55 protein-coding genes and 1 pseudogene (2 of these 56 only partly in view) are annotated in these 56,284 nt (G+C 59.2%); 22 read left to right on the forward strand and 34 right to left on the reverse strand.

Going from position 1 to position 56,284, the window contains the following annotated elements; all coding sequences use genetic code 11:
• From HW452_RS12360 to HW452_RS12380, 5 genes are all read right to left on the reverse strand, one after another.
• On the reverse strand, positions 1–592 hold the 5' portion of the coding sequence (locus tag HW452_RS12360) for a L,D-transpeptidase family protein (protein ID WP_224106413.1). It extends 38 nt beyond the left edge of the window; 592 of the gene's 630 nt are visible here — the first part of the coding sequence; it begins with the start codon at positions 590–592; the stop codon falls past the left edge of the window.
• Between the two features lie 157 nt (positions 593–749).
• The gene (locus tag HW452_RS12365; protein ID WP_224106414.1) at positions 750–1,214 is read right to left on the reverse strand and encodes a 2-hydroxyacyl-CoA dehydratase; all 465 of its coding nucleotides are present in this window, start codon (positions 1,212–1,214) and stop codon (positions 750–752) included.
• Positions 1,215–1,322: 108 nt separating this feature from the next.
• Positions 1,323–1,784: a DUF6586 family protein gene (locus HW452_RS12370; RefSeq protein WP_224106415.1), complete on the reverse strand. Its 462-nt coding sequence runs from the start codon at positions 1,782–1,784 to the stop codon at positions 1,323–1,325.
• Positions 1,781–4,408, reverse strand: coding sequence for a type I DNA topoisomerase (topA, locus tag HW452_RS12375; protein ID WP_224106416.1), 2,628 nt, complete (start codon positions 4,406–4,408; stop codon positions 1,781–1,783). Before topA ends, HW452_RS12370 begins: the two co-directional genes overlap by 4 nt.
• A gap of 298 nt (positions 4,409–4,706) precedes the next feature.
• Entirely contained in the window at positions 4,707–7,256 is a 2,550-nt protein-coding gene (locus HW452_RS12380; RefSeq protein ID WP_224106417.1) for a DUF3141 domain-containing protein, read from the reverse strand.
• 241 nt (positions 7,257–7,497) lie between these two features.
• Between HW452_RS12380 and HW452_RS12385 the strand changes: the two genes are divergently transcribed.
• Both HW452_RS12385 and lipA read left to right on the forward strand, forming a co-directional pair.
• Complete coding sequence (locus tag HW452_RS12385) at positions 7,498–8,481, forward strand: LysR family transcriptional regulator (protein WP_224106418.1); 984 nt, start codon at positions 7,498–7,500, stop codon at positions 8,479–8,481.
• A gap of 158 nt (positions 8,482–8,639) precedes the next feature.
• Complete coding sequence (gene lipA / locus HW452_RS12390) at positions 8,640–9,692, forward strand: lipoyl synthase (protein WP_224106419.1); 1,053 nt, start codon at positions 8,640–8,642, stop codon at positions 9,690–9,692.
• A gap of 62 nt (positions 9,693–9,754) precedes the next feature.
• Here lipA and lipB read toward each other — a convergent pair whose 3' ends face one another.
• The 11 genes from lipB to HW452_RS12445 form a co-directional block, all read right to left on the reverse strand.
• Positions 9,755–10,408, reverse strand: coding sequence for a lipoyl(octanoyl) transferase LipB (gene lipB / locus HW452_RS12395; RefSeq protein WP_224106420.1), 654 nt, complete (start codon positions 10,406–10,408; stop codon positions 9,755–9,757).
• Entirely contained in the window at positions 10,409–10,720 is a 312-nt protein-coding gene (locus tag HW452_RS12400) for an HP0495 family protein (RefSeq protein ID WP_224106421.1), read from the reverse strand. It lies immediately after the preceding gene.
• Positions 10,721–10,776: 56 nt separating this feature from the next.
• The gene (locus HW452_RS12405) at positions 10,777–11,994 is read right to left on the reverse strand and encodes a D-alanyl-D-alanine carboxypeptidase family protein (protein WP_224106422.1); all 1,218 of its coding nucleotides are present in this window, start codon (positions 11,992–11,994) and stop codon (positions 10,777–10,779) included.
• 57 nt (positions 11,995–12,051) lie between these two features.
• The gene (locus tag HW452_RS12410) at positions 12,052–13,047 is read right to left on the reverse strand and encodes a septal ring lytic transglycosylase RlpA family protein (protein WP_224106423.1); all 996 of its coding nucleotides are present in this window, start codon (positions 13,045–13,047) and stop codon (positions 12,052–12,054) included.
• Positions 13,044–14,075 carry a lytic murein transglycosylase B gene (gene mltB, locus HW452_RS12415; RefSeq protein WP_224106424.1) on the reverse strand — a complete coding sequence of 344 codons (1,032 nt, stop codon included), beginning with the start codon at positions 14,073–14,075 and terminating at the stop codon, positions 13,044–13,046. Before mltB ends, HW452_RS12410 begins: the two co-directional genes overlap by 4 nt.
• A 43-nt stretch (positions 14,076–14,118) precedes the next feature.
• Complete coding sequence (rodA, locus tag HW452_RS12420) at positions 14,119–15,279, reverse strand: rod shape-determining protein RodA (protein ID WP_224106425.1); 1,161 nt, start codon at positions 15,277–15,279, stop codon at positions 14,119–14,121.
• Between the two features lie 3 nt (positions 15,280–15,282).
• Positions 15,283–17,190 carry a penicillin-binding protein 2 gene (gene mrdA / locus HW452_RS12425; RefSeq protein ID WP_224106426.1) on the reverse strand — a complete coding sequence of 636 codons (1,908 nt, stop codon included), beginning with the start codon at positions 17,188–17,190 and terminating at the stop codon, positions 15,283–15,285.
• A 69-nt stretch (positions 17,191–17,259) separates the two neighbouring features.
• Positions 17,260–17,727: a 23S rRNA (pseudouridine(1915)-N(3))-methyltransferase RlmH gene (rlmH, locus tag HW452_RS12430; RefSeq protein ID WP_224106427.1), complete on the reverse strand. Its 468-nt coding sequence runs from the start codon at positions 17,725–17,727 to the stop codon at positions 17,260–17,262.
• On the reverse strand, positions 17,724–18,110 hold the full coding sequence (rsfS, locus tag HW452_RS12435; protein ID WP_224106428.1) for a ribosome silencing factor: 387 nt from the start codon (positions 18,108–18,110) through the stop codon (positions 17,724–17,726). The genes rlmH and rsfS overlap by 4 nt, the downstream gene beginning before the upstream one ends.
• A gap of 112 nt (positions 18,111–18,222) precedes the next feature.
• Entirely contained in the window at positions 18,223–18,894 is a 672-nt protein-coding gene (gene nadD, locus HW452_RS12440) for a nicotinate-nucleotide adenylyltransferase (RefSeq protein ID WP_224106429.1), read from the reverse strand.
• Complete coding sequence (locus HW452_RS12445) at positions 18,891–20,198, reverse strand: glutamate-5-semialdehyde dehydrogenase (protein ID WP_224106430.1); 1,308 nt, start codon at positions 20,196–20,198, stop codon at positions 18,891–18,893. The genes nadD and HW452_RS12445 overlap by 4 nt, the downstream gene beginning before the upstream one ends.
• A 172-nt stretch (positions 20,199–20,370) precedes the next feature.
• Here HW452_RS12445 and HW452_RS12450 point away from each other — a divergent pair, with 172 nt between their 5' ends.
• Genes HW452_RS12450 through HW452_RS12460 form a run of 3 tightly spaced genes read left to right on the forward strand, consistent with a single transcriptional unit; the run spans position 20,371 to position 23,568 of the window.
• Positions 20,371–21,219 carry a hypothetical protein gene (locus tag HW452_RS12450; RefSeq protein ID WP_224106431.1) on the forward strand — a complete coding sequence of 283 codons (849 nt, stop codon included), beginning with the start codon at positions 20,371–20,373 and terminating at the stop codon, positions 21,217–21,219.
• Positions 21,216–22,145: a diguanylate cyclase domain-containing protein gene (locus HW452_RS12455; protein ID WP_224106432.1), complete on the forward strand. Its 930-nt coding sequence runs from the start codon at positions 21,216–21,218 to the stop codon at positions 22,143–22,145. Before HW452_RS12450 ends, HW452_RS12455 begins: the two co-directional genes overlap by 4 nt.
• Positions 22,146–22,170: 25 nt before the next feature.
• A complete protein-coding gene (locus HW452_RS12460; protein ID WP_224106433.1) occupies positions 22,171–23,568 on the forward strand; it encodes a bifunctional DedA family/phosphatase PAP2 family protein in 1,398 nt (465 codons plus the stop codon).
• A gap of 4 nt (positions 23,569–23,572) precedes the next feature.
• On the opposite strand, the gene HW452_RS12465 is transcribed toward HW452_RS12460, so the two are convergent.
• Genes HW452_RS12465 through mpl form a run of 3 tightly spaced genes read right to left on the reverse strand, consistent with a single transcriptional unit; the run spans position 23,573 to position 26,243 of the window.
• The gene (locus HW452_RS12465; protein ID WP_224106434.1) at positions 23,573–24,193 is read right to left on the reverse strand and encodes a LysE family translocator; all 621 of its coding nucleotides are present in this window, start codon (positions 24,191–24,193) and stop codon (positions 23,573–23,575) included.
• Entirely contained in the window at positions 24,190–24,861 is a 672-nt protein-coding gene (locus tag HW452_RS12470) for a flavin prenyltransferase UbiX (RefSeq protein ID WP_224106435.1), read from the reverse strand. The genes HW452_RS12465 and HW452_RS12470 overlap by 4 nt, the downstream gene beginning before the upstream one ends.
• Positions 24,858–26,243, reverse strand: a complete 1,386-nt coding sequence (mpl, locus tag HW452_RS12475; protein ID WP_224106436.1) for a UDP-N-acetylmuramate:L-alanyl-gamma-D-glutamyl-meso-diaminopimelate ligase — start codon at positions 26,241–26,243, stop codon at positions 24,858–24,860. The genes HW452_RS12470 and mpl overlap by 4 nt, the downstream gene beginning before the upstream one ends.
• 251 nt (positions 26,244–26,494) lie before the next feature.
• On the opposite strand from mpl, the gene HW452_RS12480 reads away from it, so the two are divergent.
• The 8 genes from HW452_RS12480 to pepQ all read left to right on the forward strand — a co-directional run bounded on the left by HW452_RS12480 (position 26,495) and on the right by pepQ (position 35,266).
• Complete coding sequence (locus HW452_RS12480; protein WP_224106437.1) at positions 26,495–26,884, forward strand: glutaredoxin family protein; 390 nt, start codon at positions 26,495–26,497, stop codon at positions 26,882–26,884.
• Positions 26,885–27,177: 293 nt separating this feature from the next.
• The gene (locus HW452_RS12485) at positions 27,178–28,749 is read left to right on the forward strand and encodes an ABC transporter substrate-binding protein (RefSeq protein ID WP_224106438.1); all 1,572 of its coding nucleotides are present in this window, start codon (positions 27,178–27,180) and stop codon (positions 28,747–28,749) included.
• A gap of 157 nt (positions 28,750–28,906) precedes the next feature.
• Positions 28,907–29,956, forward strand: a complete 1,050-nt coding sequence (locus tag HW452_RS12490) for an ABC transporter permease (protein WP_224106439.1) — start codon at positions 28,907–28,909, stop codon at positions 29,954–29,956.
• Entirely contained in the window at positions 29,953–30,894 is a 942-nt protein-coding gene (locus HW452_RS12495; RefSeq protein ID WP_224106440.1) for an ABC transporter permease, read from the forward strand. The genes HW452_RS12490 and HW452_RS12495 overlap by 4 nt, the downstream gene beginning before the upstream one ends.
• Positions 30,895–30,901: 7 nt before the next feature.
• Entirely contained in the window at positions 30,902–31,918 is a 1,017-nt protein-coding gene (locus tag HW452_RS12500) for an ABC transporter ATP-binding protein (protein ID WP_224106441.1), read from the forward strand.
• Positions 31,915–32,982: an ABC transporter ATP-binding protein gene (locus HW452_RS12505; RefSeq protein WP_224106442.1), complete on the forward strand. Its 1,068-nt coding sequence runs from the start codon at positions 31,915–31,917 to the stop codon at positions 32,980–32,982. The genes HW452_RS12500 and HW452_RS12505 overlap by 4 nt, the downstream gene beginning before the upstream one ends.
• Before the next feature lie 49 nt (positions 32,983–33,031).
• Complete coding sequence (locus tag HW452_RS12510) at positions 33,032–33,940, forward strand: LysR family transcriptional regulator (protein WP_224106443.1); 909 nt, start codon at positions 33,032–33,034, stop codon at positions 33,938–33,940.
• A 24-nt stretch (positions 33,941–33,964) separates the two neighbouring features.
• On the forward strand, positions 33,965–35,266 hold the full coding sequence (pepQ, locus tag HW452_RS12515) for a Xaa-Pro dipeptidase (protein WP_224106444.1): 1,302 nt from the start codon (positions 33,965–33,967) through the stop codon (positions 35,264–35,266).
• 48 nt (positions 35,267–35,314) lie between these two features.
• Here pepQ and HW452_RS12520 read toward each other — a convergent pair whose 3' ends face one another.
• Together HW452_RS12520 and HW452_RS12525 are read right to left on the reverse strand one after the other, a co-directional pair.
• Positions 35,315–36,091, reverse strand: coding sequence for a TatD family hydrolase (locus HW452_RS12520; RefSeq protein ID WP_224106445.1), 777 nt, complete (start codon positions 36,089–36,091; stop codon positions 35,315–35,317).
• Between the two features lie 111 nt (positions 36,092–36,202).
• A complete protein-coding gene (locus HW452_RS12525) occupies positions 36,203–36,817 on the reverse strand; it encodes an OmpW/AlkL family protein (protein ID WP_224106446.1) in 615 nt (204 codons plus the stop codon).
• Positions 36,818–37,371: 554 nt separating this feature from the next.
• Between HW452_RS12525 and HW452_RS12530 the strand changes: the two genes are divergently transcribed.
• On the forward strand, positions 37,372–38,226 hold the full coding sequence (locus HW452_RS12530) for an AAA family ATPase (RefSeq protein WP_224106447.1): 855 nt from the start codon (positions 37,372–37,374) through the stop codon (positions 38,224–38,226).
• Between the two features lie 3 nt (positions 38,227–38,229).
• Positions 38,230–39,411 carry a vWA domain-containing protein gene (locus HW452_RS12535; protein ID WP_224106448.1) on the forward strand — a complete coding sequence of 394 codons (1,182 nt, stop codon included), beginning with the start codon at positions 38,230–38,232 and terminating at the stop codon, positions 39,409–39,411.
• A 16-nt stretch (positions 39,412–39,427) separates the two neighbouring features.
• Here HW452_RS12535 and HW452_RS12540 read toward each other — a convergent pair whose 3' ends face one another.
• A complete protein-coding gene (locus tag HW452_RS12540; RefSeq protein WP_224106449.1) occupies positions 39,428–39,997 on the reverse strand; it encodes a hypothetical protein in 570 nt (189 codons plus the stop codon).
• Between the two features lie 166 nt (positions 39,998–40,163).
• Here HW452_RS12540 and HW452_RS12545 point away from each other — a divergent pair, with 166 nt between their 5' ends.
• On the forward strand, positions 40,164–40,619 hold the full coding sequence (locus HW452_RS12545; protein WP_224106450.1) for a RidA family protein: 456 nt from the start codon (positions 40,164–40,166) through the stop codon (positions 40,617–40,619).
• 30 nt (positions 40,620–40,649) lie between these two features.
• Here the strand turns inward: HW452_RS12545 and HW452_RS12550 are convergent, their stop codons facing one another.
• From HW452_RS12550 to HW452_RS12560, 3 genes are all read right to left on the reverse strand, one after another.
• Positions 40,650–42,104, reverse strand: a complete 1,455-nt coding sequence (locus HW452_RS12550) for a cobyric acid synthase (protein ID WP_224106451.1) — start codon at positions 42,102–42,104, stop codon at positions 40,650–40,652.
• Positions 42,105–42,239: 135 nt separating this feature from the next.
• Complete coding sequence (locus HW452_RS12555) at positions 42,240–43,619, reverse strand: cytochrome P450 (RefSeq protein WP_224106452.1); 1,380 nt, start codon at positions 43,617–43,619, stop codon at positions 42,240–42,242.
• Between the two features lie 251 nt (positions 43,620–43,870).
• Positions 43,871–45,940, reverse strand: a complete 2,070-nt coding sequence (locus HW452_RS12560) for a S8 family serine peptidase (RefSeq protein ID WP_224106453.1) — start codon at positions 45,938–45,940, stop codon at positions 43,871–43,873.
• A gap of 670 nt (positions 45,941–46,610) precedes the next feature.
• Here HW452_RS12560 and HW452_RS12565 point away from each other — a divergent pair.
• Positions 46,611–47,531, forward strand: coding sequence for a glutaminase (locus HW452_RS12565; protein WP_224106454.1), 921 nt, complete (start codon positions 46,611–46,613; stop codon positions 47,529–47,531).
• A gap of 15 nt (positions 47,532–47,546) precedes the next feature.
• Here the strand turns inward: HW452_RS12565 and HW452_RS12570 are convergent, their stop codons facing one another.
• The gene (locus tag HW452_RS12570) at positions 47,547–48,059 is read right to left on the reverse strand and encodes an O-acetyl-ADP-ribose deacetylase (RefSeq protein ID WP_224106455.1); all 513 of its coding nucleotides are present in this window, start codon (positions 48,057–48,059) and stop codon (positions 47,547–47,549) included.
• 19 nt (positions 48,060–48,078) lie between these two features.
• Complete coding sequence (locus tag HW452_RS12575; RefSeq protein ID WP_224106456.1) at positions 48,079–48,942, reverse strand: bifunctional transcriptional activator/DNA repair enzyme AdaA; 864 nt, start codon at positions 48,940–48,942, stop codon at positions 48,079–48,081.
• 245 nt (positions 48,943–49,187) lie between these two features.
• Here HW452_RS12575 and HW452_RS12580 point away from each other — a divergent pair, with 245 nt between their 5' ends.
• Together HW452_RS12580 and HW452_RS12585 are read left to right on the forward strand one after the other, a co-directional pair.
• Entirely contained in the window at positions 49,188–50,003 is an 816-nt protein-coding gene (locus tag HW452_RS12580) for a DUF1206 domain-containing protein (protein WP_224106457.1), read from the forward strand.
• A gap of 7 nt (positions 50,004–50,010) precedes the next feature.
• Complete coding sequence (locus tag HW452_RS12585) at positions 50,011–50,613, forward strand: YqaA family protein (RefSeq protein WP_224106458.1); 603 nt, start codon at positions 50,011–50,013, stop codon at positions 50,611–50,613.
• 7 nt (positions 50,614–50,620) lie between these two features.
• On the opposite strand, the gene HW452_RS12590 is transcribed toward HW452_RS12585, so the two are convergent.
• Positions 50,621–50,938 carry an antibiotic biosynthesis monooxygenase family protein gene (locus tag HW452_RS12590; RefSeq protein ID WP_224106459.1) on the reverse strand — a complete coding sequence of 106 codons (318 nt, stop codon included), beginning with the start codon at positions 50,936–50,938 and terminating at the stop codon, positions 50,621–50,623.
• A gap of 181 nt (positions 50,939–51,119) precedes the next feature.
• Here HW452_RS12590 and HW452_RS12595 point away from each other — a divergent pair, with 181 nt between their 5' ends.
• Together HW452_RS12595 and HW452_RS12600 are read left to right on the forward strand one after the other, a co-directional pair.
• On the forward strand, positions 51,120–51,686 hold the full coding sequence (locus HW452_RS12595) for an isochorismatase family protein (RefSeq protein ID WP_224106460.1): 567 nt from the start codon (positions 51,120–51,122) through the stop codon (positions 51,684–51,686).
• Positions 51,679–52,710: a GlxA family transcriptional regulator gene (locus HW452_RS12600; RefSeq protein ID WP_224106461.1), complete on the forward strand. Its 1,032-nt coding sequence runs from the start codon at positions 51,679–51,681 to the stop codon at positions 52,708–52,710. Before HW452_RS12595 ends, HW452_RS12600 begins: the two co-directional genes overlap by 8 nt.
• Here HW452_RS12600 and HW452_RS12605 read toward each other — a convergent pair.
• On the reverse strand, positions 52,686–53,108 hold the full coding sequence (locus HW452_RS12605; protein ID WP_224106462.1) for an MAPEG family protein: 423 nt from the start codon (positions 53,106–53,108) through the stop codon (positions 52,686–52,688). The two genes, HW452_RS12600 and HW452_RS12605, sit on opposite strands and share 25 nt — an antisense overlap.
• 235 nt (positions 53,109–53,343) lie before the next feature.
• Here HW452_RS12605 and HW452_RS12610 point away from each other — a divergent pair, with 235 nt between their 5' ends.
• Entirely contained in the window at positions 53,344–54,084 is a 741-nt protein-coding gene (locus HW452_RS12610; RefSeq protein ID WP_224106463.1) for a class I SAM-dependent DNA methyltransferase, read from the forward strand.
• Positions 54,085–54,143: 59 nt separating this feature from the next.
• On the opposite strand, the gene HW452_RS12615 is transcribed toward HW452_RS12610, so the two are convergent.
• From HW452_RS12615 to HW452_RS17665, 5 genes and pseudogenes are all read right to left on the reverse strand, one after another.
• A complete protein-coding gene (locus tag HW452_RS12615) occupies positions 54,144–54,623 on the reverse strand; it encodes a DUF1456 family protein (RefSeq protein WP_224106464.1) in 480 nt (159 codons plus the stop codon).
• Positions 54,624–54,698: 75 nt separating this feature from the next.
• Positions 54,699–55,124: a tetratricopeptide repeat protein gene (locus HW452_RS12620; protein ID WP_224106465.1), complete on the reverse strand. Its 426-nt coding sequence runs from the start codon at positions 55,122–55,124 to the stop codon at positions 54,699–54,701.
• A 196-nt stretch (positions 55,125–55,320) separates the two neighbouring features.
• Positions 55,321–55,728, reverse strand: coding sequence for a DUF4019 domain-containing protein (locus tag HW452_RS12625; RefSeq protein ID WP_224106466.1), 408 nt, complete (start codon positions 55,726–55,728; stop codon positions 55,321–55,323).
• 84 nt (positions 55,729–55,812) lie between these two features.
• Positions 55,813–56,211 (reverse strand): fosfomycin resistance glutathione transferase, encoded by a 399-nt coding sequence (gene fos, locus HW452_RS12630; protein ID WP_224106467.1) that lies wholly within the window; start codon positions 56,209–56,211, stop codon positions 55,813–55,815.
• Between the two features lie 47 nt (positions 56,212–56,258).
• A pseudogene (locus HW452_RS17665) lies at positions 56,259–56,284 on the reverse strand (SDR family oxidoreductase); its annotated part runs 166 nt beyond the window's last position; the annotation flags it as partial.

Here is a 56,284-nt window from a genome sequence, read left to right on the forward strand (position 1 = left end):
CTGCAACTCGCTCAATTTGTTCATTTGTCACTGCCACGCACCCTTGGGTCCAGTGGTAGCGGCCATGAATGTCGGGATCACTGCTTCCGATGCCATGAATTCCGATTGCCCCACCCAGTGCCGTCTCTTGCGGTGGGTGGCCGTAACGGCGGTAGTAATCAAAATAGGCCTCGTAATCGCCTTGCGAGTAGATGCCTTTTTCCAACGCCATTCGCGCATGGGCTGGCGTAGGATAATCGATACCGAGGAAAATATGCCACCGACTTTGGTAATTAAATCGGTTGATGCGAAACTCTCCCAGCGGGGTGACGTTATCCCCTCGTACGCGCTGCGTCTTGGCCCCCGAGCGGCCCAACGAAACAGGGCCATAGTGCTCCAGCAGCGCATTGCCGCGATAGACGCTGAGCGTTGACTGCTGATCATCGATCAACAGCCATAGCTCGCTGCTGTAGCGGGGAATATGCGCCCGTGAAAGCAGCGTTTCCACCAGATCCGGAGGCTGAGTATCAACGGTGATGCTCGAGGTGGCAGCGCTGGCAACCGCTGGCCAGCCTAGTGCCAGCGCTAGAAAACGGCGGCGGTTCAATGGCATGAAAGAGCCCTCAAAACGGGCCAGCGCGCAGCTGACCAACTTAGCATTTCTGGAGGCTGTTATACCCTATAAACACCGCCGCTGTCAGTGATACTGCTCAACTATTTGACGTCTGGCCTCACGCAGCCGTGTCAATCCAGCATCATTCAACGCAACGCTAGATATCTGCAAACTCTTGCATATTGGTCACCAGCTTGCGCACCTGGGCTTCGTGCCCTTCTGCCAGCGAATTGAAGAACGTGGCTTCCGGCTCGATTCTTGCCCGAAGCGCGCGGTGCTCATAAAGAGCCTGAAGTCTTGTGTGCGTCTCGACCGCTACCTGGATGATTTCATCCACCGATCCGGCTACGGATTTCTCGGCCAGTTGCTCAAGCTCAGGCGGTTCAGGAAACTCGCTTGACTCATCGAACCACGTCTCAAGCACTTCTGAATGATCCGTGCCATCGTGAAAGAGGTCATCAAGGCCTTTCTGCATCTTGATTTCCTCACTGGCCAGATACGTCAGCGCCATCTGCACACGCTCGCTATCCGCCTTGTCTGCCGCATCACTGTATTGCTGGGCCATGCGCTTGTGAAAGCCTTCTGCCCAAGCAATGAGATCCTTGACCGTGTTGTAACGCATCCTTGTCTCCTCTCCACTTGTCAGTCATAGAGTTTGACCACCTTCACGCTGGTGGCCATCTCTTTGATATTGAAAGTACAGTGTAGTTCAGTCGCGATATTTCCGACGCTACCACTCCAGGCTGGTTTCCCGGAGCGCAGCTGTTTCGCGCTTGGCGGCGTCAAGACAGGCCAGCAGTTGAGTACCCACATCTACCTGCCCCCCTACGGCGATCATGGCGGGATTGGCAGGCGCACGCCGGGCAGCGCCTTCACTACCATGTAGCTGCTCTAGTCGGCTGACCAGCCAGCCAAGCCAGCTATTCGATGCGTTCATTACATCACGCAAGCGCTGAAGCTCGGCAAGCTGCGGGCCGTCGTCTGCAAGCAGGCGACGCCAGGCATGATTTTCCAACCTTGCATGCTCGGTCACTTCTTTGAGCAGCGAGTTCAGCGCCAGCTCGAATAGCGCAAGCGCACCCTCCTCGAGCGCCATCTGACGAGCCTGGGCATGCTCGTCATCACCTTTAGCCATGCCGACCAGCAATTCGACCTGATAAAGGAGCTGATTGGTACGCGCACGCGGACTCATTTACGCTTGTCTTCCACGTGCCATTTACCTGCCTCATAGGTGGCCTTCCACCCGGTCGCCTTGCCCTCTTCATCAGTCATCACGTATTGCTCTTTATTCTTGCGCGAGTAGCGAATCTGCGCCGGCCGGCCATCCGGGTCTTCGCTGGGTGCATCCAGGATGAAGTGGTATTTCTCCGGCAGTTCATCGCGGTGAGCCTTGAGTTCCTTGACCAGCGGCGGTCGCGTTTCACGATTCTTGGGGAATTTACTGGCCGCGAGAAACAGTCCGCTCGCCCCATCACGCAGCACGTAGTGGTCATCCACCTTCTGGCAGGCCAGCTCCGGCATCGGGATCGGGTCCATCTTCGGTGGTGCCACCTCGCCGCTTCTCAACAGCTTGCGAGTATTCTTGCAGTCGCTGTTGGTACAGCCGAAATACTTGCCAAAGCGCCCGGACTTGAGCTGCATTTCAGAGCCACACTTGTCGCACTCGATGACCGGGCCGTCGTATCCCTTGATCTTGAACTTGCCCTGCTCGATTTCATAACCATCGCAATCCGGGCTGTTGCCACAGATGTGCAGCTTACGGGTCTCATCGATCAGGTAGTTGTCCATGGCCGTGCCGCATTTGGCACACCGACGCTTGGCGCGCAGGGCATTGGTTTCGGCCTCATCGCCGGCATCGGCGGCCACGGCTTCCTCGCCAGGAATGAGATCGATGGTGGTCTTGCAGCGCTCCTTGGGAGGCAGGTTATAGCCGCTGCAGCCCAGGAATACACCGGTCGAGGCGGTACGAATCTGCATCTTGCGCCCGCACGAAGGGCAATCGATATCCGTGGGCACCGGCTGGTTGGGCCGCATGCCGTCGTCACTTTCCGCTTTCGCAAGCTCTTCACGAAACTCGCCGTAGAAGGCATCCAGCAGCGCCTGCCAGTTGCGCTCGCCTTCGGCCACCTCATCCAGGCTGTCTTCCATGCGTGCGGTAAACGAGAAGTCCATCAGATCCGGGAACGACTCCTTCAACCGCTCGGTGACGATATCGCCCAGCTTTTCCGCGTAGAAACGGCGGTTTTCCAGCTTTACGTAGCCGCGATCCTGAATCGTGGAAATGATCGAGGCGTAGGTGGAAGGCCGGCCGATGCCCTGCTTCTCGAGCTCCTTGACCAGGCTGGCCTCGGTATAGCGTGCCGGTGGCTTGGTGAAGTGCTGCTGCGGGTCGAGCGACTCAAGCGCCATGGGCGTGCCCTTGGGCAGATCCGGCAGCGTCTGGTCTTCGTTCTTGCCACTGGGCTTCATCACCCGTGTGTAACCATCGAACTTGAGCACGCGGCCTTTCGCACGCAGGTCATAGCCATCCACTTCAACGCTCAGCGTACTGGACAGATACTCGGCGGGGGTCATCTGACATGCCACGAACTGGCGCCAGATCAGCTCGTACAAGCGCTCAGCATCGCGCTCCATGCCGACAAGGTCGGTTGCCTTGCGCTCGACGCTTGACGGGCGGATGGCCTCGTGTGCCTCCTGCGCGCTCTCCTTGCTGCTGAAGCGATTGGGCGTTTCCGGCAGATAGCGCTCGCCGTACTCGTTGCCGATGAACTCACGAACGCTCTCGACCGCATCCTTGGAGAGATTGGTCGAGTCCGTACGCATATAGGTGATGTAGCCAGCTTCATAAAGGCGCTGGGCCATGGTCATGGTTTTCTTGACCGAGAAGCCCAGACGACCACTCGCGGCCTGTTGCAGTGTCGACGTGATGAAAGGCGCCGTCGGCTTGGAGCTGGTCGGCTTGTCTTCGCGTGAAGTGATGGAGAGCTTGGCCTTGCGCAGCGCCTCGATACTGGCCATGGTTTCTTTTTCGGAGGTAGGCCGGTAGGGCTTGCCATCCTGCCTTGCCAGGGCGAAGCGCACCAGCTCGCCGTCCGGTGATACCAGGTCGGCATGCACATCCCAGAACTCTTCGGGAATGAAGGCACGGATATCGCGCTCGCGCTCGACGATAAGACGCACCGCCACAGATTGCACACGGCCGGCGGAAAGTCCTCGCGCAATCTTTGCCCACAGCAGCGGGGAAAGCATGAAACCTACGACCCGGTCGAGAAAGCGCCGTGCCTGCTGCGCTTCCACACGGGGAATATTCAATGCGCCCGGCGCCTTGAACGCATCCTGAATGGCGTTTTTGGTGATCTCGTTGAATACCACGCGCTTGTAGCGACTATCATCACCACCAATGGTCTCGCGAAGGTGCCAGGCAATGGCCTCCCCTTCACGGTCCAGATCCGTTGCCAGATAGACGGCGTCGGCCTTTTCAGCGAGCTTCTTTAATTCGGCCACCACCTTCTCTTTGCCGGGCAGCACCTCGTAGTGTGCTTCCCACCCATTGTTCGGATCGATCCCCATGCGTCGGATGAGCTGTTCCTGGCTCTTGCGCTTTTTATACTCAGCCTTCTCTTCCGCTGACATCTTGCGTGTTGCCGCGGCTTGGCGAGCGCGCTCCTTGGGATCGGAAGCTGCCTTGCCCGAGCCGCTGGTCGGCAGGTCACGGATGTGACCCACGCTCGACTTGACGATGAAATCGTTGCCGAGATACTTATTGATCGTCTTCGCTTTAGCCGGCGATTCGACGATGACCAGTGACTTGCCCATAGTGCTCCACTTATCTATTGCTTAGGCTGACCAGCCCGCGCCTGAATACGGTACCGCACAGTGTGACGATAAACGGCCTGACCCGTGACCAGCACAATCATACGGATGAAAAAATGCGCCTACCCTACCCCAGCCCTTGGCCAAGCGCCAGTAGCAAGCGAACGGTAAATAACAAACCTTACTTTTTATACCAGAGTAGCTAGACACTAGACCGCTGCCCGAAGAACGGCAACCCACCATTGCTTCATAAGCAAAACGCCCCTGCCAAAGGGCAGGGGCGTGATCAGATCAAAAGCGCTCAACGTTTACGCGGTGATTTACGTTGAGCAAGGTCCGCCGTTGATTTTTTTGAATCGCCACTCGACCCATCTTTCTTTATCGCGGATGGCGATGGTGACGGCGCGGGGCTCTTCTCACCCTCGCTGGCTGGCGCCTCGCCATGCTTGATCACCGCCTCGGCTACGACGGGATTATCGACCTTGGCTTTCGTGACCGCTGCCCTGGGTTTGGTGGGTGCCGCTTTTTTCGCGGCAGGCTTGCCTTGAGAGGCCTTGCTGGAAGAAGCCTTCGGCGCCGGCGCCTTGGGTGCTGCCTCCTTGGGCCGAGCCTCGTCGAATAGCGCCTTCACTTGTACAAAACGCTCGGCGGCGTGTTCTGAAAGCTCACCGCTTGCGGCAAACACGTGCTCGAGATTCTGGATATGCCCATCGATATCACTGTTACCTTGTCCGGCCAACAGCTCAGGCAGCGTCTTCAACGCCTGCTCGCGATCCAGCTTCAGGATGGAGAACTGCTCACGCACCAGACGCTTGAACTCGCAAAGCTCGATACCGTTTTCAAGCTTGGCTCGTGACGCCCTCAAACGCTTGAAGTTGCGCTCATCCGTCGCCGGCGCCCCACCCATGACGTAGATCAAGGAGCGCATGATGGCTTCCTGCGGGCCGCCCTGGGCAATCTGCTCACGCAGCTCGGCCTGACGCCGCGCCAGAAAACGGCGGTGCTCGGGCTCAGCACCGGGGCGGCGGCGATGCACGTGCGCATCACCGTATAACCCTACCGCTGCCTGAAGCTGCGGCTGGCCATAGATATCCAGAAACAGACGCTCGGTACTTCTGTCGCGCAGATCACGCATGGCATTCAGAGACGCAATGATCTGATCAGAGCCCATGGTTTCCAGCGTCTTGAACAAGTTATCAGACCCTACCTGTCGACGGTTCTTGCGCACCGCTTCGGCCATGACCGGTAGCGGTACTGACAAGGGGTTGCGATCAGACAGCAGCTTGTAGCCCAGGCGAATGGGGTGCATGCGGCGAATGAAGCGGGCCGCTTCCGGCGTCATTACCGCCTGCAGCCAGGGCTGTACATAAAGCCGGTAAAGCCCCAGATTGATTTCCGAAAGACGTGCCACGGTGGCAAACCGGCGATCATCGTCCGGGTCGTGGTGTACTTGCTGGTCCAGCTCTTCGAAGTTGCGCGGGGTAAACTCGAGCAGATAGTCACGCTCATAGAGACTGGCATCGCTGCCTGCCGGTGGCTTGGTGGCCGTCGTCTCATAGAGCCCTGGCGGCAACACGTCGATGTAATCCATGTTGGCGGTGAACTCGGAGTGCTCCTTGCGCGATACGCTGCCCGAGACAAAGATTCCCAGATGCCCGGTGGTATCGTGCATGCAGTAAACAATCGTCTGGTCGTTGGCAATGATGTCGTCGGTATCTTCATAAAGATCGCGAATCCAGCCAAGTGCCTGCGGCGGCGGGGTGATATCGTCCCCCCGCGAGCAGAACACCACGACAGGTGAGCGCAGGTTGCGCAGATCGATACGCCGCCCGTCTCGGGTCACCAGTTGCGCCGTCGAAAGGCGATTGCCCACGAACAGGTTATCGACGATGTACTGTATCTCTTCACCACCCAGTACCACATGCCCGCCCCACCAGCGTTCGAAATCCAGGTAGCGCTGGCTTTCGGTATCTATGTTGGCATAGAGGTGATACTGCTTCTTCCAGTAGGTATTGGCCGGGTTCAGGCGTTCGAAGTTCTGCACAAGCCAGGCGCCGTCAAACAGGCCATTGCCCATGTCGCTGGTGAACGCCGTTACCCAGCTTCCCCCGGTCATCCCACCGGTATAGCGCATGGGTGCCTTGCCACGCTCGCCTGCCCAGTAGGAAAGCGGCGCGCCGGCAATCAGGATGGGGCCAAAGAGGTCGGGCTCGAGCGAGGCGGCCATCATCAGCTGCCAACCCGCCTGGCAGTTGCCCACCACCATGGGCTTTTCACTGATGTCGGGATGACGTTCGATGACATGACGCAAAAAGGCGACTTCGGCCTCGACGACATCTTCGACCGTCTGGCCCGGCTCGGGAAACGGCAAGAAGCCGATAAAGTAACAGGGGTGGCCCGCCTTCAAGGCCACGCCCAGCTCGCTATCGGGCTTGAAGCCGCCAATGCCGGGACCATGGCCGGCACGCGGGTCAACCACCACGAAGGGGCGTTTCTTGGCATCGATGACGGTGCCTGCTGGCGGTAGTACACGCAGCAGTTCGTAATTGGTAGGCTGAGGCAGCGTTCGGCCATCGAGCAGCACTTCGGTTTCAAACCCCAGCACGTTTGGCTTGGTCTGCTCCATGTGCTCAAGGTACTGATTGCCGCGCTCGCGCATGACGTCCCAGTAAAGTACGCTGCGCTCGACGCTATCGCGCCAGTAGTCGGTCGCCGCGCGTCCAATCCCGAACGGGTCCATCAGTGAGGTCAAGACATCACTGCCCAGCCGAGCAGAGGGCTCGTCTGGTGTCTTGGTCCAGGCGTTCAGCAATGGATTAGCGACGAGCAGAGAATGGGCAAGAAAATTCATAGCGTCTCCCAAGGGTGAATGCACAGGCGATCAACCCAACAGCCATAATGCTGCGATGCAATATAGTCTAGGCCACTCCTTGCTCAGCGTCGATAAATAGCACTCTGTTTTTTTACCGGATCAACACACGTCGGCACAGCAGGCACAGACAGCCAAACAGTGATAGCATTTTCACAGGCTTTCGTGGCTTATAGTACCGCCTGCACTCCTCATGAACGCAGGCCGATTTCCAGAGGTTGTCATGTCATCTCCCAAGCTGCTTAACCGGCTGACCTTCCGCCAGCTGCAGGTCTTCCAGGCCGTACATCGCCAGCGCTCCTATTCGCGCGCGGCCGAACAGCTAGGATTGACCCAGCCTGCGGTCAGCGCACAGATTCGCCAGCTTGAACAGGCGCTCGGACAGCCGCTGTTCAAATACGCCGGCAAGACGCTGCACGTGCTGCCGGCGGCGAATACACTGGCGCTTTCGACTCAGGAGATATTTGGCCAGCTATCACGCCTGCAGATGAATCTTTCGGATATCAAAGGCAAGATTTCCGGCGAACTGAACCTGGCCGCCGTTTCATCGGCGCAGTACATCGTGCCGTACATTCTGGCGCGATTTCGCGCCCGTTACCCAGACATCCAGGTACGCCTGAAAGTATGCAACCGCAGCCAGGCACTCGAGCGGCTGGCACAGCAGCAGGATGACCTGGTGATCATGGCCATGGTGCCGGAAGACGATCGGCTGGAGGTGATGCCGATCATCGACAACGAGCTTGTGGCGGTCGTATGGCCCGAGCACCCCCTTCTGGAGATGCAGGCAGCCACCCTCGCCGACTTCGCCCGCCACTACGTGCTGATGCGTGAGCCCGGCTCGGGCGTACGCAGCGCCCTTGAGCAACTGGCGGCTTTACAGAAAATCGCGCTTTCGCATCGCATAGAACTAGGTACCAATGAAGCCATCAAGCAGGGCGTCATGGCGCAGCTGGGTGTTGCCGTACTGCCTCGACTGGCAGTGCGCCTGGAACTCGAGCAGGGGTTATTGACCGAGCTTTCACTGGCGGATTTTCCCCTACGTCGTGCCTGGTGCACGGTGTATCGCCGCGAACGCTTTCCCACTCCGGTAGCGGAACTCTTCTTGCGGTTTGTGCGCGACCATCTGGCGCAGTTTCAGCACCATTTCAAGGCCCCATCAAGCCCACTGCCCAGCCATGGCGTTGCCTGTTTACCCATGACCCCCTAGTCAAGGTGGCGGTGTCCTGTTAATCGACAGATATGTTACATTACGCCCTACTACCTACGTATGAATTGGCAACGTATCAATCGGCATGACTTGAGGGGCAAGCGCTTAGTTTTTTGTGATAAGCCCTGCCTGCCGCACAGTAGAGAGGCTCTATTCCCATGAGCAACAACCCCACGCAGCGTGTGCCCAGCGGCCAGAAATTTCGCAATGAACATGGCACGACGGCGATCAAGGACGGCATGAAGGTGCGTGCCGCGCAGGCCGAAGCGCCCTCCCTTGAACGCAAGCCCAAATGGCTACGCGCCCAGATTCCCGGCGGCGAGCGCTTCGAAGCGGTCAAGCGCAACGTTGCCACGCATCGACTGAGCACCGTGTGCGCCGAGTCGCACTGCCCCAACATGGGCGAGTGCTGGAGCAACGGCACGGCCACCATCATGTTGATGGGCTCGGTATGTACCCGCGCCTGCCGGTTCTGCGCGGTGGATACAGGCAATCCCAAGGGCTGGCTGGATCTGGAAGAGCCGGAAAACACCGCTAAGTCCGTCGAGCTGATGGGGCTTCGCTATATCGTGCTGACCTCCGTGGATCGCGACGACCTGGACGATGGTGGCGCCTCCCACTACGCCAGCTGCATCCAGGCCATCAAGGCACGCACTCCCGATGTGGTCGTCGAAGCCCTGACCCCGGACTTCGACGGTGAGCTTGGCGCCATCGAGCGCGTGGTCGATTCCGGCCTGGAGGTCTTTGCCCAGAACGTCGAAACCGTGGAGCGTCTGACCAGCCGGGTACGCGACCCGCGGGCAGGATATCGCAAGACCCTGAACGTGCTGGCCCACGCCAAGAAGCATCGCCCGGATGTGATTACCAAGACCAGCATCATGCTCGGCCTTGGCGAGACTGACGAAGAGATCCTGCAGACGTTTGACGATCTGCGCGACATTGGCGTGGATATCGTGACCCTGGGCCAGTATCTGCGTCCGACGAAAAACCATTTGCCCGTCGAGCGCTGGGTAAGCCCCGAGGAATTCGACCGGTATCGTGAAATAGGCCTGGAGAAAGGTTTCATGGAAGTGCCGTCAGGTCCGCTCGTACGTTCGAGCTACCGCGCCGACCGGGTTTTCGAGAAGAACAATCTGGGCCTTGCATCCCCCGCCAAGGTGCCTGGACAGGAGCCCGATCCCAACATCATTCCCGCCCTCAACGTCGGTTAGCCGTTCGTCGCCGACAAAAAAGCCGCCGCAGCCTGAGCTGCGGCGGCTTTTCAATGTGACCGCTATGGGTCGATGACGACAAGTGTCCGCTTCAGCTCGGCTGCCAGTGCGCGCGCCAGCTGATCACCGACCGAATGGTCAACGGGAAGCGCCACCAGATCGGCCAGACGGGTCACCGCCATGCCGGCATAGCCGCAGGGATTGATGCGCTGAAACGCCGCCAGGTCATTATCCACATTGAGAGCGACCCCGTGATAGCTTGCCCCGCGCCGAATGCGCAGACCCAGCGAGGCAATCTTGGCCTCGCCCAGCACGCTCTTGACGTAGACACCTGGGGCATCAGCTCGCGCGTGCGCCTTGATGCCGTAGTCGGCCAGCAGTGCAATGACGGCGTTTTCAAGCGCCGATACCAGATCACGCACCCCGATCCTGCTACGCCTTACGTCCAATAGCGGATAAAGCACCACCTGGCCCGGGCCGTGGTAGGTTACCTGGCCGCCCCGGTCGGTTTGCACCACGGGGATATCGCCAGGCATCAGCAGATGCTCGGGCTTGCCCGCCTGCCCCTGGGTGAACACCGGGTCGTGTTCGACCAGCCAGAACTGATCAGGCGTATCGCTGTCGCGGGTATCGGTCAGCGAGCGCATCGACTCCCAAACCGGCAGATAGGCTCGTCTTCCCAGGCGGTGCAGCTCGATAGACGGCGAGGAACCCATCTAGACCACCATGTGCACGCGGCCGGTTGCCTTCAACTCTTCAAACAGCTGGCTGATCTGTGCTTCGCTGGTGGCGCGAATGGAAATACGTACCGACTGAAAACGGCCGGTGCGGCTTTCGACCACTTCCATTGTCGATTCATCGAAATCGGGTGCATGGCGTACCACGACCTGGCATACGCAGGCGGGAAAATCCTCAGCCGCGTCCCCGACTACTTTCAAGGGATAGTCGCAAGGATAGGTAATCTTGGGCGCCTCGGCCGTCGTGGGGTCGCGCATGTCGCGAAATGTCTTCTGGGGACCCTTTTTCATCATGTACCTTCTAGTTGACGTGAACCTGGCCCGGGTAGTGGCCCGGGCCGGGCCGATTAATCGGTAAAGTTGGCAATCAAGCCGCTGAAGAAGCGCCGAACCTGATCGAAAAGACGCTTGAACAGGCCGCCCTCTTCAACGTTTTCAAGCGCAACAAGATCGCGCTCGCCGACCATTTCTTCACCTAGATAGACTTCCAGCGTACCGACATCATCGCCTACGGCAATGGGCGCCTGCAGTTCGGAGTTGAGATTCAGACGCGCGCGCAATTCTTCGTTACGGTTGCGCGGCAAGGTCATGTAGACCTCTTCGTCAACGCCGACGCGCAGCTCGTTGATATCGCCACCCCAGATACGCGGTGTCGAAAGCACGGCTCCACGCTCATAAAGCTTCATGGTTTCATAGAAGCGGAATCCATAGCTCAGAAGCTTCTGGGCTTCCTGAGCGCGCGCTTCCTCGGAGCTGGTACCCATTACCACGGAAATGAGCCGCATGCCGTCACGCTCGGCAGACGATACCAGGCAGTAACCTGCGGCTTCAGTCCAGCCGGTCTTCAGGCCATCAACGGAAGGGTCGCGCCACAGCAGGCGGTTACGGTTGGGTTGGTCGATGCCGCCGTAAGAGAAGTGCCGCTGGGAATAGACAGCGTAGTGCTCAGGGTAGTCATTGATGATGTGGCGCGAAAGCCGTGCCAGGTCATGAGCAGTCGAGTAGTGATTGTCGCCGGGTAGACCCGTGGCGTTCTCGAAGTGGGTATTGACCATGCCCAGACGCGCCGCATGCTGATTCATCAGGTCCGCAAACGGGCCTTCACCACCGGCCAGGTGCTCGGCCATGGCCACGCTCGCATCGTTGCCGGAAACGATGATGATCCCGTGCAGCAGGTCATCCACCGCGACCTGATTGCCGACCTCGATGAACATCTTGGAGCCACCGGTACGCCAGGCGTTTTCACTGACATTGACCATATCTTCGGGCTTGATGGTACCGCGGTCGAGCTCGCGCTCTACCAGATAAGCCGTCATCAGCTTGGTAAGACTGGCCGGCGGCAGGCGCTCATCGGAGTTGTGCTCGGCCAGGATACGCCCGCTGTTGGCATCCATCAGAATCCAGGAGCTGGCCGCTATCTGTGGCGCCGCCGGGATAATGGTCTGCGGTTGGGGCTGAGGCTGCGGCTGGGGTAACTCCTGAGCCGCCGCAGGCAGCGCTACCGCCGTGATGGCCGCAAACAGGCAAAGTTGGGCAGAGCGGCGAACCGACATAAATACATTCATCACTAACATCTCGCTTACAAGAAAACGGCGCCAGGCACCAAGAGTATAAAAAGTGGATTATCTCACGATAAAGACTTGAGGAAAGCCTGCTTGGCGAAGCTCTTCGCGCGCTCGTGTCTCCTGGGCGGGACCGACCGGCCCCACCTGGACACGATGTACGTTGGCATCACTCATCACACGCACTCCAAGCGGCAGTTCGCCTTGAAGACGCTGCTGGAGCTGCTGCGCGCCCTCAGCACTGCCCAAAGCAGCAATCTGCAGGTAGAAGGCGCCCTCCGCCGGTGTTTCGGTATCTGCTGCCGGTGACGAGGCAGGTACAGGCGCTGCCTCGGGTGCGGCAACGCGACGGGGCTGCTCACCCGGTGGCGAAGCCTCGGGTGGCCTTGAAGAAGCCGCCGGCGTGGAGCTTGATGCGCCCCTATCGCCCGCCAGCCAGCGCTCCGGGTCCACCGCTTCGACCTTTACCCGCCCGGTGCCGTTGTCCAGTATCCCCAGGCGCGCGGCAGCGGCATAGGAGAGATCGATTTCACGGTCACTATGAAAGGGGCCGCGATCGTTGACGCGAACGATGACCGATTGACCACTGTCCAGGCTGGTAACCCGCGCAAAGGTAGGCAGTGGAAGCGAACGGTGAGCGGCCGACATCTTGTACATGTCGTAAATCTCACCGTTGGAGGTGGCATAGCCGTGAAATTTTTCACCATACCAGGAGGCCGTGCCCTGCTTGGCATAGCCTCGGGAGTCGGGCATGACGTGGTAGGTCTTCCCCCACACTTCATAGGTAGAACGGTTACCCGCCCGTGAAGGCTCCTCGATGCGCGGCTCGGCATCCGGCACCATGGACACATCCGGTGGCTCTACCGGATAGGCATCGCCATTCATGGCATAGCGCCCGCCACTGGTCGTACTGGCGCTGCTGGCCGCAGGCTTGGATGGCTGCGCCTGGGAAGGCGCCTCCACACGCTGGGTCTTGCTGCTGGCGCACCCGCTGATCAAGGCCGCCAGGGCTATTGCACCGCCTAATCGCCACGTCGCTGTCTGCCGCATGTTCATCCCTGCTCCTCGACCTGTTCGACCTGTTGCTCGATGGCCTCGGCAAGCTCTGCTACCGCCATGGCGTACAGGTGACTATGGTTGTAGCGCGTAATCACATAAAAATTGTTTTCGCCCAGGCGATAGCGTGTGTGCTCTTCATCCATTTCAAACGCCAGCGGCACAACGCGCAGGGTGTCATCGAGCGATTCTTGAGGCTCGATGCCCACGGCCTTGACGTCAGCAACGGTGATACTGGGTGCCGACGTCTGATTGAACACGAGCGCCTCGGGAAGCTCCTCAGGCCCGGTTGCTTCGTGATAGACGGCACCGCCGCGCTGCCAGCCGTGTTCGGCAAAGTAGTTGGCGACACTTCCGATGGCATCGACCGAGTTTTCCCATAGGTCACGATGCCCATCGCCATCGAAATCGACCGCGTACGCCTGATAGCTTGTGGGAATGAACTGCGGATAGCCCATGGCACCGGCATAGGAGCCGTAGAGCTCGGCAGGGTCTACCTCCTGCTCGTAGGCGATCTCGAGAAAGGCTGCCAGTTCGCCCCGAAAGAAGTCGCCTCGGCTGGGGTGATAAAAGGCAAGGGTCGACAGGGAGTCGAGCACGCGATGCTGGCCCTTGTGACGGCCATAGTAGGTCTCGACGCCAATGATGGCGGTAACCACACTGCCCGGCACACCGTAGACCTCTTCCGCCCGCGCCAGCGTATCGGCATGTACCTGCATGAACGCAGCGCCCTCTTCGATGCGCTGACGGGTCAAGAATATATCGCGATACTCGAACCAGCGCAGGCGACGCTCTGCCGCGCCGTCCATGGCATCCAGCACGCCCTGGGAGTAGTTGGCCTCGGCAAATGCATGGCGCAGCCACGCCTCGGGTACTCCCTGGGCAGCCACTTCGTCAATCAGTTGCTGAACCCCCTCGTTTTCCTGCAGGTTTACCGGCTCATGTGCTTGTTCAGCCATCGCCTGAATCGAACATACCAGTAGCACGGCACCCAGACCGCCGCCGGCACTTTTTCGGGCCCTGTTCATCAACTCACCACTCCCTTTGAAAACGCAACGCCCTATTTTTCCATCAACGCGGTAACAGCCGACGATGGGCATGAATGGACATGAGAATACCGAACCCGGCCAGCAAGGTCACGCTGGAGGTGCCGCCATAACTCACCAGCGGTAGTGGCACCCCTACTACCGGGAGAATGCCGCTGACCATGCCCACGTTGACAAATACATAAATGAAGAAGGTAAGAATAATGCTGCCGGCGAACAGCCGCCCAAATGTATCCTGTGAAGAGGCGGCAAGCCACATTCCTCGCCCGACGATCATCAGATAGAGCGCGAGCAGCACCAGCATGCCGACCAGCCCGAACTCCTCGCCCAGCACCGCGATGATGAAATCGGTATGCCGCTCGGGCAGAAACTCGAGCTGGGACTGGGTGCCATCCAGCCAGCCTTTTCCCCACAGCCCGCCACTGCCGATGGCCGTGGTCGATTGAATGATGTTCCAGCCCGAGCCCAGAGGATCGCTTTCAGGATCCAGAAACGTCAGCACCCGCTGACGCTGGTAGTTGTGCATGTTCATCCATAAAAGCGGCACACAAGCGCTCAGCAGCGCAACGACAAACCCGATGAGACGCCACGACAGCCCCGCAAGCAGCACCACGATAACGGCGGCACTGGCCACCAGAAGCGAGGTGCCCAGGTCGGGCTGAATGGCCGTCAGCACGACCGGCACACCAATGATGACGGCGCATACCACGATATCGCGCAAGCGAGGCGGCAACTGGCACTGGTTCAGGTAGGCTGCCACCATCAGCGGTACTGCCAGCTTCATCATTTCAGAAGGCTGGAAACGAATCACGCCAGGGATTTCCAGCCAGCGCTTGGCCCCCATTCCGATGTCACCGGCGATTTCCACCGCCAGCAGCATGATGACACCAATACCATAGGCAAATGGTGCCCAGCGCAGGAACGTCGTAGGCGAAAGTTGCGCCAGAAACACCATGACCACCAGAGCAATACCAAATCGCATGGCCTGTGCGATAACCGACTCGATACGCTGGCCCGACGCGCTATACAGCACCAGCAGCCCGCCCGCCATCAGCACGATCAACAGCGCCAATAGCCAGGGATCAACATGAATACGCTCCCAGATGCTTCTGCGTCGCGCGATACCGCTATCGGGCGGGCGAACGGGATGGCGGCGCAAAGGGCGGGTCAGGGTCTGCCAGGCCATAGGTCAGTTACCCTCCACGTTGGCATTGTCTTCTTCCAGAACTTCGCGTATTTCGTCGGCCTCGGGGGCATCATCCTTCAACAGCCAGGCATCGGTCATCGCGCGCGCCAGGTGAGCGGCATGCGTACTCCCGCCGCCGGCATTCTCAACGATGACCGATACGGCAATCTGCGGGTCTTCGATCGGAGCAAACGCCATGAACAGCGCATGATCGCGCAGGCGCTCGGCCAGCTCCTCTGCGTTATAGCGCTGGTCCTGCCCAAGCGAAAACACCTGAGCGGTGCCCGACTTCCCGCCCATGCGGTACTCAAGCCCTACCCCGGTTCGCCGTGCCGTGCCTTCGCTGCCGCTGATCACCTTTTCCATTCCGCTGAAGACCCGGTCCCACCAGGCGTCATTTTCCAGGTGAATGTCGTCAAGGGTACCAGGAAGATCATGCGGTACCGGCTCGTCACCGATCTGCAGCGCCAGACGCGGTTTTACCCAGTGGCCACGATTGGCAAGCGTTGCCGTGGCGCTGGCCAGCTGCAAGGGTGTCACCTGCCAATACCCCTGGCCGATACCCACCGACAAGGTCTCGCCTGGGTACCACGCCTGATTGAAACGCTCACGCTTCCACTCCCGCGAGGGCATCAAGCCGCTGCTTTCACCCTGCACATCGTGGGCAACGCGCTGACCAAAGCCAAAACCACTCATTCGCTCATCGAGCTTGTCGATACCCAGGTCGTGGGCCAGGGTGTAGTAATAGGTGTTGTTGGATACCGCCAACGAGCGCTCCAGGTCCACTCGCCCATGCCCCCAGCGTAGCCAGTTACGGTAGCGGCGTGAATCATTGGGCAGCTGGTAATAGCCGGGATCGTTGATCGTGCTATCCGGTGTAATCACCCCTTCGGCAAGTCCAGCAAGGGCAAGAAACGGCTTGATGGTGGAGCCCGGCGGATAGTGGCCGCGGATCGAGCGGTTGAACAGCGGAAGATCAAGGTCCTCCTGCAGCCCGCGATAGGAGGCCACATCGATGCCGGTCACGAACTGGTTGCTGTCGAACCCTGGTGTCGACACCATGGCCAGAATTTCGCCTGTGGCTGGTGCAATGGCCACGATCGAACCACGCCGACCATCCATCAGCTCATAAGCCAGGGTCTGCAACGACTTGTCGATAGTCAGCATAAGGTTCTGACCGGGCACAGGATCGGTGCGGCCAAGCTCTCGCAACACGCGCCCGCGGGCATTGGTTTCAACCTTGCGAAGCCCCGCCTCCCCGTGCAGCTCCTCTTCATAGAAGCGCTCGACGCCGGTCTTGCCGATAAAGTGGGTGCCTGCATAACGCCCGGCATCCAGGTGCTGAAGCTCTTCGGCGTTGATTCGTCCAACATAGCCAAGGGTATGAGCCATGACGTTGGAGTCCGGGTAGTAACGCAGGAGTTGCGCCTCGACCTCGACGCCGGGCAGACGGTGGCGGTTCACCGCGAGCCGGGCAATCTGCTCTTCACTCAGGTCGCTCATCAGAAGCGCCGGCTGAAAAGGCCGCTGACGCTGGCGCGAGCGTACATTGAACGCCTCGATGTCCTCTTCCGGAAGCTCGAGAAGCTCCACCAGCAGCGCCAAAGTGTCATCGAGATCATCGACGCGCTCACGCACCAGCGTCAGATTGTAGGTAGGCCGGTTTTCGGCAAGCAGCACACCGTTGCGGTCATAGATCAAGCCACGGTTGGGCGGTAATGGTTCGACGCGAACGCGGTTTTTCTCTGACCGCGTGGTATAGATGTCGTGTTTGACGATCTGCAGATAACCAAGCCGCCCAACCAGCAGGCAGGCCAGGACGATGACGACCAGAACCGCAAGCAGCGCTCTGACACGGAAAATACGCAGCTCTTGTTCAGAATTTTTTAACGTGTCACGGCGCTGGCGCATGGCAACAGGGAACTCTCAAATCAGACAATTGGCGCAACGGCGGCTCGAACACGGCAATCGTTACCCGCCCTAGCGGTGATAAGGGTGGCCAACCAGCAGTGTCCAGGCACGATAAAGCTGCTCGGCGAGCATGATACGCACCAGCGGATGGGGAAGCGTCAACGCAGAGAGGGACCACGCCTTGTCGGCCATGGCAGACAGCGAAGGCTCCAGGCCATCCGGGCCGCCTACCAGCAGGACAATATCGCGGCCTTCCATCCGCCAGGCATCGGCCTCCTGGGCAAGCTGCTCGGTCGTCCAGGCCTTGCCCTTTACTTCAAGCGCCACGATGTATTCATCACCGCGCAGCTTGTCGCGAATGCGCTGCGCCTCCTGGGCACGTGCCTTCACGATATCTGCATTCTTGCCGCGCTGACCAAGGGGGATCTCTTCTATTTCCAGGCTGAAATCCCGAGGGAGCCGTTTACGATAGGTTTCAATGCCCTCTTCCACCCACGCGGGCATCTTCGTGCCTACCGCCAACAGCCTGATCCTCATGACATGCGGACCCGCTCTTCGAATTGTTCGAACGATTCATCGCGGGACAGGCCTTCGCTTGGCAGGTCAGACCACAGGCGCTCCAGGTCATACAGAGTGCGCGCCTCGGGCAACATGATGTGAACCACGATATCCCCCAGATCTACCAGCACCCAGTCTGCATTGTCGCCGCCTTCGACACCGCGCGGCTGAAGACCGGCCGCCTTGGCCTTCTCCACCAGATTCTGAGCAAGGGCCGCCACATGGCGAGTGGAAGTACCACTGGCGATCAGCATGAGGTCGGTCACCTCTGTCAGGCTGGAAACGTCCAGATGGGTGATATCGCGTGCCTTGAGTTCTTCTAGCGCCTCGAGCGCCAGGTTTTTCAGTGTATCGATGTGCATGACTCCTGAAGACAATCCCATGTAGTAATCGCCCGTGTGGTAATCGGACGATGATGTAGTAATTGGTCAATAAAGCCGGCCATTGTAACGGCTTCCAGCATGACTGCCAGCGCTATTCGCCACGGGACGCAAAGTGTCGATAAAAGCCCTCGGCCCTGATGGCTTCTTCTACCGCCTTGGGAAGCAGATAGCGAGTACTTTTGCCCTCGCCAAGCCGCTGGCGAATGTAGGTCGCTGAAATCGCCATCTGCGAAGGCAGCGTCAGCATCATGACCCCACCACTTGGGCGATGCATCAGCGAATCCGCCTGTTCGACTTCGCGCGCGCCTACCAGTTCCGTCAATTCATCAGGCCAGGGCGTGGCATACCCAGGGCGCGCCATGACCGCCAGATGGGCATGGGCGAAAAGCTCCTGCGCCCTGTGCCACTGAGGAAGACGCAAGAACGCGTCAAACCCGATAATCATCACCAGCCGGGCCTGCTGGCCATACTCTTCACGCAGCTCGATCAGGGTATCAATACTGTAGGAGGGACCGGCTCGGCGAAGCTCCCGGTCATCGGCATGCAGCCCCGGCGTATCCGCGATACCCAGCTTCAGAAGTGCCAGACGCTGCTCGGCGGATACCTGGGGTTCGCCACGCAGCGGCGGCTTGGGTGCCGGTATCATGTGCAGCCGATCAAGCCCCAGGGTTTCGCGTGCTTCAACTGCGCTGCGCAAATGGCCGTGGTGAATGGGATCGAACGTACCCCCCAGCATGCCGATTCTTGGTGCATTGGAACTCATTGCCGAACCTGGCCATCTCCGAAGACAACGTACTTCTGAGTAGTCAGGCCTTCAAGCCCCACTGGCCCGCGCGCATGCAGCTTGTCGGTGGAAATGCCGATTTCGGCGCCAAGCCCGTATTCGAAGCCGTCGGCGAAACGGGTAGAGGCATTGACCATGACCGAGCTTGAATCCACCTCGGCCATGAAACGACGCGCCAGCGAATAATCCTGAGTCACGATGGCATCGGTATGGTGAGAGCCGTACTGCTCGATATGCGCAATCGCCTCGTCCATGCCATCGACCACCTTGATGGCCAGAACCGGCGCCAGATATTCGGCGTACCAGTCCTCTTCAGAAGCGGCAAGCGCCTGGGGCAATAGCGTACGGGTGCGCTCACAGCCGCGTAGCTCGACGCCATGCTCGCCGTAGGCGCGCGCCAGCTCGGGCAGCAGCAGGTCAGCGATCGGCGCATCCACCAGCAGGGTTTCCATGGTGTTGCAGGTGCCATACCGGTGCGTCTTGGCATTCACCGCAATCGCCAGCGCCTTGGCCGGGTCCGCCGTGGTATCGATATACACATGGCATACACCGTCCAGATGCTTGATCACCGGCACCTTGGCTTCTCGAGAAATACGCTCGATCAAGGACTTGCCGCCACGCGGAATGATCACATCCACATACTCCGGCATGCTGATCAGCGCGCCGACCGCTGCGCGATCCGTCGTGGCCACTACTTGAACTGCACTTACAGGCAGCCCTGCATCCTCGAGTCCTCGGGCAATGCATTCGCTGATGGCCGCGTTCGAGGCGCGCGCCTCGGACCCACCGCGCAGAATGCAGGCATTGCCCGACTTCAAGCACAGGCTGGCGGCTTCCAGGGTCACGTTTGGGCGTGATTCATAGATGATGCCCACCACGCCAAGCGGCACGCGCATCTTGCCGACCTGGATACCGGTTGGCCGGTAGCTCATGCCGTCAATTTCGCCAACCGGGTCAGGTAGCGCCGCTACTTGACGAAGCCCTTCGATCATCGCATCGATACGCGCATCGTTAAGCGCCAGGCGATCCAGCAGCGCGCTATCCAGTCCGTTTTCCTGGCCGCGCGCAAGATCATCAGCATTGGCATCGAGTATCTGCTGGCGCGCGCCTTCCAACCGGTTCGCCATGGCATTAAGAGCACGATTCTTGGTCCCCGTTTCAGCACGACGCAGCGCGCTTGCCGCTGACCGCGCCGCTTTCCCGAGCGTCTTCATGTACGCGGGGATGTCGCCGGCGCCTAGTTGCTGCTGGGCCTCATCGTGAAACGGTGCTAAAACGCTCATGCTCTCTCCCTCTGGTCATGGTCTGGACAATCGTGGCAATTGTGCTCGGTGCTAGGCAATATACTACGCTACCTGAATTATGATGGGTGCCTGTATTTCCTATTCCAGTCAGCTGCTTAGTGCACTCTCTGGCTGGATGAACGGCATTGACAAGGATGAATAGTAAGCCACCATGCAAAGCAAATACAAAATTCGCCTTCTCAAGGCTAACCTGATCGCGGCCGCAGGCGTACTGGCTGCCTGGTCGCTATCGGCAACGCCGGTGGTGGCGCTGGCACTCTGGGTATCGTTTGGCTGGCTGGTCATTACCGCGTTACTGCTCGATTTCAGTCATCGCTACTCCCATGGCCTGACGTGGCAGGTCATTCCCGGTGCCCTTCTACTGGGCTTGATAGCCACCGCCCCAGAGCGGCACGGCCTGCTTGTCTGGGCGTGGGCCGCCGTGTTCATGCTTCCCCAACCGCGCTGGACCTTCATGTTCAACGCAAGTGCCGCGGCTCTTGGCTGGATATTGATCACGCCGGAGCAAAGTATTGCCGAAAGAGCCTTAATGCTCATCCTGCTTGGCATTCTGGGCATGCTGGCGCTTTCCAGAGCGCGTCAGCTCATCGACATGAACGGGGCTATCCGCCAGCGTTCACGCCTTATTCCCGGCGCCAACTTCTGGGCGGGCGAACAACTCCTGCGCGACCTGCCCCGCGAACAGACCCGCGCCGAGCGCGAAGCCATCCACGCTGAGCTTATCGTGCTGAAGGTCAAGCGCCGTCAGCTCTGGGCAACGGCCAAGAGGCTTTGCTCGCTCGCCTACCCGTTTGAAAATACGTATCGACTGAACAATACCTGTCTGGCCACGCTCATGCTTTCCCGCTCCCCCCAGGAGGCAGCGCTGCGCCGCAAACAGCTGCAGGCAGCCTTGGCCGACAACGTAGCCAGCCACTATCTACCATTGATCGACATAGAGCCTGCCACGCTGTCCCTTGATCGGTTATGCCATGCTCCCATGACCAGGAGCACGACGTGAGCCTGCACCCGTTTCCAAATCGGCTGATGACCCTGGCCTATAGTGCAAGCCTTGTATTGATGGTGGGCTATGCACTATGGCTTTACGCCATGGGCAACTACCTGAGCCTGCTGGTGCCGGCTTTCATGACCCTGCTGTTGCTGGCGGCCCTGCTTTTGCACCTTGGCCAGACGGCCAGAGGCTTCATCGCACGGATTCTCTTGCTGGTTGCTACCTGCCTTGCGGTCTTGAATGCGCTTTGCACCCCGCCTTACGCCTCGCCGATGTGGCTTGGCCTGCCCATGGCAACGGCTTTTTTGCTGCTACCCTTATGGGCGGCGCTGGTTTTGACGGGGCTGGCCGGCCCGCTCGTATGGAGCGCCGTCGACCATCCGGTTTTACCCAGCGATTACGCAGTTGGTTATCTGGCGTTACTGCTTCTGCTGGCACTACCTCGCTGGGAGCACGGCCGGCGGCGGGCGCTGTTGGACGCCACCGATCCCAATGACTGTTATTGTAACGCGTTGAATATCACCAGTTTGAAAGAGCGGCTGCAAAACGAATTCCAGCGCGCGGCCATGCTGAACAAGCGTCTGGCCGTGTTAGTGATCCATTTACCTCAGCTGGATATGGCCGAAGAGCAGTTCGGCCCTCGGGCAAAACTTGCGCTGCTCAACACGCTATGCAACGAAATACACGCCCGCTGCCGCGACCATGATGTACTGGGCCGCGCTGGCGAGGCCACGTTCTGGCTGGTGTTGCCCGATACCAGCGAGAGCGGCGCCCTGCTCGTGCGTGAACGACTGCACTACGCCCTCTCGCAGTGCGTATTGATTGAAACCGGCCAGTTCGAAGCGCGCATTGCCGCCTGCTTGCCGAACAAAGAGAGCTTTGAACGCTACGTACAACGTCTCAATGGCCGTGCCCAGGCGCTGGCAAACGGATGACGGCTTTTATCTTCAGGAGTGACATGTGTCTTTAGCCGATACCCTTCACCAGCTCTCGCTCTCTGTGCCCATGCTGCTGCTGGTAATTCTGCTGATCTCGCTGGCGGAATCGTTGGCACTGGTCGGCCTTCTCGTGCCTGGCGTGGTGCTGATTACCGCAGCCGCGTCGCTGGCGGGTCATGAATCCGTCAGTCTGCTGTGGGTGGTCATCGCTGCCTTTCTAGGCGCTGTCATAGGCGACGGCGTGAGCTTCAGGCTGGGCTATCATCATCGCGAGCAGATTACCAAGCGTTGGCCGCTGTCCGTACACCCGGAATGGATAGGTCGCGGCGCGCGGTTTTTTGAACGCTACGGCCTCTACTCGGTTTTCTTTGGCCGCTTCGTAGGCCCGGTAAGGCCGATCATTCCTTTGGTGGCAGGCATGATGCGCATGCCGCCGCGCACTTTTCTGTGGGCCAATGTAGGTTCGGCGGTGCTCTGGGCACCGGCCTATGTGCTGCCGGGGTATCTGTTGGGGCGCACCTGGCAAGAGCATCTTCTATTGCCCCCCGGCGTCAAGACAGCGCTTGTGATACTGGCGGCCTGCATCGTGGTGCTTGCGGTCATCTTTTCTTGGGGACGTGCACAGGTGGGGCGTCAAGGCCGGATATATCTGGCCATCGCCCGCCTGGCCAGACGCATTCCTTTTCTGCGCCGCCCGTGGCTTGCCATGAGCCAATCCGGCGAGGTACCAATCGCCTCACTGCTGCTGTTGATCATTGCGCTGGCAAGCCTGTCGGGCTGGACACTGCTGGTCGTGTATCACGACGGCCCGTTGAACCTGGACCTCTACGTACAGAGTCTATTTGCGTGGATTCAGACCAGCGGCCTCATTTCGACCGGCGCGGTGTTTGCCAAGATTGGCGACAAACTGGGCATCGCGGTTCTGCTGATGCCCTGGGCAGTGTGGATGCTGTTCAACAAGCGCCTCGATGCCCTGCTGCACTGGGGGGCGGCGGTTGGCGGAATTGCACTGTTGAACACCGTCGGAAAGGCCTATTTTGGCCGCGCCCGCCCTGACACTCCCGACTATCTGACAGGCTCGCTCTCTTACCCGAGTGCACATACCTCGACATCGGTTGTCGTCCTCGGGTTGCTCGCGGCGTTCATCGCCTCTGAGCTGCCACGTAAAAGACGCGCCTGGGTGTACTGGGTGGCCATAGCCCTTGCCGTTCCCATGGCGCTTTCGCGGCTGGTCATTGGCGTGCACTGGTTCAGCGATCTGGTAGGCGGCGCGCTGCTGGGGCTGGTCGTCTGCGCGCTGGTGCGTCTAAGCTGGCAAAGCTATCCGCGTGCGTCGCTCAGGCCCTGCCCATGGCCGTGGCTGGGCCTGGCATCGCTCGTGCTGATCTGCGCGCGCATCGTCTTCTTTCCACCGGTCTGAGCCCTTAGCCCAGCGCCAGCCAGAGCCCTACGCCAATCATCAAGGAGCCGGCAATACGGTTTAAAAGCCGCACATTGCCGCTTTTCCCCAGCGTCTTGCGCAGCGTTTTACCCCCTGTGGCATATATCAGCATGCTGGCAAACTCGATCAGCAGGATCACCGCGATCAACAGTCCGAGCTGGCCGCCGAGCGGACGGCTGCTGTCCAGAAAAGGCGGCAGCAGCACCATGAAGAACGCCCAGCCCTTGGGGTTGGCAACGGCGGTGACGAAACCCTGCATGGCCAACTGCAAACGCCCCGCGGCAGGCCCGGCATCGAGCTCGGCGGGGATCGCCATGCGCCCGCGTGAGCGCCACATCATGATCCCCAGATAGGCAAGGTAGGCACCTCCTATCCACTTGAACGCGATGAACAGTTCGGGCTGACGCAGCATCAGCGCGGCAACCCCCGCGCCAGCCGCGGCGGCGACAAGGCCTACGCCCAGAAGCTCGCCGACCATCATCCAGAGCGTACGCTTAACGCCCTGAGTCATGCCCAGCACCATGGCAAGGGTCATGCACATGCCAGGCGTCAGCGAGACAAACAGGAAGGTGGGGACAAAAATGGAGAGCGTAGCCCAGGTCATGGTTGGTCCTTAGCATTATTATTTGCATTCTCGTCTTGGAGTGCATTTGCCTGCTCGCCCCAGCGAGGCACCAGAGTGTGCGCAATACCCAGCTGATTGAGGATCCGCGCCACGATGAAATCCACCAGGTCATCGATATGCTGAGGGCGATGATAGAAACCCGGTGCGGCGGGCAGTATCACGACCCCCAGCCGACTCAGCGCCAGCATGTGCTCCAGGTGAATGGGCGACAGCGGGCTTTCCCGAGGCACCAGTACCAGCGTGCGACGCTCTTTGATGGCCACGTCCGCCGCGCGCTCGATCAAATTGTTGCTGGCGCCTGTCGCCACGGCTGAAAGCGTGCCGGTGGAACATGGGCAGACCACCATGGCCGAAGGCGCCCCGGAGCCCGACGCTACCGGCGCCATCCAGTCCTCGCGGCCGAAACAGCGTATCTGGCCTGGCCGGGCGCCACTTTGTGCGCTCAGCGCCTCGGCCAGACGTTCGGGCTGCGCAGGCAGGCGGGTGTCCGTTTCGGTGGCGATCACCATATGGGCCGCCTTGGAGATCATCACCCACACTTCATGGCCGGCCTCGACCAGCACATCGATCAAGCGCAAGCCGTACTGTGCCCCGGAGGCGCCGGTCAGCGCCACGGTTATCGGTTTCTTGAACGGTGCATCGCTCATGCCACGGGCTCCCGGTTGGCCAGCGCTTCAAGCAGGCGCTCGTGCACGTTTTCAAAGCCGCCGTTGGACATCACCACGATGCGGTCCAACGGTGCAGCCTCGGCAGCCACCGCACTGACCAGTGACTCGATATCGCGGTAGAGCTGCGCCCTGGCGCCCTGCTCGGCTACCAGCGTCTCCATCGACCACTCGATAGTGGCCGGCTGATACCAGTACACCCGGTCGGCATCGCGGATGCTCTCGTTCAGCCGATCACGCAGTGACCCCAGGCGCATGGTGTTGGAGCGCGGCTCGATCACCGCCAGCAGCCGGCCCTTGGTGGTGGTAGCGCGCAGCCCTTCAAGGGTTGCGGCAATGGCCGTGGGATGATGGGCGAAGTCATCGATCACCTGAACGCCGTTGACTTCGCCGCGCACTTCCTGACGTCGCCGCGGTGTTTCAAAGCGCGCCAGCGCCGCGCAGGCACGAGCAATATCCACCCCGCACTGGCGGGCCGCCGCCAGCGCGGCCAGGGCGTTACGCGCATTGTGCGCGCCGCTCAACGACCATTCGACCACGCCATCCTCCTCCCCCTGCTCCAGTCGGTGAATCACCTGGAAACGGCTGGCATCCGGGCGCTCGAGACACAGCTGCCAACTGCTTTCTGGCTGCTCGCCGAAATGCTCGACCGGCGTCCAGGCGCCCATGGCCAGCACGCGCTCGAGGGCGGGTTGTTCATCGGCAACCAGCAGCCGCCCCTGGCTTGGTACGGTGCGCACCAGATGGTGGAACTGGCGCTCGATGGCCGCAAGGTCAGGGAAGATATCCGCATGATCGAACTCGAGATTATTGAGCACGGCGATCTGCGGACGGTAATGGACGAACTTCGAGCGCTTGTCGAAAAAGGCAGTGTCATACTCGTCGGCCTCGACGATGAACGGCCCTTGAGGATCACCAAGCCGTGCCGATACGCCAAAATTACGCGGCACACCACCAATCAGAAACCCCGGCGCCTGCCCTGCGCTCTCCAGAAGCCAGGCCAGCAGACTGGCCGTGGTGGTTTTGCCGTGGGTACCGGCTATGGCAATGACCTTGCGCCCTGGCAGCACATGCTCGGCAAGCCACTGGGCGCCGGAGGTATAGGGCAGGCCGCTATCAAGGAGCGCTTCCACTTCGACGTTCCCGCGGGAAAGCGCATTGCCGACGATCACCAGATCCACAGAGGCATCCAGATGCTCCGCCCGGTAGCCCTCCATCAAGGTGATACCCGCCTCGGCAAGCTGCGTACTCATCGGTGGATAGACATTGGCATCCGAGCCGCTGACCTGGTGGCCCTGTTCACGCGCGAGCAGCGCAAGACTGCCCATGAAAGTGCCACAGATACCGATAATATGGAGATGCATGGTGCGCCCCTGAAACGTAATCAATACAGCCATGAAATTGTCAGAAAGACTATCACGACCGGCCTGATTGCTCATCCCTAAGCGCTGGTTTTAACGCTTGAAACGGTCGCCCATACAGCCCGCCATCCCCAGGCCTTCAAGTGACAAATGCTCACGATTGTTGCAGGATGCCCCACGCTGACCGACGACCGGTATTCAATACTGACCTTTCAACAACCGCTGAGCGCACTGGCGTCAGCGAGGAGCCAACCATGCGCGTATTGATTCGCTATTTCTTCCGGGGTGTTCGTCTGGTGCTGGCACCGGTGATGATCATTTCGGAAAAGCTCACCACCCCAAGCGCCATCGAGCGCTCGCCTGCCGAGCAGGCGCGCGTCGACGAGGCCTGCCAGCGCCTAGCGCTTTATCAGTTCAAGACCTGCCCGTTCTGCATCAAGGTGCGCAAGGAGATCGCACGCCTTGGACTGAATATCGAACTGCGTGACACCCAGCACAACCCGGCGCACAAGCAGGCGCTGGTGGCAGGCGGCGGCCAGCCCAAGGTGCCGTGCCTCTACATTCACCACGAAGATGGTCGTGAAGAGTGGATGTACGAGTCCGACGATATCAACCGCTGGCTGCATCAGCAGTTTGGCGCCTGACACGCGATCCGCTCGACAGCGTCATCGTCGGCCTTGATTCATGCTTCCCGGCAAACGATCGTTTACTTTCAGCGTACGACTTTCGGCCAATGCCAGTAGTCGGCATTGCGCCAACAATGTCCGGTCATTCAGGAGATGAATAAAGCCTGTCATTATTTCGATTGTGCGACGCCAGGCCATCTCTCTATGTTAGTCATATAGCTTGCAAGCTGACCGTGTCTGCTTTACTGGCTAACTGCGGGATTTCAGACGGTAAAGCGAACAATAAGACCATCAATAAAACGGGAACGATCATGACGCTCAAGAAAACCCTACTGGCTTCACTCATTGGGGCAACCATCGCGGGCGGCGCCTTGCTGCCGCTGACGGCAAGTGCCGAAACCCTGCGTATCGGCTACTCCGCCGACCCGGAAACCCTGGATATCCATGAGCAGCTTTCTGGCGGCATGCTGCGCTTCTCCCACCTGGCCTTTGATCCGCTGGTTCGCTGGACAAAGGATTTCGATTTCGAACCGCGCCTGGCCACCGAGTGGGAACAGACCGACGATACCCATATCCGCATGACGCTGCGCGAAGGCGTTACCTTCCATTCCGGTAACCCGTTCACCGCCAAGGATGTCGTGTGGACCATCGAGCGTCTGCAGGAGAGCCCCGATTACAAAGCCATCTTCGAGCCGATTGCCAGTGCCGAAGCCATCGACGACTACACGGTAGAAATCACCACTACCGAGCCCTATCCGCTGATGCTGAACCTGGCCACCTACATCTTCCCGATGGACAGCGAGTTCTATACCGGCGAGACCGACAGCGGCAATGACAAGGCAGAAATCGTCAAGGCCGGCAACTCCTTTGCCTCGCGCAATGTTTCCGGCACCGGCCCTTTCCGCCTGACCGACCGCCGCCAGGGCGTGCGGGTCGATTTCGAGCGCTTTGAAGATTACTGGGACACCGAAACCGAAGGCAACGTTTCCAGCATCGTGCTGACCCCGATCTCTGAAAATGCGTCACGCGTGGCGGCCCTGCTGTCCGGCGGCGTCGATTTCATCGATGCCGTACCGCCCAACGACCTGGAGCGTATTCGCGAATCCGGTGATGTCGAGCTGATCGAAGTGCCCGGTACCCGCATTATCGGCTTCCAGTTGAACGAAGAGAAAGTCGAAGCGTTCCAGGACGTCCGCGTGCGTCAGGCCGTTGACCTTGCCATCAACCAGCAAGGCATTGCCGATCGTTTGATGCGTGGCTTTGCTACGCCGGCTGGCCAGTTCTCACCGGAAGGCTACTCCGGCCACAACCCGGACCTGGTGCCACGCTACGACCTCGAGCGGGCCCAGGAGCTGATGGCGGAAGCGGGCTATGAAGATGGCTTCACGGTCGACATGATCGCGCCCAACAACCGCTACGTTAACGATGCGCAGATCGCCCAGGCCGTTGCCAACATGCTGTCGCGCATCAACATCCGGGTGAACCTGCGCACCATGCCACTGGCCCAGTACTGGCCGGAGTATGATACCCGTCAGTCGGATATCGCCATGCTCGGCTGGCATTCGGATACCGAAGATAGCGCCAATTTCTTCCAGTACCTGTCGTTTTGTATCGATGACGAAACCGGTGCCGGTCAATACAACTACGGCAACTACTGCAACGAAGAGATCGATGCGCTGGTGACCGAAGCCGATAGCGTGACAGATCTCGAGCGGCGTAACGAGATGCTGCGCGAAGCTGAAGCCATGCTCTATGAAGATGTGGGTTTTGTCATGCTGCACTGGCAGAACCTGGCCTACGCCGCGGCTAACGGCGTTGATATCGAGCCGGTGGTCAATGCGATCGACTTCCCCTACCTGGGTGATCTCGTGATCAGCCGCTAAGTCTGCTGAACGCCCCTTTAAGCGCTAAAGCAAGGATGCTTCGCTCTCCAGGCCACTGGAGAGCGAAGCACTTGTCATGTCCAAAACAGCGGTAACGCGTGTAAAGAACTTACCGATAGACCCTTTGTTAAACACTATTACATAGGTGGCGTACGCCATGATTGCCTTTTTAATCAAGCGGCTGATGCACGCGGTATTGGTGATGTTCGTCATCAGCGTGCTGGCCTTCGCCATTCAGGACAACCTGGGTGACCCGATACAACAGATGGTGGGCCAGTCGGTCCCGGAAAGTGAGCGCGAAGCGCTTCGTGAACGCCTGGGATTGAACGACTCCTTTCTGGTGCAGTATGGTCGCTTTGCCAAGAACGCGGTCCAGGGCGATTTCGGGTACTCGTACTTCTATCGCGAACCCGCGCTCGGCGTGATTGCCCGCCACTTGCCAGCCACGCTCGAGCTGGTGTTCGCTGCCACGCTGATCATCGTGCTGCTGTCGGTACCCATTGGCGTCTACAGTGCGATCAAGCCCCGCGCGGTTCTCTCACGCTTTTTCATGGGCGCGTCGATCATCGGCATTTCCATTCCGGTATTTCTGACCGCCATTGTGCTTATCCAGATATTCTCCATCGGCATTACCGTCACCCTTTTTCCGGAAAGTACCGGCTGGGGCGCCTGGCTCAACGGCCTGCTTTCGACCCAGGGCAGCATGCCGTCGTTTGGGCGTGGCTATGACCTGGTCCATGTCGTCGGCCACTGGGACACCAACATGGCTTCCTGGGACGGGCTCAAGCATCTGGTCCTGCCGGCCATTTCACTTGCCTCGATCATGCTGCCACTATTCATCCGCCTGATTCGCGCGGAAATGATGGAAGTCCTGCAGTCAGAGTACGTCAAGTACGCCCGCGCCAAGGGGATCTCCATGCGTCGCGTCTACTTCGTGCATGCGCTGAAGAACACCATGCTGCCGGTCATTACCGTGGGTGGTGTGCAGATCGGCACCATGGTGGCCTACACCATCCTGACCGAAACCGTGTTCCAGTGGCCGGGCATGGGCCTGATGTTCCTGGATGCGATCAACCGCGCTGATATCCCGTTGATCGTGGCCTACCTGATGATTGTCGGCGTCATTTTCGTGGTGACCAATACCATCGTGGATCTGGTCTACGGCTTCGTGAATCCCACTGTAAAACTGACTGGTAAGCCCGCATGACGATGACAACGAACAAGGCACCCAGCCGCCTGGATCGCTTTCGCGACTCCTTCGTGTGGTACAGCTTCAAGCGCGACCGTACCGCACAACTCTGTCTGGCCGTTTTTCTCTGCCTGGTAGTGGCCGCATTCTCGGCGCCCTTGCTGGCCCCGACCGACCCGTACGATCTTCGCCAGATTGATATCATGGCATCGGAACTGCCGCCTTTCTGGATTGATGGCGCCGATGAGCAGTACACACTGGGTACCGATGCCCAGGGGCGCGATCTGTGGTCGATCATTCTCTACGGCACACGGGTGTCGCTGCTGATCGGCTTCGGCGCCGTCATCCTTCAGGCGCTGCTCGGCGTGACCTTTGGCTTGCTGGCGGGTTATCTCGGCGGGCGCGTGGATGCCTTCCTGATGCGCCTGGCGGATATTCAGCTTTCCTTCTCGACGCTGATGGTCGCCATCGTCGTCGGTGCCGTGGTCAAGGCAACCCTTGGCGGGGCGTTCTACAGCCAGTACGCCGTACTGATGCTGGTGCTGATCATCGGCCTGGCCGAGTGGCCGCAGTATGCGCGTACCGTGCGCGCCTCGGTACTTGCCGAAAGGGGCAAGGAGTACGTGGACGCCGCGCGGGTCATGGGCCTGCGCAGCAAGCGCATCATGTTCCGCCATGTGCTGCCCAACACGCTTTCTCCCATTTTCGTCATCTCCACGGTGCAGATTGCCAACGCGATCATCTCCGAGGCGGCGCTTTCATTTCTGGGTCTGGGTATGCCGGAAACCCATCCGTCACTGGGCTCGTTGATCAAGGCAGGGTTTGACTACATTCAGTCAGGCTCCTGGTGGATCACGCTGATCCCCGGTGCGGTACTGGTGGTGCTGGTGCTCTCAATCAATCTACTGGGCGACTGGCTGCGCGATGTCATGAACCCACGACTCTACAAAGGCTGAGGACATCATGGCATTACTCGAAGTTTCCCAGTTGGATGTACGCTTTGCCCTGCGCCAGGGTGAGGTCAAGGCGATACGTGATGTCAGTTTTACGCTAGAGCGTGGCGAGCGCCTGGGGATCGTTGGCGAGTCCGGTGCGGGTAAATCCGTTGCGGCCTTCTCGCTTTTGAACCTGATTTCCAAGCCCGGCTTCATTGCCGGCGGCAGCATCCGTTTTGAAGGGCAGACGCTGAACACCATGTCGGAGCGCGGTCTGCGCAAGATTCGCGGCAACCGCATTTCGATGATCTTTCAAGATCCGATGATGACCCTGAATCCGGTGCTCTCCATCGGTGAGCAGATGGTCGAGTGTTTGAAAGCCCATCGGCGCATTTCCTCGCGGGAGGCGCGCGCCATTGCTCTGGACAAGCTGCGCCAGGTACAGATTCCCTCGCCGGAAAAGCGGCTGGACCAGTACCCCCACGAGCTGTCCGGCGGGATGCGCCAGCGCATCATCATCGCCATCGCCCTGCTCCTCGACCCGGATATCATCATCGCCGATGAGCCGACCACCGCACTGGATGTCACCATCCAGGCGGAAATCATGGCGCTGCTGCTGGACCTGTGTGAGCAGCACAACGTCGGTTTGATCCTGATTACCCACGACCTTGGCGTGGTAAGCCAGGTGACCCAGCGCATGCTGGTCATGTACGCCGGCCGGGTAATCGAGCAAGGCCCCACGCGGGAGATCATCAACGACCCGCAGCACCCTTACACCCAAGGGCTGATCAACGCCCTGCCCCAGATGGCCACACCGGGCGAGAAGCTCAACCAGATTCGCGGCAGTATGCCATCGCTTTCCAACCTGCCAAGCGGCTGCGCCTTCCATCCGCGCTGTGACTTCATCAAGCGTGCCGATGGACAGACGCGCCCGGCCTGCGTCGAGCAGGTGCCCGGTTTCGTCCAGACCGGCAATTGTCAGGTAGCCTGCCACATGGTGGCGGAGCTGCTGGAAGATCGTCGCCTGAAGGAGGAAGGCCAATGAGTACCCAGGCAAGTGCGGCAGCCGTGAACCATATTCCCGCTGACAACATCGAAACCGCCGCCCCGCTGCTGCAGATCCGCGGCTTGAAAAAGCGCTTCTCGCTCTCCGGCGACTTCCTCGAGCAGCTGCGCTTCAAGGGCGGCAAGCTGGTGCGCCACCAGGAGCACGTGCATGCCATCAACGGCGTGAACCTGGATATCAGCCGCGGCGAAGCGCTGTGCGTGGTGGGCGAATCCGGCTGCGGCAAGTCCACCGTGGCACGCACGGTCATGGGGCTATTGAGCCCCTCCGAAGGCGAGATCCACTACGACGGCCAGCGGATCGACAACTTGAACTCACGCCAGCTGCTGCCCTATCGCAAGCGCATGCAGATGATCTTCCAGAACCCCTACGCGTCATTGAACCCGCGCATGACCATTCAGCAGACCCTGGAAGAGCCGCTGCGCCTGCATCACCCCAAGTGGAACCGCCAGCAGATCGCCGACAAGGTCGAAGAAGTGATGCGTTCGGTAGGTATCGACCCGGACTGGGGCAAGCGCTTTGGCCATGAGTTTTCCGGCGGCCAGCGCCAGCGCATCGCCATTGCCAGGGCCCTTGCCGTGGACCCGGAGTTCATCGTGGCCGATGAGCCCATCTCGGCGCTCGATGTATCTATCCAGGCGCAGGTGCTCAATCTGCTCATGGAGGCACAACACGAGCGTCATCTCACTTACCTGTTCATTACCCACGATTTAGCCGTCGTGGAACATTTCGGCACGCGAGTTGCCGTCATGTATCTGGGCACGGTATGCGAAATAGCCACCACTGCCACCCTGTTTGCCAAACCGCGCCACCCCTATACCCAGGCGCTGCTCTCTTCCATCCCCCGTCTGGAAGATGACCGCCCGCAGCATATTCGCCTGGAAGGCGAAGTACCGACCCCGGTGCATCTGCCCAGCGGCTGCGTGTTCCATGGCCGTTGCCCCTATGCCAATGCGCGCTGCCGTCAGGAGATCCCGCAGCTGCAATTGCACAATGACGGCACTCGCGTTGCGTGCCACGCTGTTGAAGAAGGCCGCTTATGAAACGCGGCACTTCATGTGCGAGGCAAGCCACATCACTGCGAGGTAAGGCATGGAAATCCGCTGGCTAGAAGACTTCATTGCCCTGGCCAGAACCCGGCACTTTTCACGCGCGGCAGAGGATCAACACGTTACCCAGCCTACCTTTTCCCGGCGCATCAAGCTGCTGGAAGAGGAGATGGGAGTGACGTTGATCAACCGCCAGACGCTTCCACTCTCATTGACTCCGGCCGGCGAGGAGTTTCTGACCCTGTGCGAGCAGGTCACCGACCGGGTGCGCCTGACCCGCGAGCGGTTGCGTGAAATCAGTGCCGGCCAGCAGCGGCGTATCATGGTCGCCGCACCGCAAAGCCTGCTGGCCCACTTCCTGCCCGAGTGGCTGGCCTCCTCGGGTTGGGAAAATCGGGTACAGCCTTACTTGCGCGCCACCGGCTGGATCGCTCACGATTACTTCCAGGCCCTGGCGCGCGCCGAGTGCGACCTGGCCATCTGCTACTGGCCCGAGGGACGCTGCGACCTGGATATCGATACCAGCGCCTGCCACCACCGGGTAATCGGTCATGAACGACTGATCCCCGTAACCGGGGTAAGTGCCCAGGGAGAGCCCCACGCCCTACTGCCTGGCACACGCCAGCAGCCCACGCCCTGGCTTGCCTACCCCAAGCGCGGCCTGCTGGGCTCGGCCATCAAGGCGCACCTGGCCAGACTTCCGCAAGGCACGCACTTGATTGCGCAAAGCGAGAACCTCTACGCCGCCGGCATCAAGGAGCTTTTGCTGCTGGGCTATGGCATGAGCTGGCTGCCCGAGCGCTGCGTTTCAGCGGAACTGGCCGAAGGCACGCTGGTTAGAGCCGGCGACAGCCGCTGGGACGTGCCCATGGAGCTTCGCCTTTACCGCTCTCAAAAACATCACGCCGAACTAGAAAGGCTCTGGAACGAGCTGCCCGCACTGCGTTCTTGAAAATACGTTTAACAGGACCTTCCCATGTCAGAGACACTCTTTGCCCTGCAGCTTGCACACTTGAAGCGCCTCGACCGCGCCTATACCGACGTTCTCGAGCGTCTTGGCCTTGAAAGCGTGGCGATCTACAGCGGCCACAGCGACAATTTCTTTGCCGACGACCACGCCCCGGCGTTTCAGGCCTACGGCCACTTCATGCACTGGGTGGGCCTTGCTGACGCCGAGCACAGCTGGGTGGTGATCGAGCCTGGCCAGAAACCCCGGCTCTTGCTCTACGCCCCCAGCGATTTCTGGCACCTGACCACGACCCTGCCCCAAGAGCCCTGGGTCGAAGCCTTCGACATCACACTCTGCCAGGTGCCCACCGCGCCGACGCTTTCCAGAAACGCCGCGGTGATCGGCGATCTTTCAAGACTTGGTGAAACGCAGCGCCAAACGCTTGGCAGCGCCGCACTCGCCCCCGAAGCGCTGATCACCGCGCTTGACGAGCTCCGCGTGACCAAGAGCGACTACGAACTCGCCTGTCTGCGCGAGGCCAACCGGCTGGCCAAGGCGGGCCACCAGGCGGCCAAGGCGTCGTTCATCGGCGTCGGCGCCGAGCTCGACATTCAGCTTGCGTATCTCGGCGCCAGCCGCCAGCGCGAATCAAGGGTGCCCTACCAGAACATCATCGGCTTGAACGGCCACGCCGGCGTGTTGCACTACCAGCACTACGACCTGACGCCGCCGAAGCAGCGCTACAGCCTGCTGGTGGATGCGGGCCACCGCTTTCGCGGCTACTGCGCCGACATCACCCGCACCCACGTCGGCCCGGATGCGCCGGAAATTTTCGCCGCGCTGGTGGTCGCCCTTCACGGGTTGAAAAACGAGCTGGTGCAGTGTATCGGCCCCGGCGTGGAGTTTACGGCGCTGCACGAGACGATGCACCGGCGCCTGGCGGACATTCTGGTGAGCTTTGACCTTTACCAGGACAGCGCCGAAAGCGCGCTCGAACTCGGCGTCACCCGCGCCTTCTGCCCGCACGGCCTGGGGCATTTGCTGGGGCTTCAGGTCCACGACGTGGCGGGGCTCAAGACCGAAGAGGGCGTACCGCGGCCCGCCCCGAAGGAGCACCCGGCGCTTCGTCTGACGCGCACGCTCAAGCCCGGCATGGTGGTGACCATCGAACCCGGCCTCTACTTCATTCCCATGCTGCTCGCCCCGCTCAAGGAGCAGAGCCGCGCCGTCAACTGGCCGCTGGTGGATTCCCTGATCAACTGCGGCGGTATCCGCATCGAGGACAACGTGGTGGTCACCGAGTCCGGCTTCGAGAACCTGACGCCCTGATGCTCGCCGGCTCGAACGCGCGCCGCTGGCAACGTCGGTTCTGATCGATCAGAGCCCAAAAAGCCTTCGGGTATTGTCGCGAATGGTGCTGGCAATCTCCTCCGGCGGCTCGTCGCGAATTTCGCACAGGCTTTCGAAGGCGTGGCGGATACGCTCGGGGCGATTGGGCTCGCCCTGGAACCCCTGCACCGGCATGTCCGGCGAGTCGGTTTCGAGCAGAAGCGCCGAGAGCGGCAGGCGCGAAAGCGTCCGGCGGGTCTTGGTGGCCCGCTCGTAGGTGATCGTGCCGCCTACGCCGATGTAATACCCTGCCTCGATGAACGCCCGCGCCTGCTGCTCGCTGCCGGCGAAGCCGTGTACCACCCCGGCTCTGGGCAGCTCGATTCGTCTCAAGTGCATGGCAAGCTTGTCGTGGGCGCGCCGGGAGTGGAGGATCACCGGCAGCTCGAACGTGCGCGCCAGGCGCAGCTGCGCATCGAGCAGCGCTTGCTGGCGTTCGAACTGCGGGTCGTCGATGTAGAGATCCAGCCCGATCTCCCCGATCGCCACCAGCTTTTCAGGTTTTTGCTCGAGCCACGCCTCGAGTCGGTCGAGATGCGCCTCTTCGAAATCATTGATCGCCATCGGGTGAATGCCGAGCGCGGCGTAGACCGGTTCATATCGCTCGGCCAGCGCCATCACCCCGTCGAAGCGCTCGGCAGTTACACCCACCGCGATGATCTTTTCGACCCCGGCCTCGCCCGCCTTTGCCAGACTTTGCGTCTCGGTCCCCACGAAGGGAGGAAAATCGAAGTGACAATGGGTATCAACGAAAGATGTCGACACGTGGCTACTCCTTTACCGTTTGGGATCGCTTGAGAGTGGGTAAATCGAGCATACACAAAAACGCCCGGCGAATGCCGAGCGTTTCGATATGACTAACATCGATCAGAGTCGTTAGAAGCGGAAAGTGACACCGCCACCGATCGTCAGCGGATCCATGTCCACCTTGCCAACGGTGTCGCCACCGGTGCGGATATCGGAGCTTACATCCGCGTAGCTTGCAAAGCTGTTCAGCGAAACATTGTCGGTAACTGCCAGATCGACACCGACCTGACCAATGGCACCGTAGCTTGATTTGACGTTCACGTCGCTCGGTTCACCAGAGAAACGTGTGTAGTTGACGCCAGCGCCTACATAGGGCTGAACGCGAGAATCAAAGCCACCCAGAGGGTAGTAGTTGACCATTAGGTTGACTGGCATGCGATCAATGGTGCCGATATCACCTGCTGCGCCGGTATTCAAGCGATGCTCGAACTTCTCGGAGCTGTTGAGCTCGAGACCGACATTCGGGGTAAACAAGTACCCTGCGCCAAAGGTAAAGCCGCTTTCATTTTGAACATTGAGCGAATCGCCCGCTACGTTACCGTTTCCAGAACCGGTATCCGTCTTGGCGAAACCACCGCGAACAAAGATATCACCGGCTTCATTCTGGCTGGCGAGTGCCGCTTGGCTAGCCATCAGGACGCTGGCGGAGATGACAGCAGCAGAAATATATTTGATTTTGCTCATGAGAATCATCCTTTCATTTGCCAGGGGTTATGCCGTTGCATCCGGCTTACTTATACAATATATACTATTCGAACACTGTTTCCAAATTTTCCACGGTTTTTTTGTCATATAGTTGTATAAGAATAAACTTTTATTAAGCAAAAAAAAGACCTCCCGAAGGAGGCCCAGGTTGGAGCACGCCAGCTCACTCGATATATCGTCGGCCAGACTCGGCTGACGACATGGCAATGAAGGGAGAATGATCATTATCGGATCGATCTCGATATGAACGACTCTGTTCAGTTGCCGCTTGGTATTTATATAGCGATTCCTATGCCAAAATAAATTTTTTATATTAAATACAATAATTTAAAAATATTGATTGTTAGCGCAATAGGCAGCGTGAGGTAAATTTGGGTAAAAACGCACCAATGCGGCGCATTGTTTGCTGTTTTGCCTCATCAAGCACCCCGCTGCCTGGCAGATGGTTTCTGCGTCGCTTGGCCCAGGCAGCCAGCCTCACGTACACTTGTTTGAATCTCCATTTCAAGACGTGACAAGCCGAGGCCCTTTTCATGGCATTTGAATCCACCGCTTCCTATATAGCCACCGATGCACTCAAACAGGCGGTGAATGCCGCTGTCATGCTCGAGCGCCCCCTCTTGATTAAGGGCGAACCAGGCACGGGCAAGACCCTGCTGGCCGAAGAGCTGGCCGCCTCACTCGATACCCAGCTGATCACCTGGCACATCAAGTCCAGCACCAAGGCGGCCCAGGGTCTTTACGAGTACGACGCGGTCAGCCGCCTGCGCGATTCCCAGCTCGGCATCGAGGGGGTCGAAGACGTTGCCAACTACATCAAGCCCGGCAAGCTGTGGGAGGCCTTCACCGCCGGCGAGCGCGTCGTGCTGTTGATCGACGAGATCGACAAGGCGGATATCGAGTTTCCCAACGACCTGCTCCAGGAACTGGACCGGATGGAGTTTCACGTCTATGAAACCGGCGAAACCATCCGCGCCGAGAAGCGCCCCATCATCATCATTACCTCAAACAACGAAAAGGAGCTGCCTGACGCCTTCCTGCGCCGCTGCTTCTTTCACTACATCGACTTCCCCGACCGAGCGACCCTTCAGGCAATTGTCGATGTGCACTATCCGGATATCGCCCCCCGGCTGGTCAGTGAGGCTTTGAACGTGTTCTTCGAGCTGCGCGACGCGCCGGGGCTCAAGAAAAAGCCATCCACCTCCGAGCTGGTCGACTGGCTCAAGCTGCTCCTGGCCGATGAGCTCGCCCAGGAGGCACTATTCAACCGGGACCCGGCCAAGGCGCTGCCGCCCATGGCTGGCGCGCTGATCAAGAACGAACAGGATACCCATCTGCTCGAACGCCTGGCCTTCATGATGCGTCGCCAGAAAGGCGCCGGACGTTAAATCATGTTCATCGGCCTGTTTGAAACCTTGAAGCGCGCAGGGATTCCGGTATCGCTGCGTGAGCTGCTGGATCTTCATGACGTGGTGGAGCGCGGCGTGGTGTTTGCTGATATGGAAGCTTTCTATCAGATAGCACGCACGGTACTGGTCAAGGATGAGCGCTATTTCGACCGTTTCGATCGTGCCTTTTCGGCGTGGTTTGAAGGTCTTGAAGACATGGACGCCGCCATCGAGGCACTGATTCCCGACGACTGGCTACGCCGCGAGTTCGAGAAGCAGCTTTCCGAGGAGGAGAAAGCGAAGATCGAATCGCTGGGCGGGCTCGAGGCACTGATCGAGACGTTCAAGAAGCGCCTGGAAGAGCAGAAGGAGCGCCATGCCGGTGGCAACAAGTGGATCGGCACCGGCGGCACCAGCCCGTTCGGCGCCTACGGCTACAACCCGGAAGGCATCCGCATCGGCCAGGACGGCTCGCGCCACCGCCGCGCGACCAAGGTGTGGGATGAGCGGCGCTTTCGCGACTACGACGACTCGCTCGAGCTCGGCACGCGCAACATCAAGATGGCGCTGCGGCGGCTGCGCAAGTTTGCCCGCCAGGGTGCTTTACAGGAGTTCGATGTCGACGCCACCATCCGCGAAACCGCTCGCGACGCTGGCCTTCTCAACGTGCAGATGCGAGCCGAGCGGCACAATGCCGTCAAGGTGCTGCTGTTTCTGGACGTGGGCGGTTCCATGGATGATCATATCCGCGTTTGCGAAGAGCTGTTCTCCGCGGCGCGCTCCGAGTTCAAGCACTTGGAGCACTACTACTTTCACAACTGCCTGTATGAAGGGGTCTGGAAGAATAACCTGCGCCGGGGCCATGAGCGCATCCCCACCCTGGACGTGTTGAACACCTATAGTGCGGACTATCAGGTGGTGATCGTCGGTGATGCGGCCATGTCGCCCTACGAAGTGACGCATCCCGGCGGCAGCGTGGAGCATTTCAACGACGAGCCGGGCAGTGCATGGCTCAGGCGGCTATGCCAGGCCTTCCCGCGCCTGGCATGGCTCAATCCCACGCCCACGCAAGCCTGGGCATATACCTACTCCACCCAGCTGATTCAGGAGATCATCGATGATCGAATGTATCCCATGACCCTGGAGGGGCTTGAAACCGCCATGCGCGAGCTGGCCAGAAAATAGCCTGCCCAGGCCAGGCTCACGCCTTGATACGGGAAGGGAACGCCTGAAGGCCGTTCAGGAAATCCTGCTTGGCGACTTCGAAGGCCTTGGCATCGTGCTTGAAGCGCCGCAGGATCAGCGTTTCGTCCAGCGCCACCGTTGCCGCCAGCTCATCGCGGCTACCGGCCGGATGGCGCCCGCTCAAGCCGATCAGCTGACCGTCTTGCGCCTCGAACCAGCGCTTGATACCGCAGCCCTGGTAGAACGCCTGCTGCTCGGGACTGTCCACGTCTACCCGCAGCGGCGCCTTCAGCGTCAACTCGCTTATCAGGCGCTGACTGGCGCCATCTGAGTCAAGCTCGCAGGTGTGGGTGATCGTCATGCCCTCGCCTGCTTCATCTAGCACCAGCAGCACCAGTGCCAGCGGCTTGCCAGAGCTGTCCACCCCCGCCAGAAGGCGTGCCACCTCCTGCTTGAACAGCACGTTGCGCACGCCGGTAAAGACGACAAGCGGCGTCAACCCTGCCGCTTGGCCGTACACTTCTGCGCATAAACGCGCCAGGCAGGCATCTCGCTGCCCCGCCTCCTTGATCTGAACAACCTTCATGACGCTCTCTCGCTGCGCTTTATCCTGAGCCGCCCGGCGGCCCTTGAAGCCCGCAAGCCTAGAGCATTCAGGTTCCAAGGGCCAGAGGCTCGCGCGAATTGAACCCAATTGCTCTCTACCTGTCGCAGGCAATGACAGCAAAGCCAACGGCCGCCAAGGAGAGCCCATGCCCACGTTCATCAACGACCCCACCCTGCCCAAGCCCGATTTTCCCGGCAGCCACATGGTGGTAGACGAGCATCACGTGTTCATTTCAGGCCTGACGATTGCCGACATCACCGATGAAAGCGTCACGCACTCACATGATGCAGGCAAGGAAACCCATCGCATCATGCGTGAGCTTGAACGCATGCTGCGCCAGGAAGAGCTGGATTTAAGCGATGTAGTTCGCGTGGATATCCATCTGACGGACCTGGATGACCTGAACAAGGTGAACAGTGCCTACGCCGAGTTCTTCGAACCGGGGCGTTTTCCCGCACGCACCTGTACCGAGGCGAGCCGACTCCAGGGAGCCAGCAAGGTAGAAATCACTCTGATGGCAAGCCGCCGCCATGCCGATGCGCCCAGCGATGCAAAGGATTCCGATGATACGGTACCGGACAGCGATACCGGCCCGGAATAAGCTCGATCAAAGCGCCCTGAGGCCACCACCTCAAGGCGCCTCACTCAGCAAGGCGAGAACGCGCTCGATATCCAGATGCGCTTCGAGGGTATCTGCCAGACGGTCGAGTTCACGTTCGCGATGCGCCGTGTAATCCACCGGCTCAGGCGCACTCAACCCCAGGCGCTTGAGGAGTGCTGCGCACGTATCGGGGCTGTCGAACACGCCGTGCAGGTAGGTACCCAGAACCTGACCATCCTCGCTTACCGCTCCGTCCTGGTGCGTTCCTAGATCGAACAAGGGGGTTTCAAGCGCCCGGCCCGCACTTACGCCATTGTGTATCTCGTAGCCGGTCACCCTTACCCCCTCTTCGATCATTACACCGGCAACGTTTCGTAGTTGCTTGCCTGCCATCATCCGCGTGGTCAGCGCCAGCAGCCCAAGGCCGCTGGCGCGCTTGGCCGGGCCTTCCAGCCCGTTTGAGTCATCCACCCACTCGCCCAGCATCTGAAACCCGCCACAGATGCCCAGTACGCGGCCACCGTAGCGCAGGTGGCGAGCGATCGCCGCTACCCAGCCGTTGCGTTTGAGCCAGGCCAGGTCACTCAGGGTGCTCTTGCTGCCGGGCAGGATGATGACATCCGTCGGCGGAATCGGCTGGCCTTCATGAACGAAGCTGAGCGATACCTGCGGATGTAGCCGCAGCGCATCGAAATCCGTGTGATTACTGATGCGCGGCAGCCGCGGTACGATGACGTTGAGCGTCTGGCGCTGTTTTTCGGCGTGTACGCCGGCAATGGCGTCCTCGGCGTCCAGTAAAAGCCCGGACACGAAAGGCAGCGTTCCCAGCACTGGCTTGCCGGTGCGGTCTTCAAGCCATGAAAGCCCCGGGGTAAGCAGCCCGATATCGCCGCGAAAACGATTGATGATGAAGCCTTTGGTACGCAGGCGCTCGCTGTCGCTCAGCAGTTCAAGGGTGCCCACGAGCTGGGCGAACACGCCGCCGCGGTCGATGTCCCCCACCAGCAGAACCGGGCAGTCCACCGCTTCGGCAAAGCCCATGTTGGCGATGTCGCCCTTGCGCAGGTTGATCTCGGCAGGACTGCCCGCACCTTCGGCAATGATGACGTCGAAGCGCTGGTTCAAGCTCTGCCAGGCCGCCATCACACTCAGCTTTGCGGTGCGCTTGAAAGCGTGGTAATCCAGCGCGTCCATATGGCCATGGACCCGGCCCCGCAGAATCACCTGGGCGCCGCGCTCGCTTTCGGGCTTGAGCAGCACCGGGTTCATGTCGCTGTGGGGCGCCACGCCCGCCGCCTGGGCCTGCAGGGCGGTCGAGCGACCAATTTCACCGCCATCGACGGTGACGGCGCTATTGAGCGCCATGTTCTGCGGCTTGAAAGGCGCCACGTTGAATCCGCGGCGCTTCAATACCCGGCAAAGCCCCGCTACCACCGTGCTTTTCCCCGCATCGGACGTAGTGCCTTGAATCATCAGGGTGGCCATGCGCTGCTCCATGCGTTCAATCGGGCGATAGAAGGCGGCACTTTAGCGAGCGCATGATCAGGATGCAACGCGTAACGGCCAGCATTCTCATGTCCAAGGGCCCAGGGCGGCGGGGCGTCCCCTCAGGCGAAGTGCTTACAAGCGGCTGGTGGCTTCCTGCTCCGCCAGGCCGCTTGCCTTTGTGACCTGAAAGCACAGATGGAAATTGCTCAATAGCGCGGGCATTGGCTGTGTACCACTCAGCCGGTCAGGCGGGTCCAGGCGAATATGGCGCTCCTTGAGCAAGGCCGCCAGCACGGCACTGGTAACCATCAACACCAGATGTCTGCCCGGGCAGATACCCGGACCGCCACTAAAGGGCAGCAGCGGCCAGTCATCGAGCGACCCAGGGCTTAGCCATGTGTCGGGTGCGAAGCGATGGGCAATCTCGAGGTGGCGATCATCCCGGTGAAAATAGGGCGCATGGATCAGCAGCGTGGTATTGCGGGGCATTTCCCCTTGCGTCCAGCGCGTGCGCTCGGTGGTTTCACGCAGTAAAAGCGGCGTTGTAGGCCATAGCCGAAGCGCCTCCAGTACACAGGCTTTCAGGAAGGTAGTGTCGGGCTTTGGAGTAGCCGCTTGATTTGCCTCTGCCTGGGCGCGCTTTGCCTGCTCCGGGTGAGCGCAGATGAGCGCCAGCGCACGAAACGTCGCCATCCCCGCCGGTTCGAAGGCGAACAGCCACTGCGGCATCTGCTGTAGCGGCCTTGCTTGGCTATCGGCATCATGGCCCGCCACCAGCGCAGCTAGGCTATTGGGTTCAGCCCGATCTACATAGTGGGCCAACTGCTCGTAGAACGACTGCCGCACACGCTTGCGCTTGGGATGCATGAACCCCCAATTCGCTGCCCTGCGCAAGCGGATCAGCGTCTGGGTCAGCTCATGATCATCCCGGGCCGAATCACCAAGCACCACACGACGCACGATTCGGTTCCAGGCATCAATGAACAGCGGCCAGTCCAGTTTATGGTTATGTTGCTCGACCACCTCGAGCAACGCGGCCACCTCCTCCTCTATCACCTGCATGAAATGGCGAGAGAAACCATGCACCGGGCAGCCACTTTGCAGTACGTCCTCGTTCAAGCGCCGCCGCTCTTCGCGGGCCTTGCCATGCGACACCAGCGCCATGTCGGGTTCGAAGTGCGAAAGCGCACTCCGTTTTGCCGACTCGGCGGTGGCAAACGGTTCCGGCGTTTCCTCCATGACGCGATGGGCGTCGTCAGGGTCGAGAATGAGCGCCATGGGCTTGAACGGCGTGTTGAACAGCAAGGGGCCTTTACCGTACTTGCTGTTGAACGCCTGAACCTGCTTGATGGAGCGTGTATCCAGCGCCCACTGCTCGGCCAGATGCACAACCGCAGGGCGTCGTATGATCACGCCCTTGGCGATGTTGGGTGCCATCACCTTGAACAAGAAGGCAACCGTCTCGGTAAACGAGGCAGTCGGCAGTGAGTCGGTCACGGTTTCCTTGGCCACTTATTCTCTCCCTGAAAAGTGCTGGTGAAAACAAGTCTAGATATCGCCTAACTCAGCGCAAGTATTACCGAGGAAAGCGAAACCATCTCAATAATTGTCAAAATGGCCACTTGCTTGATTAGCCAGGGTTATCAAGATGTCATTGCGCGCTCAAACTGACTGCCCAGGACGCCCGCCATCAGGCAGGGGTGACGTCGGGGCGACAAAAACCGGCATCTCTGCCGGTTTTCATGAATGATGCGGGTGGTTTTCTAGAGTAAGGCGGAATAGCTTACCATTGCGGCCGTATCGGACGGCGCGTTGGCATCATGGTCAGGCTCCAGCGTATGCAGCAGGTTGAACTGCCAGCGGGTGTTTGCGCTGGGCGAGTATGTATAACCGAACTCGATATCCACCTGGCGACCCGAGGGAGAGAGCTGAGCCTCGCGCTCTTCGCGGATAACCCCGCCCTCGAGCGTGCGTCCTACCGGCACATCCAGAGTGGCAATACCGCTTTCGATACGCAGCGGCTGCTGCAGTGAAAATGCCGCCCGTTCATTGTCATCCTGCCACTGCACTCCCATGGCTACCTTTTGCGCGCGGATATCGCGTAGATGCGTGAGCAAACCGCTACCTTCAGCATCGCCCTTGCCCTGCTCGAACTCGGCAAATGAGCTTACCCCATTGCCGTGATCAGCCTTGAGGGTGACGCCTGCAAACGTCATTTCGTTATGCTCGCCAAGGCCCAGGGCGCCCGACCCACTCGCGCCCATCACGCCATTGTGCTCCTGCAGTCGGCCAACCTGGGTCGTCATGCTCAGCGCCGGTGAAAGCTGCCATTCGAAGCCGACATCAGAACGGTTGGCGCGGTAGTCGCTTTCGGTCTCGAGCTCGTTGCCGCTCCAGTGCGTGGCGATGAAGCTCAAGGTATCACCGAGTGCGTAATTCGCCTTTACCCCGTTAACGCTATCCAGCGACTGGGTAAGCGCAGAGCCGCTCTGAAAAGAGATCATCGGCATCATGCCCGACTCTGCGTAGGCACTCATCGGACTCGCCTGGGAGCCTGCGAAGTTGAAGGCGCTCAACGACGCGCTGCCCAGCGTGCCGTCGAAGCGGCTGCTCAGCAGATCACCGGCACCATTGATACTGGACGTGAAGCTATAAGGCCCCATGCTGACCGATTCCGTTTGCAGGGAAGCGGGCGAGTATTGGGTCAGCTGCTCCATCTGGCTACGCAGTTGTGTTGCCCGGCGCGTACGCGACTGGGCGCGCTCGCTCAAGTTGACCTGGTAGTCGCGGCCCAGGCTATCGAAGGCGGTCACGTTATCCAGCACGCCGGCTTCGCTCAGCGATTTGCCATAAGCGCTCGACAGGCGTATATCGGAGCGCCCAGCCAGTTCGCCGCCTGCGGCTACCTGCTCGCTTTGTGCCACCACGAGCTCACCTTCAGGTGCTAGTGCCGCATTGATATCGGCAATACCCTGGCCAAGGTAGTAGGTACCACAGTTGGCCGTCGCCGAGATTCCACAATCGTTTTGAGCGAACAGCGCGCTATCCTGGCTGGCCGTATCCAGCAGCCGCTGGCTGGCCTGCTGGGCATTCAGGTGCGGCCAGCGCGACAGGATACCCGCTGCATACTCGGAGATACGCGCAGCAGAAAACGACGTGCCCTGAGCATTTAGCTCGCGGTACACGTAATCGGTGGCAATCGCCCGCTCCTGCAGGCGGGTATCATCACCCGGGTAGGAGCTTGAAGGATGAACATTGCCATCGGGCGTCGTTCCCACGGCAATCAGCATCATGTTGTAAAGTTCAGGGTAGCTTTCATAGATCGCCCGCCCCTCTGTCTGCATGGCCGTGCCTTCATTACCCGCACTGACAACGTAAACGGCACCGCTGCCGCCATTGGCATTGACCACCTGATCGAAGGATTGCCGGGCCGTTACGCCATTGAACGCAAGACGCGGGTCACTGGCAAGGTAGCGCTTGGAGAAGCTGGCGTTGATGACCCGGGCGCCCCGTCCGGCGGCCTCACCCACGGCATAGTTGATCGCACTGCTGCGGTTGACGCCGTCCTGCTCGACCTTGATCAGGTCAAGGCGCGCGTTACCCAACGTGCCGCCCGTGATGACCGACGCCACGGTATTCCCGTGCCATTCGTTGCCACCGCTTACGTCAGTGCCACTGGTATGAACGTTCAGCGTATCAATCACCAGATGGTTATTGGTTAGCGTGTCAGTATCGAATGCGCTATCGACCACCGCCAGACGGATGTCGACAGGCAGCTCCACGCTGTCTTTTTTGCTGGCGACCATCATGGGGGCAATATTGGCGGGTTGCATGGCAGGCACAGGATTATGCACCCCCAGGTCAGGATCACTTTCACCAGTGCCACCACCGCCACCGCCGCCAGAACTACACCCAGCTATCGAGATAGTGCCCAGCGCCATTCCTATGGCCAAGACAAGGGGATGCCGGTTACCCATGAAAAGGCACCGTCACAGAGACGTTAACAGTCATGTTTATTCACACTCGCTAATAGGTAGGACATCGGGGAGATGCAAGCGCATTAAACAATAACTTTAAACAACCAGCAACGAATACTTTATAAAAAAGACCAAAAATTATTGCCATAAAGTTTGATTAAAAAAACCAATCGCGAGAATTGGAATTTACGATCAAGAGGCATCAATAAAACAAAGACAAGGTTAAAAACTGATCGATTTAAATATAAAAACCATAAAAATCATAAAGATATTAAAAAATCGATTTTGAAATAAAATATATTATTAAAAACAACCCCTGTATCTTTACTAAACTAACTATCGCAACATCAATAAAAACGAATGCTGGAATCGAAAAATTAGAAAATCAGTCTTATTTATTAAAGTTCAATCCGCGTTGGCCGATATCCAGTGTTTTTTATTTTTTTAGAAAATGCACAGGAAGACATCAGTATCTTTTTCGGCTAAAGTAACCGCTTTTATTGCCCATCACTAAAACGGCCCCCCGATGCAAGAACTACTCGATGAAATCGCCGAAACGATGGCGACCAGAAAGGAGCGTGGCAAGGTGGCCGACTACATCCCTGAGCTTGCTCACATCGACCCCAGCCGGTTTGCCATTTCTCTTGCTACCGTCAATGGCGAGCGCTACTCCGCAGGTTGTGCCACTACCCCCTTCTCCATACAGAGCATTTCAAAGGTATTCACGCTTACCATTGCCCTTGGCAAGCTCGGCGATGCGCTCTGGGCCAACGTGGGCCGCGAACCGTCCGGCGACCCCTTCAACTCCATCGTTCAGCTTGAGCATGAAGGCGGCAAGCCACGTAACCCGTTCATCAATGCAGGCGCCATTGCCGTCGTCGATGCGATCATGATGGGCCACGAACCCAAGGAGACACTCGCCGAGCTGCTCAATTTCGTGCGCTATATTGCAGATGATGAAAGCATCTGCTTTGACCACAAGGTCGCCGCTTCCGAAATGGCCCACCGTGACCGCAACGCTTCGCTTGCCCATTTCATGAAAGCCTTTGGCCGCCTGCGTCACGATGTAGACAAGGTGCTGGGCACCTATTTTCACCAATGCGCCATCGCCATGAGCTGCGAACAGCTCGCCCACGCCGGGCTGTTTCTGGCCTCTGACGGCGTCAACCAGCCCAGCAATATTCGGGTGGTTTCTCCCCAGCGCGCACGCCGTATCAACTCACTGATGATGATGTGCGGCCACTATGACGCCTCGGGCGAGTTCGCCTTCCGGGTCGGCTTGCCGGGTAAAAGCGGTGTGGGGGGCGGCATTCTGGCCATTGCGCCAGGCCAGGGCGCCATCGCGGTCTGGTCGCCGGGGCTCGATGAGTATGGCAACAGTCTGCTGGGCACCCAGGCGCTGGAAATGTTTGCCCAGCGTACCGGCTGGTCAGTGTTCGGGCACTGAGCCAGCCCTATACCGCTACGCTGTCAGCTGCTCGAGGTACTTCTGATAAACAGCCAGATCCGCGCCGGAAAAGCAGCAGAACGTAACCGCCTTGACAGCCGTACACTGCTTGAGCGCCTGGCTTACTGTCGAGACGGCAATCTGTGCGGCTTCTTCAACAGGATAACGGTATACACCCGTGCTTATGCTGGGAAACGCCACCGTGCGAGCCCCAGCGGATTCAGCCAGTGCCAAGGAGCGCTGATAGCACGATGCCAACTGATCGGCTTCACCGCGTGTTCCACCGTGCCATACCGGGCCAACGGTATGGATCACGTAGCGCGCCGGTAGCTTGAAACCGTCGGTGAGTTTCGCATCGCCGGTCGGGCATCCGCCCAGCGTTCGGCATGCCTTCAGCAGCTCAGGCCCAGCGGCCCGGTGAATGGCCCCATCCACCCCACCGCCGCCCAGAAGTGAGGTATTGGCGGCGTTGACAACGGCATCAACATCGAGGGTCGTAATATCGGCTTGAAGGGCAGTGATATTCATTGAAGGCCTTTGTGTTCAGCTAGTGAGTGGTTAACAGCTCAGGTTCAGACACAGATGTTTGCATCTGGGCAACCTCCCAGGCTTGTACCATCTGCTTTTTGGGCAGCCCCCAGCGGTAGCCTCCCAGTGCACCGCTTTGTTGAATAACGCGATGGCAGGGAATCCATAGCGCAACGGGGTTAGCGCCTACCGCATTACCTACGGCGCGGGACGATTTTGGCATGCCCAGCGCCTGAGCAATATGCGTATAGCTTGCCAGCTGGCCTTCAGGAATGGTGAGCAGTGCTCGCCAAACGGCCACCTGGAAATTGGTACCGGTCACATGAAGCGCCAAGGTATGGGGCTCAGCTTTCGGCGCGGCAAATAGCGCATCGACCACATACGCCGTCGCCTCAGGGCGATGATGGAGCGTACTTCGCGGCCACTCTCTGGCAAGTCGCGCCAGCAGTTCATCGGCGCTGGTAGCATCCACAAAGCCCATCCGGCAAATGCCGCGCGGGGTTGTCGCTACCAGCACGTTACCCAAGGGCGTTGGGTGCACGCCGTACTCGATATATACGCCCTCCCCCTGACGCTTGTGCTCCCCAGGAGTGACCGCTTCCAACTGAACGAAATGATCGTAAAGCCGCGAGCCACCACTGAGCCCAAGCGCATGAGCAACATCGAGCAAGGCATGCGGCTCTTTCAATAACCGCTTGGCACGCTCCAGGGTCAACGCCTGCAAGAAGCGTTTGGGCGAAATGCCCGCATAGCGGCAGAACAGGCGTTGAAAGTGGTAGGCACTCAGGTGAACATGAGCCGCCACCTCATCCAGGCCGGGCTGAAACACCGCCCGCTCCACCATATACGCCATGGCCTTCTCGATACGCGCATAATCATCCATCGAATGCTCCTGACAGTTCCCAGTCATTACAGATTACGCGCCTGCACGCCCGCTGCCGACCCGAATCTTGCGCAGTTAACTGCCTGCCGTCATTTGATTCACGAACGCGACATATGTGACCAGGTTAAATAACCATTACATTCGACGCCTCTCGTCACTGGCTAGACAATATCACGCGACTCACCCAGTATAGATAACCACTTTATATGGATATTGCATAAAGCCATTTCAGTCAGGAGGACACCGTGGCCAATCGTACATCTGCGCCTGATCACCGGGACGCCATTACCCTATTCGCTCGAATGGGTTATGCCGCGCGTGGGGTGGTTTACCTGCTGATCGGTGGCCTGGCAGCGCTTGCTGCGCTTGGCGAAGGTGGCCAGACCGAAGGCAGCCGCGGCGCGCTTGAAAGGGTGCTGGCGGCTCCCTTTGGCAAGGTCATATTGGGACTCATTGCCCTGGGATTGCTGGGTTACGCCTTGTGGCGCACTCTTCAGGCGCTCAAGGATGCCGACCACCATGGCGCCGGCGCCAAGGGGATCGCCATCAGAACGGGTTTGATGGTCAGCGCCATTACCCATACGTTGCTGGCCTTCTATGCCGCCAGCCTCATCTTTCGCCTGGGTGCCTCCTCCGGCGAGTCCAGCGGCTCCGAGGGCATGGTCAGTTGGCTGTTTCAGCAGCCGTTTGGCCGCTGGCTCGTAGGGGCTGTCGGACTTGCGATCATCGGAGCCGGCATCGCCCACGGGCTCAAGGGCCTCAAGGCCAAGTTCGACAAGCACTTCGATATGCCTGAACACACCAAACGCTGGGCCTACCCGGTGTGCCGATTTGGCCTCAGCATTCGCGGCCTGGTATTCGTGATCGTGGGCAGCTTCTTTCTCATTGCGGCGTATCAGATAAGCCCCAGCGAGGCAGGCGGCACCGAAGAAGTATTCAGTACGCTGCGCAGCCAGGCCTATGGCCAATGGCTTCTCGCCTTTGTCGCTATCGGGCTATTTGCCTTTGGCGCCTATAGCGTATTGGCAGCGGTTTATCGACGCATCAACCCGGCGATGTAGTCTTTTCATGGCCATTGCACCAACGCGTATGAAGGCGTGGCTTGAGCGCATCAATGGTTCAAGGCATATGCTGTGGCTACTTGGCGTTCTGTCATTTCTAGAAACCATTATCCTGCCCATTCCGCTTGAGCTGATGATGATCCCCCTGATGGCCAGCAACCGGCCAAGGATCTGGCACATGGCGGCCGCTACCACGGCCGGCTGCCTGGTAGCCTCGCTGGTCGGGTATGGGGTGGGCATGCTGCTGTTTCAAACGGTAGGCACGTGGCTTGTCGATGTCATGGGCCTGCAGGAGAGCTTTCGCTCCTTCCAGACCTTTTTTAACCAATACGGTTTTGCTTCCATAATGGCCATCGGTCTCTTGCCGATTCCTTTTCAGATAGCCATGATGACCGCCGGCATTTCAGGCTACCCGATTCTGTTGTTCGCCCTGGCCACCCTGATAGCACGCGGCTTGCGCTACTTCGGCTTGGCCTGGCTTGTTTACCGTTTTGGACCTGGCGTCCTCGTTCTCTGGAAGCGCCACGCGATGATCACAAGCCTTGTGGGTGGCGTGGCGGTATTGCTGCTGGCACTGGGGCTGCAGTTCTTGTCTGGTCTGATCCTGTAATCCCGCCCTAGAACCCGTAATCCCTCTCCACCCTGGCAATCCGGGTCTTGAAGTGCTGATACCACTGCTGGTGGCCCAGCCGCTGCGCCTGTTGGTGCTCGGCATGGGCTTTCCACGCCTTGATGGACGCCAGATCTGCCCAGTAGGAAACCGTTACTCCCACATCGTTTCTTGCCGATTCCACGCCCAGAAAGCCCGGCTGCCGAGCGGCCAGTTCAACCATTCTTGCGGCCATCGCATCGTAGCCTTCATCGAGTTCCGTGCGTATCGAGGTAAACACGACGGCGTAATAAGGGGGTTCGGGGGTCTCGGCAATAGGCGGCATGGTCACTCACTCAGGCTAGATAAATGGGCCTGATCATCGTAAGCCATCAGCGCTTGCTGTAAAGCTTCACAAGAACTTTTTCCGCGATATATCAACGATGTCCGTATTTGTCCGTTTTGTGTCCGACGCAAGCATCGAAGACCCATTACGCTAGAGCCTCACATGACCCATGAGGCCCACCATGACACTTTCCCGTACCGCTCTGCTGCTGATCGATGTTCAAGCCTCCTTTCCCGCCAAGGAGTATTGGGTTGAAGCCCTTGCCGATGATTGGCGGCCCCACCAGCGTGCTCTGCTCGATGCCGCTAAAGCCAGCGGCATACCGGTCGTGCGTATTTTCCACGAAGCGCCCGGAAGCCAAGGACCGTTTGATCCTGAACTCGGCCTGATTCGCCCACTTCAGGGGTTTGAAGACACGGCGGCGGCCACCTTTCACAAGCAGGTACATAACGCGTTCAGTGATACACAGCTTGAAAGCTGGCTACGCGAGCGGGGTATTTTACACTTGGCCATCAGCGGCATTCGTACCGAGCAGTGCTGCGAAACCACCGCGCGGGTGGCCTCCGATCTAGGCTTCAAGGTCGATTTTGCAAGCGACGCCACCCTGACGTTTCCCATGACGCGCCATGGCATTACCTGGCAAGCCTCGGACATCAAGGCGCGCACGGAGCTTGTGCTGGAGGGCCGCTTTGCGCGTATCATCGATACCCAGGATTTGATCAACGAGTGGCAAGCTGCGTGTGACTGACACATTCAATACAAGCGAACCGCCTGCCCGAAAGGTGCCGACCCTGCGGGTGGCCGTCTTGATGATGCCGGGGCAAGTGCCACTCGACCTGGTGGGCCCGCTTCAGGTACTGCAGTGCGCAAGCCGCCTGGGCATGGAGATGGATATCTGCTATCTCGGCCCCAGCACCGCCATGCCGTGGCTGGGGCCACTCACCCTGGGCGGCATTTCCCCACTGCCAGACACGTTGCCCCGGCAGAGCCTGCTGCTGATCCCCGGCCAGTACCGCAACCGCCTCGATTCTCAGGCGCAGCAGGCGTGCATCGGCTGGCTCAAGAGCAATGCGATTCATGCCGATACGTTGATGACCGTCTGTTCCGGTACCCTGTTGCTCGCCGATGCGGGCCTGCTCGATGGAAGGCGCTGTACCACGCACCACACGCTTTTGGATCAACTTCGCGAAAGGGCGCCCAAGGCACACGTCCAGGGTGATTGCATCTTTACCGAAGATGGCCGTTACCTGACCAGTGCCGGCATTTCCACCGGAATCGATACCATGCTCCACTGGCTTACTCGGGTGGGCGGCCATGCCCTGGGGCTGGCGGTGGCCAGAGAAATGGTGCTGTACCTTCGCCGTAGCGGCCAGGAGCCACAGCTGGGCGCCTGGCTTGAAGGCAGAAACCACGTGGATGCGCGGATTCATCGCGTGCAGGACGCCATTTGCGAGGCCCCCGCCCACCCCTGGCGGGCCGAAACGCTGGCAACGCAAGCGGCCATGAGCGAACGTCACTTTCGGCGCCAGTTCAAGCAACTGACCGGCATGCCGGTAGGTGACTACATTGCCGGCTTGCGGCTGCAACGGGCCAAGACGCTGATGATGGAAACGACCTGGTCGCTCGCCCGCATTGCTGAAGAGACCGGCTTTGGCGACGAGCGCCAGCTAAGACGCCGCTGGGCGCAGGAAGAAAAACGCCCGCCCAGCGTCTGGCGCCGCGCCCGTCAGGACACGGCACCCGTTGATCAGGGCAGCGCCAGCACGATCTGAATGCTCATGACGATCATGCACAGCAACCCCACGCCGTAGGAGACGGTGCGCCAAGGCTGGAGTTTTGCCAGGTAGCACAGCGTATGGCAGTAGCGCGCTGCGGTAAAAATCATGAACAGCCAAACGGCAAGCCCGGGCGACGCCCCTACCAGCACATAGGCGACACCCAACCCCAGAAAGATGGGGATGTTTTCAAGGTCGTTGGACCACGCCTTGCTGGCCTGCTGAACCTGAGGCAACTCCTCCTGGGCAGGTTCAGTTCCCGCCATGCGCGCGTCTTCCGGCGTTTTAAAGGTCTTTTTGGTGATTCGGTGAAAGCCCTGGTAAAGGCCAGTCGCCCACATTTTCACAAACAGCAGCACTGCTGCCACGGCATACCAGTAAACGGGTTCGTCCATGATCGTTCCTTCTCAGTTGGTTCAACCAGACTCAAGCTCATACAAGGCCTGCACTCGCTTATCAAGCATAGTCGATGGAAGCCTTGCAGGATTTTAAAAAGGCCAAGTTACGTCGTTACTTACCCAATGCAGCTATGCCCCTGCAGCCGTTGCGTATATAAAGTCCGCTTCTCAAACCCTGGGCACTCGTTTACTATGCCCCACCCTATTCAACGCCCCCTGCTACCAGGCCCTCATGTCCAACGCGCTCTATACCGATCTCTCTGGCTATTACGATTTAATGTGCGTGGATATCGACTACCAGGCCCAGAGTGACGGTATCCGCAGGCTGCATCAGCTCTTCGGTAACGGCGGCCACACGCATCTTGACCTGGCCTGTGGCACCGGCCCTCATGTGCGCCGTTTCATCGAATTTGGCTATTCGAGCAGCGGCCTGGATATCAACCAGCCCATGCTGGATATCGCTGCTACCCGCTGCCCCAGCGCCTCGTTCATGCGTCAGGACATGAGCAGTTTCGACGTCTGCGAACCGCAGGATCTGATTACCTGCTTTCTGTACTCGATTCACTACAACGCAAGTATTGAAAAGCTGAACGACTGTCTTCTCAGCGCACACCGCGCCCTGGCGCCCGGTGGCGTGTTCTGCTTCAACGCAGTAGATAAAGACAAGATCGACAATGCCCTGTTCGTCAAGCATACGGCCAGGCAAGGCACCGACCTGTTCACCTTCCGTTCAGGCTGGCATTACGACGGGCAAGGCGAACAGCAGTCCCTCAGGCTCAGCATCGAGAAAGCAGACGCAAGCGGCGTGCAGGTATGGGACGACGAACACCCGATGGTGGCCGTCCGCTTTGCAGAACTCGTTGACTTGCTTGAACCTCTCTTCGAGGTTCAGGTGTTTGAACACGACTATGCAAAAATAACGCCCTGGGACACCGCCTCAGGGAACGCCATTTTTGTTTGTGTGAAGAGGTAAACGCGTGACTGGTTGTACCAGGGCGTGGGCCGCAGAATGAATCTAGCTATTAGTCCTGATTACGCGCGCTTGTCGGCCTGCTCTGGGCGCAATTGGCATTGTAGGCCCATCAGGAAATTGCGCAGCACCTGGTCTTTGCACTCGCGATAGTTCTTGTGGCTGGGTTTGCGGAAAAACGCACTTAGTTCGTGGGCACTCAGATTGAAGCCTGCCAGCTCAAAAATCTCCTGGATGTCATCAGCCTTCAGGTTCAGCGCGATTCTCAGCTTCTGAAATACCATGTTGTTGTTCAGGTTCTTTTCCGGCGCCGGCTGTTCGCCTTCACGCTTGCCGCGCTTGTGGCTGATGAAGCCATTGAGAAACGCCGCCAGATCCACATCCTTCATCTTGACCAGTGACTCGTCTTCATCCTTTCTCAGCCAGTCGATCACCTGCGTCTGAGTGACCTCGATATCCGCCAGGGCAAAGATCTTGACGATAAAGGTATCTTTTAAATCAAAGGTATAACGTATGCGGCGAAAAATATCATTATTGGTCAAAACCTGACTCCTGATTCTGGGTACATCCGATAAAGCCTACCGGCATTGCCGGCATATTCAAAGATGGATGATGCTTCACTGGCTGGCAGTCAGCGTTTCCAGCAGCTCATCTATTTCTGCCTTGAGCTCCTGGTCCTCGATCCTGCTGGCGCTGACCTGGGCATGTTTCAGGTTCTGAATCGCCTCGTCAGTCTGACCCAGCTCGACCTGCAGCGTTGCCATGGAAAAAGCGATGGACGAGAGGTGGTCCTTTGAATCGGCTGCCTCCGCCTTGGCCAGCGCCTTGGCGTAGATGATCAGCGCCTCGTCCAGCTCCTCGGTAAAGTCGGCCAGGGTTTCCCACTGCTCCGGGTGATCCTTGGCGGTATTCTCATTCTCCCGGCAGATCGTTTCCAGCTCGGCGTAAAGGGATTCAAACGCTGCCCTGTCATCCTTGGCAGCCGCCTTCATCAGCTTTTCGGCCAGCTCGTAAACTGACTTGTATATTTTGGTATTGATCATTGTTGACACCCTTCTCTATCCAATCACGTAATGAGTCGCCAGGCAGGCCAGCGTTGGCGGCATTATACCTGTGATGGAAGCATTTACGGGGGCAAGATGGCGGGCACGGAAAAACAGGCGCCGCACCAGAGACGATCATGAATATCGCAGCCTTGGTACACCGCGCCGGGGGGCGTGGCGTTTGGTCGATAGCGGCTTATTGCACGTAGTAGCCGCTCACCTTCCATACACCCTCTTCAAAGTGCGGCGTAATGGTTTCGGTGACCTGAGGCTTGTTGGCAAACCGCGTCTGGAAGGTAAATTCCTTGTAGTCGTTGCGCGCCGCACCGGGCATGGAGGTCTGGCTGACCACCCGCGTACGCCGACGCGACTCCACGGGACCAAAATCGCGCCGCGCCAGGCCAATGGTGCGCTCCAGCATGCTGGCGGAGAGAGGCCGCTGCAGCAAGGGGGAAGCCTCCTCCCACGCCCTTTCGAACTCACCTCGGTCGATTGTCTCAAGCCACGCCAGCGCCACCTTTTCCGCCTCATCCACAGGGGATTGGGCAAAGGAGCCAGAAGACAACAGCAAGGCAGTAACGAGGCAGATCAGCTTTTTGGACATGGAAGGCTCTGGGCAACGATCAGGAAATGGCACGACTTAAGTATATATATCGGAGCCCGCCTGAATTACTTTAACGATAAATCGTCATAGCCAGACAAGGCCGCTATAGGGGTTCTCCACCAAGGAAGCCAGTCGGCTCTGCAAGCCACCTGCGTGAATCTCCAACTTATGGCCGTCGGGGTCGAGTATATAAATCGAATGCCCTTCGCTCTTGTTCAGCTTCCATTGCCGTACCTCAAGGGCTTCCAGCCTTGCGCAACAGGCATCGAAATCTGCCTGCGCTACGTCAAAGGCGATATGGGTATAGTCGGTCTTCGCGCAGGGTTCATCGCAGGAGAGGCAAAGCCATAGCTTCCCGGCGGAAAGGTAGGCGCCGTTGTTCCATTTCGCATGCCCGGTCAACCCCAGCACCTGGGTGTAGAAATGCAGCGAACGTTCCAGATCGCTCACGGCCAGGGTGATATGGTTCAAGCCGGTAATCATTGACGACTCCGTTGAGCGTCTACTCGGTATCGACGACGCATCGCCACCTACTTGCCTCCCGCTATATCGATAA

This window comes from Vreelandella aquamarina (assembly GCF_020075495.1).
GTDB classification, from domain to species: domain Bacteria; phylum Pseudomonadota; class Gammaproteobacteria; order Pseudomonadales; family Halomonadaceae; genus Vreelandella; species Vreelandella aquamarina_A.

Bases quoted from the DNA above. Each gene is read 5' to 3' on its own strand.
- nadD (WP_224106429.1), bottom strand. From the start codon at position 18,894: ATGAGTTCCAATGCACCAAGAATCGGCATGCTGGGGGGTACGTTCGAT.
- HW452_RS12405 (WP_224106422.1), bottom strand. From the start codon at position 11,994: ATGAATGTATTTATGTCGGTTCGCCGCTCTGCCCAACTTTGCCTGTTT.
- mrdA (WP_224106426.1), bottom strand. From the start codon at position 17,190: ATGCGCCAGCGCCGTGACACGTTAAAAAATTCTGAACAAGAGCTGCGT.
- HW452_RS12525 (WP_224106446.1), bottom strand. From the start codon at position 36,817: ATGAGCAAAATCAAATATATTTCTGCTGCTGTCATCTCCGCCAGCGTC.
- HW452_RS12570 (WP_224106455.1), bottom strand. From the start codon at position 48,059: ATGAATATCACTGCCCTTCAAGCCGATATTACGACCCTCGATGTTGAT.
- mltB (WP_224106424.1), bottom strand. From the start codon at position 14,075: ATGAACAGGGCCCGAAAAAGTGCCGGCGGCGGTCTGGGTGCCGTGCTA.
- fos (WP_224106467.1), bottom strand. From the start codon at position 56,211: ATGATTACCGGCTTGAACCATATCACCCTGGCCGTGAGCGATCTGGAA.
- HW452_RS12400 (WP_224106421.1), bottom strand. From the start codon at position 10,720: ATGAAAAAGGGTCCCCAGAAGACATTTCGCGACATGCGCGACCCCACG.
- rlmH (WP_224106427.1), bottom strand. From the start codon at position 17,727: ATGAGGATCAGGCTGTTGGCGGTAGGCACGAAGATGCCCGCGTGGGTG.
- HW452_RS12530 (WP_224106447.1), top strand. From the start codon at position 37,372: ATGGCATTTGAATCCACCGCTTCCTATATAGCCACCGATGCACTCAAA.
- HW452_RS12370 (WP_224106415.1), bottom strand. From the start codon at position 1,784: ATGAGTCCGCGTGCGCGTACCAATCAGCTCCTTTATCAGGTCGAATTG.
- HW452_RS12410 (WP_224106423.1), bottom strand. From the start codon at position 13,047: ATGAACATGCGGCAGACAGCGACGTGGCGATTAGGCGGTGCAATAGCC.
- pepQ (WP_224106444.1), top strand. From the start codon at position 33,965: ATGTCAGAGACACTCTTTGCCCTGCAGCTTGCACACTTGAAGCGCCTC.
- HW452_RS12365 (WP_224106414.1), bottom strand. From the start codon at position 1,214: ATGCGTTACAACACGGTCAAGGATCTCATTGCTTGGGCAGAAGGCTTT.
- HW452_RS12510 (WP_224106443.1), top strand. From the start codon at position 33,032: ATGGAAATCCGCTGGCTAGAAGACTTCATTGCCCTGGCCAGAACCCGG.
- HW452_RS12625 (WP_224106466.1), bottom strand. From the start codon at position 55,728: ATGTCCAAAAAGCTGATCTGCCTCGTTACTGCCTTGCTGTTGTCTTCT.
- HW452_RS12590 (WP_224106459.1), bottom strand. From the start codon at position 50,938: ATGCCGCCTATTGCCGAGACCCCCGAACCCCCTTATTACGCCGTCGTG.
- HW452_RS12550 (WP_224106451.1), bottom strand. From the start codon at position 42,104: ATGGCCACCCTGATGATTCAAGGCACTACGTCCGATGCGGGGAAAAGC.
- mpl (WP_224106436.1), bottom strand. From the start codon at position 26,243: ATGCATCTCCATATTATCGGTATCTGTGGCACTTTCATGGGCAGTCTT.
- rodA (WP_224106425.1), bottom strand. From the start codon at position 15,279: ATGGCCTGGCAGACCCTGACCCGCCCTTTGCGCCGCCATCCCGTTCGC.
- HW452_RS12485 (WP_224106438.1), top strand. From the start codon at position 27,178: ATGACGCTCAAGAAAACCCTACTGGCTTCACTCATTGGGGCAACCATC.
- HW452_RS12380 (WP_224106417.1), bottom strand. From the start codon at position 7,256: ATGAATTTTCTTGCCCATTCTCTGCTCGTCGCTAATCCATTGCTGAAC.
- HW452_RS12610 (WP_224106463.1), top strand. From the start codon at position 53,344: ATGTCCAACGCGCTCTATACCGATCTCTCTGGCTATTACGATTTAATG.
- HW452_RS12575 (WP_224106456.1), bottom strand. From the start codon at position 48,942: ATGGATGATTATGCGCGTATCGAGAAGGCCATGGCGTATATGGTGGAG.
- HW452_RS12385 (WP_224106418.1), top strand. From the start codon at position 7,498: ATGTCATCTCCCAAGCTGCTTAACCGGCTGACCTTCCGCCAGCTGCAG.
- lipB (WP_224106420.1), bottom strand. From the start codon at position 10,408: ATGGGTTCCTCGCCGTCTATCGAGCTGCACCGCCTGGGAAGACGAGCC.
- topA (WP_224106416.1), bottom strand. From the start codon at position 4,408: ATGGGCAAGTCACTGGTCATCGTCGAATCGCCGGCTAAAGCGAAGACG.
- HW452_RS12495 (WP_224106440.1), top strand. From the start codon at position 29,953: ATGACGATGACAACGAACAAGGCACCCAGCCGCCTGGATCGCTTTCGC.
- HW452_RS12605 (WP_224106462.1), bottom strand. From the start codon at position 53,108: ATGGACGAACCCGTTTACTGGTATGCCGTGGCAGCAGTGCTGCTGTTT.
- HW452_RS12540 (WP_224106449.1), bottom strand. From the start codon at position 39,997: ATGAAGGTTGTTCAGATCAAGGAGGCGGGGCAGCGAGATGCCTGCCTG.
- HW452_RS12595 (WP_224106460.1), top strand. From the start codon at position 51,120: ATGACACTTTCCCGTACCGCTCTGCTGCTGATCGATGTTCAAGCCTCC.
- HW452_RS12535 (WP_224106448.1), top strand. From the start codon at position 38,230: ATGTTCATCGGCCTGTTTGAAACCTTGAAGCGCGCAGGGATTCCGGTA.
- HW452_RS12500 (WP_224106441.1), top strand. From the start codon at position 30,902: ATGGCATTACTCGAAGTTTCCCAGTTGGATGTACGCTTTGCCCTGCGC.
- HW452_RS12560 (WP_224106453.1), bottom strand. From the start codon at position 45,940: ATGCAACCCGCCAATATTGCCCCCATGATGGTCGCCAGCAAAAAAGAC.
- HW452_RS12465 (WP_224106434.1), bottom strand. From the start codon at position 24,193: ATGACCTGGGCTACGCTCTCCATTTTTGTCCCCACCTTCCTGTTTGTC.
- HW452_RS12490 (WP_224106439.1), top strand. From the start codon at position 28,907: ATGATTGCCTTTTTAATCAAGCGGCTGATGCACGCGGTATTGGTGATG.
- HW452_RS12620 (WP_224106465.1), bottom strand. From the start codon at position 55,124: ATGATCAATACCAAAATATACAAGTCAGTTTACGAGCTGGCCGAAAAG.
- HW452_RS12445 (WP_224106430.1), bottom strand. From the start codon at position 20,198: ATGAGCGTTTTAGCACCGTTTCACGATGAGGCCCAGCAGCAACTAGGC.
- HW452_RS12480 (WP_224106437.1), top strand. From the start codon at position 26,495: ATGCGCGTATTGATTCGCTATTTCTTCCGGGGTGTTCGTCTGGTGCTG.
- HW452_RS12450 (WP_224106431.1), top strand. From the start codon at position 20,371: ATGCAAAGCAAATACAAAATTCGCCTTCTCAAGGCTAACCTGATCGCG.
- HW452_RS12470 (WP_224106435.1), bottom strand. From the start codon at position 24,861: ATGAGCGATGCACCGTTCAAGAAACCGATAACCGTGGCGCTGACCGGC.
- HW452_RS12505 (WP_224106442.1), top strand. From the start codon at position 31,915: ATGAGTACCCAGGCAAGTGCGGCAGCCGTGAACCATATTCCCGCTGAC.
- rsfS (WP_224106428.1), bottom strand. From the start codon at position 18,110: ATGCACATCGATACACTGAAAAACCTGGCGCTCGAGGCGCTAGAAGAA.
- lipA (WP_224106419.1), top strand. From the start codon at position 8,640: ATGAGCAACAACCCCACGCAGCGTGTGCCCAGCGGCCAGAAATTTCGC.
- HW452_RS12585 (WP_224106458.1), top strand. From the start codon at position 50,011: ATGGCCATTGCACCAACGCGTATGAAGGCGTGGCTTGAGCGCATCAAT.
- HW452_RS12565 (WP_224106454.1), top strand. From the start codon at position 46,611: ATGCAAGAACTACTCGATGAAATCGCCGAAACGATGGCGACCAGAAAG.
- HW452_RS12545 (WP_224106450.1), top strand. From the start codon at position 40,164: ATGCCCACGTTCATCAACGACCCCACCCTGCCCAAGCCCGATTTTCCC.